The organism is Flavobacterium sp. CG_23.5 (genome assembly GCF_017875765.1).
GTDB lineage: Bacteria > Bacteroidota > Bacteroidia > Flavobacteriales > Flavobacteriaceae > Flavobacterium.
Genome location: NZ_JAGGNA010000001.1, coordinates 568,015 through 625,685, shown reverse-complemented (window position 1 = coordinate 625,685; position 57,671 = coordinate 568,015). Strand labels below are relative to the sequence as shown.

At 34.6% G+C, this 57,671-nt stretch carries 42 protein-coding genes, 1 pseudogene and 1 riboswitch (2 of these 44 only partly in view); of the genes and pseudogenes, 36 read left to right on the top strand and 7 right to left on the bottom strand.

The window, feature by feature from the left end; translation table 11 throughout:
* The 3 genes from H4V97_RS02590 to H4V97_RS02580 all read right to left on the bottom strand — a co-directional run.
* Positions 1–1,313, bottom strand: partial view of an OmpA family protein gene (locus H4V97_RS02590; RefSeq protein WP_196851555.1) — the 5' portion only. It extends 631 nt beyond the left edge of the window; only the first 1,313 of its 1,944 coding nucleotides appear in the window; the start codon lies at positions 1,311–1,313; its stop codon lies beyond the left edge, outside the window.
* Positions 1,314–1,324: 11 nt separating this feature from the next.
* Positions 1,325–2,233 (bottom strand): type IX secretion system membrane protein PorP/SprF, encoded by a 909-nt coding sequence (locus H4V97_RS02585; protein WP_196851556.1) that lies wholly within the window; start codon positions 2,231–2,233, stop codon positions 1,325–1,327.
* Between the two features lie 62 nt (positions 2,234–2,295).
* A complete protein-coding gene (locus H4V97_RS02580) occupies positions 2,296–16,194 on the bottom strand; it encodes a gliding motility-associated C-terminal domain-containing protein (protein ID WP_209548815.1) in 13,899 nt (4,632 codons plus the stop codon).
* 571 nt (positions 16,195–16,765) lie between these two features.
* Between H4V97_RS02580 and H4V97_RS02575 the strand changes: the two genes are divergently transcribed.
* From H4V97_RS02575 to H4V97_RS02565, 3 genes are all read left to right on the top strand, one after another.
* Complete coding sequence (locus H4V97_RS02575) at positions 16,766–17,251, top strand: SixA phosphatase family protein (protein ID WP_196850838.1); 486 nt, start codon at positions 16,766–16,768, stop codon at positions 17,249–17,251.
* Between the two features lie 4 nt (positions 17,252–17,255).
* Complete coding sequence (ppk1, locus tag H4V97_RS02570; protein ID WP_196850837.1) at positions 17,256–19,328, top strand: polyphosphate kinase 1; 2,073 nt, start codon at positions 17,256–17,258, stop codon at positions 19,326–19,328.
* A 66-nt stretch (positions 19,329–19,394) separates the two neighbouring features.
* On the top strand, positions 19,395–20,285 hold the full coding sequence (locus tag H4V97_RS02565) for a Ppx/GppA phosphatase family protein (protein ID WP_196850836.1): 891 nt from the start codon (positions 19,395–19,397) through the stop codon (positions 20,283–20,285).
* A gap of 71 nt (positions 20,286–20,356) precedes the next feature.
* Here H4V97_RS02565 and H4V97_RS02560 read toward each other — a convergent pair whose 3' ends face one another.
* Positions 20,357–20,800 (bottom strand): DNA polymerase III subunit gamma/tau, encoded by a 444-nt coding sequence (locus H4V97_RS02560; protein ID WP_245345176.1) that lies wholly within the window; start codon positions 20,798–20,800, stop codon positions 20,357–20,359.
* A 209-nt stretch (positions 20,801–21,009) separates the two neighbouring features.
* A complete protein-coding gene (dnaX, locus tag H4V97_RS02555) occupies positions 21,010–22,095 on the bottom strand; it encodes a DNA polymerase III subunit gamma/tau (protein ID WP_209548814.1) in 1,086 nt (361 codons plus the stop codon).
* A 344-nt stretch (positions 22,096–22,439) separates the two neighbouring features.
* On the opposite strand from dnaX, the gene H4V97_RS02550 reads away from it, so the two are divergent.
* From H4V97_RS02550 to H4V97_RS02490, 13 genes and pseudogenes are all read left to right on the top strand, one after another.
* Complete coding sequence (locus H4V97_RS02550; RefSeq protein WP_209548813.1) at positions 22,440–23,681, top strand: HD domain-containing protein; 1,242 nt, start codon at positions 22,440–22,442, stop codon at positions 23,679–23,681.
* Between the two features lie 118 nt (positions 23,682–23,799).
* Positions 23,800–24,843, top strand: a complete 1,044-nt coding sequence (gene lpxD, locus H4V97_RS02545; protein WP_209548812.1) for a UDP-3-O-(3-hydroxymyristoyl)glucosamine N-acyltransferase — start codon at positions 23,800–23,802, stop codon at positions 24,841–24,843.
* Positions 24,836–26,224 carry a bifunctional UDP-3-O-[3-hydroxymyristoyl] N-acetylglucosamine deacetylase/3-hydroxyacyl-ACP dehydratase gene (locus H4V97_RS02540; RefSeq protein ID WP_209550255.1) on the top strand — a complete coding sequence of 463 codons (1,389 nt, stop codon included), beginning with the start codon at positions 24,836–24,838 and terminating at the stop codon, positions 26,222–26,224. Before lpxD ends, H4V97_RS02540 begins: the two co-directional genes overlap by 8 nt.
* Before the next feature lie 71 nt (positions 26,225–26,295).
* A complete protein-coding gene (gene lpxA, locus H4V97_RS02535) occupies positions 26,296–27,081 on the top strand; it encodes an acyl-ACP--UDP-N-acetylglucosamine O-acyltransferase (protein WP_196850832.1) in 786 nt (261 codons plus the stop codon).
* 52 nt (positions 27,082–27,133) lie between these two features.
* Positions 27,134–27,700 carry an elongation factor P gene (efp, locus tag H4V97_RS02530; protein WP_196850831.1) on the top strand — a complete coding sequence of 189 codons (567 nt, stop codon included), beginning with the start codon at positions 27,134–27,136 and terminating at the stop codon, positions 27,698–27,700.
* Positions 27,701–27,769: 69 nt separating this feature from the next.
* The gene (locus H4V97_RS02525; protein ID WP_209548811.1) at positions 27,770–28,699 is read left to right on the top strand and encodes a UDP-3-O-(3-hydroxymyristoyl)glucosamine N-acyltransferase; all 930 of its coding nucleotides are present in this window, start codon (positions 27,770–27,772) and stop codon (positions 28,697–28,699) included.
* Between the two features lies 1 nt (position 28,700).
* Entirely contained in the window at positions 28,701–29,063 is a 363-nt protein-coding gene (locus tag H4V97_RS02520) for a nuclear transport factor 2 family protein (protein WP_209548810.1), read from the top strand.
* A gap of 87 nt (positions 29,064–29,150) precedes the next feature.
* The gene (gene sucD / locus H4V97_RS02515) at positions 29,151–30,023 is read left to right on the top strand and encodes a succinate--CoA ligase subunit alpha (RefSeq protein ID WP_196850828.1); all 873 of its coding nucleotides are present in this window, start codon (positions 29,151–29,153) and stop codon (positions 30,021–30,023) included.
* 213 nt (positions 30,024–30,236) lie between these two features.
* On the top strand, positions 30,237–30,659 hold the full coding sequence (locus H4V97_RS02510) for a hypothetical protein (RefSeq protein ID WP_196850827.1): 423 nt from the start codon (positions 30,237–30,239) through the stop codon (positions 30,657–30,659).
* 114 nt (positions 30,660–30,773) lie between these two features.
* Positions 30,774–30,870: riboswitch (SAM-I-IV-variant riboswitch) on the top strand.
* A 58-nt stretch (positions 30,871–30,928) separates the two neighbouring features.
* Positions 30,929–32,251 (top strand): Na+/H+ antiporter NhaC family protein, encoded by a 1,323-nt coding sequence (locus tag H4V97_RS02505; protein ID WP_209548809.1) that lies wholly within the window; start codon positions 30,929–30,931, stop codon positions 32,249–32,251.
* Between the two features lie 168 nt (positions 32,252–32,419).
* The gene (gene fabG / locus H4V97_RS02500) at positions 32,420–33,166 is read left to right on the top strand and encodes a 3-oxoacyl-[acyl-carrier-protein] reductase (RefSeq protein ID WP_196850825.1); all 747 of its coding nucleotides are present in this window, start codon (positions 32,420–32,422) and stop codon (positions 33,164–33,166) included.
* Positions 33,167–33,261: 95 nt separating this feature from the next.
* The gene (locus H4V97_RS02495) at positions 33,262–35,289 is read left to right on the top strand and encodes a hypothetical protein (RefSeq protein ID WP_209548808.1); all 2,028 of its coding nucleotides are present in this window, start codon (positions 33,262–33,264) and stop codon (positions 35,287–35,289) included.
* Between the two features lie 24 nt (positions 35,290–35,313).
* Positions 35,314–36,211 (top strand): annotated as a pseudogene (locus tag H4V97_RS02490) (LysR family transcriptional regulator).
* 9 nt (positions 36,212–36,220) lie between these two features.
* On the opposite strand, the gene H4V97_RS02485 reads toward H4V97_RS02490, so the two are convergent.
* Positions 36,221–36,961, bottom strand: a complete 741-nt coding sequence (locus H4V97_RS02485; protein WP_196850823.1) for a YoaK family protein — start codon at positions 36,959–36,961, stop codon at positions 36,221–36,223.
* Between the two features lie 97 nt (positions 36,962–37,058).
* On the opposite strand from H4V97_RS02485, the gene H4V97_RS02480 reads away from it, so the two are divergent.
* Positions 37,059–38,057, top strand: a complete 999-nt coding sequence (locus tag H4V97_RS02480; protein WP_209548807.1) for a zinc dependent phospholipase C family protein — start codon at positions 37,059–37,061, stop codon at positions 38,055–38,057.
* A gap of 66 nt (positions 38,058–38,123) precedes the next feature.
* Here the strand turns inward: H4V97_RS02480 and H4V97_RS02475 are convergent, their stop codons facing one another.
* Positions 38,124–40,223: an LTA synthase family protein gene (locus tag H4V97_RS02475; RefSeq protein WP_209548806.1), complete on the bottom strand. Its 2,100-nt coding sequence runs from the start codon at positions 40,221–40,223 to the stop codon at positions 38,124–38,126.
* A 176-nt stretch (positions 40,224–40,399) separates the two neighbouring features.
* On the opposite strand from H4V97_RS02475, the gene H4V97_RS02470 reads away from it, so the two are divergent.
* The 19 genes from H4V97_RS02470 to H4V97_RS02380 form a co-directional block, all read left to right on the top strand.
* Positions 40,400–40,831 carry a ubiquinol-cytochrome c reductase iron-sulfur subunit gene (locus H4V97_RS02470; RefSeq protein WP_209548805.1) on the top strand — a complete coding sequence of 144 codons (432 nt, stop codon included), beginning with the start codon at positions 40,400–40,402 and terminating at the stop codon, positions 40,829–40,831.
* A 20-nt stretch (positions 40,832–40,851) separates the two neighbouring features.
* Positions 40,852–41,286: a thioredoxin family protein gene (locus tag H4V97_RS02465; protein ID WP_209548804.1), complete on the top strand. Its 435-nt coding sequence runs from the start codon at positions 40,852–40,854 to the stop codon at positions 41,284–41,286.
* Positions 41,287–41,291: 5 nt separating this feature from the next.
* Positions 41,292–42,281, top strand: coding sequence for an FAD:protein FMN transferase (locus H4V97_RS02460; protein WP_209548803.1), 990 nt, complete (start codon positions 41,292–41,294; stop codon positions 42,279–42,281).
* On the top strand, positions 42,274–42,483 hold the full coding sequence (locus tag H4V97_RS02455) for a DUF4266 domain-containing protein (RefSeq protein WP_196850817.1): 210 nt from the start codon (positions 42,274–42,276) through the stop codon (positions 42,481–42,483). The genes H4V97_RS02460 and H4V97_RS02455 overlap by 8 nt, the downstream gene beginning before the upstream one ends.
* An 8-nt stretch (positions 42,484–42,491) precedes the next feature.
* On the top strand, positions 42,492–43,934 hold the full coding sequence (locus H4V97_RS02450) for a DUF3570 domain-containing protein (protein ID WP_209548802.1): 1,443 nt from the start codon (positions 42,492–42,494) through the stop codon (positions 43,932–43,934).
* A gap of 3 nt (positions 43,935–43,937) precedes the next feature.
* A complete protein-coding gene (locus H4V97_RS02445) occupies positions 43,938–44,606 on the top strand; it encodes a response regulator transcription factor (RefSeq protein WP_209548801.1) in 669 nt (222 codons plus the stop codon).
* A 58-nt stretch (positions 44,607–44,664) separates the two neighbouring features.
* Complete coding sequence (locus tag H4V97_RS02440) at positions 44,665–45,990, top strand: sensor histidine kinase (RefSeq protein ID WP_245345175.1); 1,326 nt, start codon at positions 44,665–44,667, stop codon at positions 45,988–45,990.
* Between the two features lie 194 nt (positions 45,991–46,184).
* Positions 46,185–47,303 (top strand): VIT1/CCC1 transporter family protein, encoded by a 1,119-nt coding sequence (locus tag H4V97_RS02435; protein WP_196850813.1) that lies wholly within the window; start codon positions 46,185–46,187, stop codon positions 47,301–47,303.
* A gap of 82 nt (positions 47,304–47,385) precedes the next feature.
* Positions 47,386–47,898, top strand: a complete 513-nt coding sequence (locus H4V97_RS02430) for a hypothetical protein (RefSeq protein WP_196850812.1) — start codon at positions 47,386–47,388, stop codon at positions 47,896–47,898.
* A gap of 275 nt (positions 47,899–48,173) precedes the next feature.
* Positions 48,174–49,031, top strand: coding sequence for an ATP phosphoribosyltransferase (gene hisG, locus H4V97_RS02425; protein WP_196850811.1), 858 nt, complete (start codon positions 48,174–48,176; stop codon positions 49,029–49,031).
* A gap of 86 nt (positions 49,032–49,117) precedes the next feature.
* Positions 49,118–50,410, top strand: coding sequence for a histidinol dehydrogenase (hisD, locus tag H4V97_RS02420; protein ID WP_196850810.1), 1,293 nt, complete (start codon positions 49,118–49,120; stop codon positions 50,408–50,410).
* Positions 50,400–51,449, top strand: coding sequence for a histidinol-phosphate transaminase (gene hisC / locus H4V97_RS02415; protein WP_209548799.1), 1,050 nt, complete (start codon positions 50,400–50,402; stop codon positions 51,447–51,449). Before hisD ends, hisC begins: the two co-directional genes overlap by 11 nt.
* Positions 51,450–51,625: 176 nt before the next feature.
* On the top strand, positions 51,626–52,762 hold the full coding sequence (gene hisB / locus H4V97_RS02410) for a bifunctional histidinol-phosphatase/imidazoleglycerol-phosphate dehydratase HisB (RefSeq protein ID WP_209548798.1): 1,137 nt from the start codon (positions 51,626–51,628) through the stop codon (positions 52,760–52,762).
* 80 nt (positions 52,763–52,842) lie between these two features.
* Positions 52,843–53,424, top strand: coding sequence for an imidazole glycerol phosphate synthase subunit HisH (hisH, locus tag H4V97_RS02405; RefSeq protein ID WP_209548797.1), 582 nt, complete (start codon positions 52,843–52,845; stop codon positions 53,422–53,424).
* A 40-nt stretch (positions 53,425–53,464) separates the two neighbouring features.
* Entirely contained in the window at positions 53,465–54,184 is a 720-nt protein-coding gene (gene hisA, locus H4V97_RS02400) for a 1-(5-phosphoribosyl)-5-[(5-phosphoribosylamino)methylideneamino]imidazole-4-carboxamide isomerase (protein ID WP_209548796.1), read from the top strand.
* A gap of 40 nt (positions 54,185–54,224) precedes the next feature.
* On the top strand, positions 54,225–54,980 hold the full coding sequence (gene hisF / locus H4V97_RS02395) for an imidazole glycerol phosphate synthase subunit HisF (RefSeq protein WP_209548795.1): 756 nt from the start codon (positions 54,225–54,227) through the stop codon (positions 54,978–54,980).
* A 35-nt stretch (positions 54,981–55,015) separates the two neighbouring features.
* Positions 55,016–55,615: a bifunctional phosphoribosyl-AMP cyclohydrolase/phosphoribosyl-ATP diphosphatase HisIE gene (gene hisIE, locus H4V97_RS02390; RefSeq protein ID WP_209548794.1), complete on the top strand. Its 600-nt coding sequence runs from the start codon at positions 55,016–55,018 to the stop codon at positions 55,613–55,615.
* 138 nt (positions 55,616–55,753) lie between these two features.
* A complete protein-coding gene (locus tag H4V97_RS02385; protein WP_209548793.1) occupies positions 55,754–56,884 on the top strand; it encodes an alpha/beta hydrolase in 1,131 nt (376 codons plus the stop codon).
* Between the two features lie 60 nt (positions 56,885–56,944).
* Positions 56,945–57,671, top strand: partial view of a leucyl aminopeptidase family protein gene (locus H4V97_RS02380; RefSeq protein WP_209548792.1) — the 5' portion only. The gene runs 707 nt beyond the window's last position; the window shows 727 of its 1,434 coding nt (coding positions 1–727); the start codon lies at positions 56,945–56,947; the stop codon falls past the right edge of the window.

The following is a 57,671-nucleotide window of genomic DNA, read 5'->3' as shown; positions in this document are numbered from 1 at the left end:
TCTCCATATAATAGTTGCTCACAAGTCAGTCTTTTAGTTTCTAAGAATTTATAAATATCATCATAACCCAGACCTCCGTCCTTATTAGAACTAAAAAAACCTCTTCTTGATTTAGTGTCAATCAAATAGGCGAAATCGTCTTTAGGAGAATTAATGTCTGATCCTACATTTTTAACTTCACTAAAAGTTCCGTCTGCGTTTATTTTGGATACAAAAACATCCAATCCGCCCAAGCCAGGATGTCCGTCTGAGGCAAAATAAAGTTCATTTTCATCATTTATAAACGGAAAAGTTTCTCGGCCTTCAGTATTAATTGTACTTCCTAGGGTTTCAGGAGTACCAAAACTGCCATCTTCATTAATTTTCGCCTTGAATAAGTCCGACTGACCTAATGTTCCCGGCATATCTGAAGCAAAATATAACGTTTTCCCATCAGGACTTAAAGCAGGATGTGCCGTACTATAATTGTTACTGTCAAAAGGTAAGTCGGTTACATTAGTCCATTTATCATTGATTAAACTCGCTTTGTATATTTTTATTAAGGTGATGCGATTTCCATCTTTTCCTTTTTTGCCATCTAGGTAATTGTTTCGGGTAAAATACATTGTCTTTCCATCAGAAGTAAAAACAGGTGTAGCTTCATGAAATTTAGAGTTAATGGTTCCATCAAATTTCTTAGGTATGGCTGGCGTCATATTCTCACCTAAATCTGCGGTGTATAAATTTGTAAAATATTGATTCGTCCATTTGTGTTTTCTTTGCCCCAAACTACCCGTATCTCTAGCCGACGCAAAAATGATTTTGTTTGAATAGATCGCAGATCCATAGTCAGAGTATTTAGAATTGACACCTGCATCTTCTATTTGGTATCGGCCTGAATTAGCTTTAATTGCTTCCAAATAATTGGGGTTATTTTTAAAAAGTTTACCTCTACTGTCGTTTCCCGATTTTTGAATAAATTTTTGTAACATTTCATCCGCCTTATCGTTTTGGCCTATAGAGCGTAAAGATTGTGCATAACGATAGTAATATTCCGCTTCCAAATCAGTTTCAGCGACCATGGCGAATAATTCACCGTACCATTTAGCGGCTTTGTCAAGTTCACCATTGAAGTAATAAGCATTCCCCAATTTTTTAAACATATCAACGGATTTATATCCTTTTTCCGCCACCCTTTCGTAGGTTTTTATAGCATCTATATAGGCATAGTTGTCATATTTTTTATCTGCTGCCGTTACTCTTGCTTTTTGAGAATAAATGTTACATGAAAAAACACTTACTAATGTTATGTAAAGGAGTATAATATTTTTCATAATAATTATTTTTAGAAGAATCTTGGGGTTATAATTTTATTCTGATTTTTGAATAATTCATAGCGTAAGAATATTTCATGCGAACCTGAATTATAATTGTTTAAAATAGTGGTTTCACGATCGTAACCGTAGCCAATGTACATGCCATCAGAAACTTGAAAACCAACCATGGCGCTTAAAGCTGCACTCCATCTATAGGCTAGTCCTACTACGAATTTTTCGCTAAACATAAAATTTGCTGATACATCTACTTGAAGAGGTGCTCCCAAAACCATTTTGGTTAGCATTGCAGGTTTGAATTTAACTTCACTAGTTAAGTCAAACACGTAACCGGCTATTAAATAATAATTGATTTTTTCTCTGAAAATAGCCACTTCATTATCATCATATCTTTTAGATTCAATAAAATTAGGGACTGAAAAACCGACATAAGCTTTGTCAGAATGTAAATAAACACCTGCACCAATATTTGGCGTAAATTTGTTACTGTAGTCATGTAAACTAGGATCATCATCAACTGGATTTAATTTGGATACATCCAAATCGAACAGATTAGCAGTTGCTTTAATACCAAACGAAAGTTTAAAAGTCTCTGAAGTAGGAATAGTGTAGGATAAATCAGCGGAGAGTGTATTCTCATGAGTAGGTCCAATTTTATCATTAATTACAGATACTCCTAATCCCAAATTATTTTCGTTTAGAGGAGTATTTATTGAAACTGCATTAGTTACCGGTGCCCCATCGAGTCCTACCCATTGCGTGCGATGCAAAGCAAATATGCTCATAGCTCCTCTCGATCCTGCGTAAGCAGGATTAACATTAATGGTGTTGTACATGTATTGTGTAAATTGTGCATCTTGTTGGCCATAACTTACAACTCCAGTAAACATCAAAACGAATATTAGTATTTTTGTCTTCATTAGGTTTCCTTTTTAAGCCTGAGGGTTAATAACAGCCTTCAAGAATTAGATTTAAGTTAAATTTATCTAGTAAGGTATAAATACCCATCTTTTTTATTAGTCTGAATATTACCATTACCATCTTTAGATGTGAAATTCAAAATGTAAAAATATGTTCCAGTTGGCAAACCGGTAGATTGACTAATTGTTGATCTACCTTGTGAAGTTCCATTGAAAACTTTGGTTGTATTATTATACCCAGTCGTTTCAAAAACCAAAACTCCCCAACGATTATAAATTTCAACAGTGTTATCTGGATAGCAGTTGTTGTACTCAATATTATCGATAATGAAATTCTCATTTAATCCGTCTCCATTTGGTGAAAAGGATTTATGAACTAATATAGTACCGCAAGGCAACACAACAGCACTACAGCTATTATTTATGTTCATATTTAACTTAATGGTTCTAGGGCAATTTACATCTTCAACTTTATATTCGAAAACATAATCACCTACGGCAAGACCTAAAACAGTAAGTATACTTCCTTGTAAGGGTACTGAATTATTCACCACTGTCCAATTTCCATTTGCTGGAGTACCTGCAGGTAAAAGACTAGATAGATCGATTGTTGAGATTTCCGCGTTATTACAAGCAGATGTAGGAATTGTTACCAAGCTGTTTGAAATGGAAACATTTACAATTTGGGTAAATGTTGATGCGTTTCCACAAGAATCTGATACGGTCCACTTTCTCATAATTGAATAGGAATCTTGAGTTCTATTTATAATGTTTTCTGTAAATAAAGCTGGTAAAACAACAGATGAACAATTGTCAACGAATGCGAGTTCAGGTTTTGCTGGAATCGCATCACAATTCACATTTATAGTTGAACTAAATGGAGTTGTAGTTGTAGGACCAGTTACATCTTGAACATTAATGGTTTGCGAAGCAATTGAGAAGTTGCCCGAATTATCAGTAACTGTCCAAGTTCTAGTTACCGAATAAGAACCAGCACATTGACCATTTGTAGTTTTATCTTCGAAAGTCAAAATAAAATTGCAATTATCAGTAGCAGTAGCAGTAGTAAAATTAGGAACTGAAGGACAGTTTATAGTAGTAGCTGCGGGTAAAGAGTTAATAATAGGTTTAGTAGTGTCGTTTACAACAATGTTTTGCGTAGCGGTTGTTGAATTTCCATTACCATCGTTAAAAGTCCAACTAATAACCGAAGTTCCTTGCGTACTTCTTGTCAAAGCATCAGAAGTAGTTCCAGTAATAGTTCCTGCGCAAGCATCAGTAGTAGTTGGAGCCACGGCAGTAGCCGAACATTCTCCTGTGGCATCCGCCAAAGTTGGCGTTACAGGTTTAGTATTGTCTTTTACAACTATATTTTGCGTAGCGGTTGTTGAATTTCCGTTACCATCATCAAAAGTCCAAGTAATAACCGAAGTTCCTTGAGTATTTCTTGTCAAAGCATCAGTGGTTGTTCCGGTGATTGTTCCGGCACAAGCATCAGTAGTGGTTGGAGCTGTTGCAGTAGCCGAACATTCTCCTGTGGCATCCGCCAAAGTTGGCGTTAGTGGTTTAGTAACATCTTTTACAACTATGTTTTGAGTAGCTGTGGTGCTATTTCCATTACCATCGTTAAAAGTCCAGGTAATAACTGAAGTTCCTTGGGTACTTCTTGTCAAAGCATCAGTAGTAGTTCCAGTGATTGTTCCGGCGCAAGCATCAGTAGTTGTTGGAGCCACAGCGGTTGCGGAACATTCTCCAGTTGCATCCGCCAAGGTTGGTGTTAGGGGTTTAGTATTGTCTTTAACCACTATGTTTTGAGTAGCTGTTGTCGCATTTCCATTACCATCATCAAAAGTCCAACTAATAACCGAAGTTCCTTGAGTGCTTCTTGTCAAAGCATCGGTGGTAGTTCCAGTAATGGTTCCCGCGCAAGCATCAGTCGCTGTTGGAGCCACAGCAGTAGCCGAACATTCGCCTGTAGCATCCGCCAAGGTTGGTGTTAGTGGTTTAGTAGTGTCGTTTACAACAATGTTTTGCGTAGCGGTTGTTGAATTTCCATTACCATCGTTAAAAGTCCAACTAATAACCGAAGTTCCTTGCGTACTTCTTGTCAAAGCATCAGAAGTAGTTCCAGTAATAGTTCCTGCGCAAGCATCAGTAGTAGTTGGAGCCACGGCAGTAGCCGAACATTCTCCTGTGGCATCCGCCAAAGTTGGCGTTACAGGTTTAGTATTGTCTTTTACAACTATATTTTGCGTAGCGGTTGTTGAATTTCCGTTGCCATCGTTAAAAGTCCAAGTGATTACAGAAGTACCTTGAGTACTTCTAGTCAACGCATCAGTGGTAGTTCCAATGATTGTTCCGGCGCAAGCATCAGTAGTTGTTGGAGCCACCGCAGTAGCCGAACATTCTCCGGTTGCATCCGCCAAGGTTGGCGTTACTGGTGTAGTAGTATCTTTTACCACTATGTTTTGCGTAGCGGTTGTTGAATTTCCGTTTCCATCATCAAAAGTCCAAGTAATAACCGAAGTTCCTTGAGTGCTTCTTGTCAAAGCATCAGTGGTAGTTCCCGTAATCGTTCCTGCGCATGCATCAGTAGTGGTTGGAGCAATTGCAGTGGCAGAACATTCGCCTGTAGCATCCGCCAAAGTAGGCGTTAGTGGTTTAGTAGTATCTTTTACAACTATGTTTTGAGTAGCGGTAGTCGTGTTGCCGTTTCCGTCGCTGAAATTCCAAGTGATAATAGAAGTTCCTTGGGTACTTCTAGTTAAAGCATCAGTGGTAGTTCCCGTAATTGTTCCTGCGCAAACATCAGTAGTGGTTGGAGCCACGGAGGTAGCGGAACATTCGCCGGTTGCATCAGCCAAAGTTGGAGTGACCGGAGCAGCAGTGTCTTTTACGATTATATTTTGCGTAGCCGTTGTTGAGTTTCCGTTTCCGTCGCTGAAATTCCAAGTGATAACCGAAGTTCCTTGTGTGTTTCTGGTCAAAGCATCAGAAGTAGTTCCAATGATTGTTCCGGCGCAAGCATCAGTAGTTGTTGGAGCCACCGCAGTAGCCGAACATTCTCCGGTTGCATCCGCCAATGTTGGCGTTACTGGTGTAGTAGTATCTTTTACCACTATGTTTTGCGTAGCGGTTGTTGAATTTCCGTTTCCATCATCAAAAGTCCAAGTAATAACCGAAGTTCCTTGAGTGCTTCTTGTCAAAGCATCAGTGGTAGTTCCCGTAATCGTTCCTGCGCATGCATCAGTAGTGGTTGGAGCAATTGCAGTGGCAGAACATTCGCCTGTAGCATCCGCCAAAGTAGGCGTTAGTGGTTTAGTAGTATCTTTTACAACTATGTTTTGAGTAGCGGTAGTCGTGTTGCCGTTTCCGTCGCTGAAATTCCAAGTGATAATAGAAGTTCCTTGGGTACTTCTAGTTAAAGCATCAGTGGTAGTTCCCGTAATTGTTCCTGCGCAAACATCAGTAGTGGTTGGAGCCACGGTGGTAGCGGAACATTCGCCGGTTGCATCAGCCAAAGTTGGAGTGACCGGAGCAGCAGTGTCTTTTACGATTATATTTTGCGTAGCCGTTGTTGAGTTTCCGTTTCCGTCGCTGAAATTCCAAGTGATAACCGAAGTTCCTTGTGTGTTTCTGGTCAAAGCATCAGAAGTAGTTCCAGTGATTGTTCCTGCGCAAGCATCAGTGGTGGTTGGAGCAGTTGCAGTTGCAGAACACTCACCTGTTACATCCGCCAAAGTTGGTGTTACTGGTTTGGTAGTATCTTTTACCACTATGTTTTGCGTAGCGGTTGTTGAATTTCCGTTTCCGTCGTTGAAAGTCCAAGTAATAACCGAAGTTCCTTGAGTACTTCTAGTCAAGGCATCAGAAGTAGTTCCAGTGATTGTTCCAGAACAGTTGTCCGAAGTAGTTGGAGCCACCGCAGTTGCAGAACATTCTCCTATTGCATCCGCCAAGATTGGTGTTGCCGGTTTAGTATTGTCTTTTACAACTATGTTTTGAGTAGCGGTTGTTGAGTTTCCGTTTCCGTCGTTGAAAGTCCAAGTAATAACCGAAGTTCCTTGGGTGCTTCTAGTCAAAGAATCAGTGGTAGTTCCAGTGATTGTTCCGGCGCAAGCATCAGTCGTTGTTGGAGTTGTTGCAGTAGCAGAACATTCGCCTGTAGCATCCGCCAAAGTAGGCGTTAGTGGTTTAGTAGTATCTTTTACAACTACGTTTTGTGTAGCTGTAGTAGTGTTTCCATTTCCATCATCAAAAGTCCAAGTAATAACCGAAGTTCCTTGAGTACTTCTTGTCAAAGCATCAGAAGTAGTTCCAGTAAGTATTCCTGAACAGTTGTCTGTAGTTGTTGGAACTGTTGCAGTAGCCGAACATTCCCCAGTTGCATCAGCCAAGATAGGTGTTACCGGAGCAGTATTGTCTTTTACCACTAGGTTTTGAGTAGCTGTAGTAGTGTTTCCATTTCCATCATTGAAAGTCCAAGTAATAACCGAAGTTCCTTGAGTACTTCTAGTCAAAGCATCAGTGGTAGTTCCCGTAATCATTCCGGCGCATGCATCAGTAGTGGTCGGAGCAATTGCAGTGGCAGAACATTCTCCTGTGGCATCCGCCAAGGTTGGTGTTACTGGTTTAGTAGTATCTTTTACAACTATGTTTTGAGTAGCGGTAGTTATGTTTCCGTTACCGTCATTGAAAGTCCAAGTAATAACCGAAGTTCCTTGAGTACTTCTAGTCAAAGCATCAGTGGTAGTTCCCGTAATCGTTCCGGCGCAAGCATCAGTAGTTGTTGGAGTCACCGTAGTAGCAGAACATTCTCCTGTGGCATCAGCCAAGATTGGTGTTACCGGAGCAGTATTGTCTTTTACAACTACGTTTTGCGTAGCTGTAGTAGTGTTTCCATTTCCATCATTGAAAGTCCAAGTAATAACCGAAGTTCCTTGAGTACTTCTAGTCAAAGCATCAGTGGTAGTTCCCGTAATCATTCCGGCGCATGCATCAGTAGTGGTCGGAGCAATTGCAGTGGCAGAACATTCTCCTGTGGCATCCGCCAAGGTTGGTGTTACTGGTTTAGTAGTATCTTTTACAACTATGTTTTGAGTAGCGGTAGTTATGTTTCCGTTACCGTCATTGAAAGTCCAAGTAATAACCGAAGTTCCTTGAGTACTTCTAGTCAAAGCATCAGTGGTAGTTCCCGTAATCGTTCCGGCGCAAGCATCAGTAGTTGTTGGAGTCACCGTAGTAGCAGAACATTCTCCTGTGGCATCAGCCAAGATTGGTGTTACCGGAGCAGTATTGTCTTTTACAACTACGTTTTGCGTAGCTGTAGTAGTGTTTCCATTTCCATCATCAAAAGTCCAAGTAATAACCGAAGTTCCTTGGGTACTTCTTATCAAAGCATCAGAAGTAGTTCCAGTGATTGTTCCTGAACAGTTGTCTGTAGTTGTTGGAACAGTTGCAGTAGCCGAACATTCTCCGGTTGCATCCGTCAAGGTTGGTGTTACGGGTTTGGTATTGTCTTTTACCAATATGTTTTGAGTAGCGGTTGTTGAATTTCCGTTTCCATCGTTGAAAGTCCAAGTAATAACCGAAGTTCCTTGAGTGCTTCTAGTCAAAGAATCAGTGGTAGTTCCAGTGATTGTTCCTGAACAGTTGTCCGTAGTAGTTGGAGCCACCGCAGTAGCTGAACATTCCCCTGTGGCATCCGCCAAGGTTGGTGTTACTGGTTTAGTGTTGTCTTTTACAACTATGTTTTGCGTAGCGGTTGTTGAATTTCCGTTGCCATCGTTAAAAGTCCAAGTAATAACCGAAGTTCCTTGGGTAGTTCTAGTCAAAGCGTCAGTGGTGGTTCCACTAAGGGTTCCCGCGCAAGCATCGGTGGTTGTTGGAGCTGTTGCAGTAGCCGAACATTCCCCAGTTGCATCCGCCAAAATTGGACTGATAGGTGCTGTATTATCAACAACATTTATTGTTTGAGATGAAGTAGATGAATTGTTACAATTATCTATCGCTGTCCATGTTCTAGTTACAGAAAATATGCTTGAATTTGAGCCACTTGTAACTACGTCATTATACACTAATGTAATAACAGATCCACAATTGTCTGTCGCTGTCGCTGGAGTAAATACTGGAGTATTTGGACAATTGATTGTTGAATCAGCAGGCAATGAAGCAATTATTGGAGCCGTAGTATCTGTAATTGCAATCACTTGAGAGAATACAGTACTTGCATTAGTACAAGCATCCGTAGAAATCCAAGTGTTAGTGTATGAACCAGCCGCACCACAAGTTCCAGGTACAAACACACCTGAAGTTTTAGTATATGTGATTGTACCCGCACAATTGTCTGTTGCAGTTGGAGCCAATGATTGCGCAGCAGTTAAAGTAGCAGCATCACTACATTCCACAGTTGCATCTAAAGCATTTGCAGTAGTTGACCATGTTGGAGCCGTAGTATCAGAAACTGTAATCACTTGAGTGAATACAGTACTTGCATTAGTACAAGCATCGGTAGCCGTCCAAGTGTTAGTATACAAACCAGCCGCACCACAAGAACCTGAAACGAATGCACCAGAAGTTTTAATATATGTGATTGTACCCGCACAATTATCTGTTGCAGTTGGAGCCAATGATTGCGCAGCGGTTAAAGCAACAGCATCACTACATTTTATGTTTTTATCTAAAGCACCATTAGTTGTTGACCAAATTGGAGCAGTTGCATCAATTATTCTAATTACTTGAGAGAATACTGAACTTGCATTATCACAATCATCTCTCGCTATCCATGTGTTAGTATATGTACCCGCTGCACCACATGTTCCAGAAACAAAAGCACCTAATGTTTTAGTATAAGTAACAGTACTACAAATGTCAGTAGCAATTGGATTCATATTTTGAGCATTTGATAAACCAGAAAAATCGTTACACTCTAAAGTTACATCTAAAGCCGTTGCAGTGGTTGTCCAAGTTGGAGAAGTGTTATCAACTACATTTATTGTTTGAGTTGCAGTAGTAACATTTCCAGAAGCATCAGTTGCTGTCCAAGTTCTAGTTAAGGAATAATTTCCATCACAAATACCAGTTGTAGTGATATCATCATATGTAAGTGTTAACGAACTACATAAATCAGTAGCTATTGCATTTGCAAATACCGGTATTGCTGGGCAATAAATAGTTGAATCAGCAGGTAATGGGTTGAATGTAGGTGAATTTGAGTCTGTAATCGTAATAAATATTGTTGTATTATCACAATTAGTTGCATTTAATTTTTCACAAATTTGATAATTAATTGAATAATTTCCTGCAGGGATACCTTGAATAATGCTTATATTCCCTGAACTATCTATAGTAATATTTGGATGACTTGCGGAAGTTATTGAAAAGTTAACATCATTTATTGCTACACTACTTCCATTTAAAATGTCATTTGTTAATGCATTTCCAATATATCCAGTAGGTGTACAATTTACATTTGTATAAGTATCATTATATGCACTAATAGTTGAGTTGTTTACTACTATTGTAACCGTTGCTGAACTACAATTCGTTGGATTTAGTTTTTCACAAATTTGGTAGATTATCGTATATGTTCCAGCAGGAGTTCCAGCAGGAACTGATATTTGACCTGTTGAACTATTAATGACTGGTATTGGGTTTGAACCAATAGGAGTTGCAGGGGTTGTAATTGTTAAATTCACTTGAGAAATTGAAGCAGAAAAACCATTTAGCGTATCGTCTCCATTTCCATTATTTAATAAAACATTTCCAGCATTTGTGTTACCTGTCGCGCCATTTCCACCATTGATAGTATCATTGTTAGCAATAATAAGTGCGTTAGTCACGGTAACAGTTACGGTAGCAGTTTTACAATTTGAAGGATTTAATTTTTCACAAATTTGGTACACAAGTAAATACGTTCCAGAAGAAGTTCCAACTGCAACATTCACTGAACCATTAGACGTATTTAAAGTAACACCAACATTTGTCGTAGAAACTTGAGTTAAGTTTACTGTCGCTAAAGTCGCTGTTGCACCGTTTAAGGTATCGTTAGTTAAAACGTTTGCCAAAGTCTGACCCCCAGAAGCACCTACAATAGAAGCACCAGTATCATTATTAGCCATAATAGCGGCATTGGTAACCGTAACAGAAACAGTCGCTGTTTTACAATTGGAAGGATTTAATTTTTCGCAAATTTGGTAGATTAGGACGTACGTTCCAGAAGGTGTTCCCGGAGCAACATTCACTGAACCATCCGCTAGATTTAAAGTAACACCAGCATTCGTTGTAGAAACTTGCGTTAAGTTTACGGTTGCTAAAGTTGCTGTTGAACCGTTTAAGGTATCGTTCGTTAAAACATTACCTACCGTTTGACCACCAGAAGCACCAACAATTGGCGCACCAGTATCATCCGTAGCTACAATGGCAGCATTCGTCACGGTAACCGAAACAGTAGCTGTTTTACAGTTTGAAGGATTTAATTTTTCACAGATTTGGTAAACCAATAAATACGTTCCAGAAGGAGTTCCAACTGCCACATTTACTGAACCATCCGCTAGATTTAAAGTAACACCAGCATTCGTTGTAGAAACTTGCGTTAAGTTTACGGTTGCTAAAGTCGCTGTTGCGCCGTTTAAGGTATCGTTTGTTAAAACATTACCTACCGTTTGACCACCAGAAGCACCAACAATTGGCGCACCAGAATCATCCGTAGCTACGATAGCAGCATTTGTCACGGTAACAGTTACGGTAGCAGTTTTACAATTTGAAGGATTTAATTTTTCACAGATTTGGTACATTAGGAAGTACGTTCCAGAAGGTGTTCCCGGAGCAACATTCACTGAACCATTAGACGTATTTAAAGTAACACCAACATTTGTCGTAGAAACTTGAGTTAAGTTTACTGTCGCTAAAGTCGCTGTTGCACCGTTTAAGGTATCGTTAGTTAAAACGTTTGCCAAAGTCTGACCCCCAGAAGCACCTACAATAGAAGCACCAGTATCATTATTAGCCATAATAGCGGCATTGGTAACCGTAACAGAAACAGTCGCTGTTTTACAATTGGAAGGATTTAATTTTTCGCAAATTTGGTAGATTAGGACGTACGTTCCAGAAGATGTTCCTGGAGCAACATTCACTGAACCATCAGCTACATTAAGTGTAACTCCAGCATTCGAAGTTGAAACTTGCGTCAAGTTTACGGTTGCTAAAGTTGCTGTTGCACCGTTTAAGGTATCGTTTGTTAAAGCATTACCTACCGTTTGACCACCAGAAGCACCAACAATTGGCGCACCAGTATCATCCGTAGCTACGATAGCAGCATTTGTCACGGTAACAGAAACAGTAGCTGTTTTACAGTTGGAAGGATTTAATTTTTCACAAATTTGGTATACTAGGAAATAAGTTCCAGAAGGTGTTCCTGGAGCAACATTCACAGATCCATCAGCTACATTCAAAGTAACGCCAGCATTCGAAGTTGAAACTTGCGTTAAGTTTATAGTCGCTAAAGTTGCCGTAGAACCGTTTAAGGTATCGTTAGTTAAAACGTTTGCCAAAGTCTGACCACCAGAAGCACCTACAATAGAGGCACCAGTATCATTGTTAGCCATAATAGCGGCATTGGTAACCGTAACAGAAACCGTTGCAGTACTACAATTCGTTGGGTTTAATTTTTCACAAATTTGGTAGGTAACTGTATACGAACCAGAAGGCGTTCCAGCTGCTACATTTACAGCACCAGTTGCAGTGTTTAAAGTAATCCCAGCATTGGTTGTTGCAACTTGCGTTAAACTTATGTTTGTTAACGTTGTTGCACCACCATTAAATGTATCATTAACTAAAACATTAGCAATAGTTTGGCCACCGGAAGCGCCGACAACATTAGCTCCAGCGTCATTAACGGCATTGATTACAGAAGGAGAAACCGTTACTGTAACTACTGCTTCATCACAATTTGTTGGATTTAATTTTTCACATATTCTATAGGTCAATGTATAATTTCCAGCAGGTGTTCCAGCCGCCACTAAAACGTTAGTTCCTGATAAAGTTATTCCTGCATTAGTTGAAGATACAAAAGTTGTATTTACTTGAACAGCATTCACTGCTACGCCACCTAAAGTATCGTTTGATAATACATTTGTGAAAGCAGTTCCACCAACATAACCGTTGATAGGAGAAGCGGTATCATTAACAGCATCAATAACTGGAGTTCCCACTGGGACAGCTACGGTGGCTGTTGAACAATTTGATGGGTTAAGTATTTCACATATCTTGTAGGTCAATGTATAATTCCCGGCTGGCGTTCCTGAAGCTATAATAACATTAGTTCCAGATAAAGAAACTCCCGGATTGGTTGAAGACACAAATGACAGTGTAACTTTTGAAGGAATAACCGCAGCACCATTTAAAATATCATTTCCTAAAACATTTGTAAATGAGGTACCACCTGTAAAACCTGTAACAGCTGAACCAGTATCATTTACAGCAAGAATAGGAGCTGCAGTTACAGCTACAGAAACCGTTGCTGTACTACAATTAGTAGGATTTAATTTTTCACAAATTTGGTACGTAACTGTATAGGTTCCTGATGGCGTTCCTGCTGCCACATTTACAGCACCAGTAGCCGGGTTTAAAGTAACACTAGCATTAGTAGTTGAAACCTGAGTTAAGTTCACCGTTACTAAAGTTGCAGTTGCACCGTTTAACGTATCATTCGTTAATACATTAGTAAAAGCAGTACCTCCATTATATCCATTTATAGGAGCAGCAGTATCATTATTCGCGATGATTATTGCATTGGTAACAGTAACACTAACAGTAGCTGAACTACAATTAGCAGTGTTTATTTTTTCACAAATTTGGTAGGTTACTAAGTAACTTCCGGATGGCGTATTTGCAGACACATTTACAGAACCTGTAACAGCATTTAAAGTAACCCCGGCATTAGTAGTTGAAACCTGCGTTAAGTTCACCGTTGATAAAGTAGCAGTTGCTCCATTTAGGGTATCATTAGTTAAAACATTCGCTAATGATTGACCACCAGAAGCACCAACTATATTTGCACCGGTATCATTTAAAGCTTGAATAACAGCGTTTATTGGTGTAGGTGTTGATGTAGCCGTATTATTTCCTGGCGTAGGATCAAATAATGGACCAGATATAATGGCAGTATTTGCGTAGTTCCCAGTTGACAAAACGGTTGCAACAATGGTTAAGGTAGCACTTGCATTGATGGCAAGATTACCAACAGACCAATTTGGTGCTGTCCAAGTTCCTACTGAAGGTGTTGCCGATACTAATGTATAACCTGTAGGCAACGCATCATTCACGGTAACTCCAGTTGAAGCATACGGTCCGTTGTTTGTTGCTGTTATGGTAAAGGTCACATTGGTTCCAATAATTGGATTGGCATTATTTGCTGTTTTCGTAATTGCTAAATCTGAATAACCTGCAACATTTACTATGGCAGCAGTTTGTGATGTACAACTTACCGCGTTTAAATTCCAAGCAAATACATTTAGATTATAGGTTCCAACGGTATTAAAAGCAGTAGTTTGAATCGTTATCGTTCCATTATTACCAAATACTGAAGGCGATATCGAAGCATTCGCTGCGTTTTTGATATAATATAAAACGCCAGAAATTGAATTAGTAATCGTGAAAGTGGCCGTGTTTCCTACTATAATATTTTGTGTAGTTGCTGCTAGAACTGGTGCTGGCGGATTAGCACAAACTACTGTAACTCGAGCAGGACAAATCACTTCAAGTAAACCTGGTTCGCTAACACCGATACTTAAAATTCCACCTCCATATATTCTATTTGAAGCTGTTGTATTAACCGGAATGCTCCAAGCAGTTAAACTTGTTATAACGTTTCCTATTGCAGCGCCATCAATGTATAATGTTACGGTAGTATTTGGAACGGCGCTTGCTAAAGTACCTGAAACGGATGTAACATTATCTAAGATAGGATTTGTTATAGTGCCACATCTTGCGCTTGATGTTGCCGTGAAAGTTGTTACAGTATTAGAAGCAATACTTGTTCCGCATGAAGTAGTTTGTTGCGCGTAATAAACGGAACCAGCAATACCTGCATTTGCAACAGTTTGCCAATTACCTGATGCATTAACGATTGCTGTGCCAAAAACGGCTCCGGTAGAATCATATACGGTAACAGTTGCGCCGGGATACCCTGATGTTCCTGAAATTGGTAGTCCAGATTGGATTTGATTACTCGCATTAGAGGAAATTACTGGCGGATAAACCACACAACTTACTGTTATTGAAATTGGATTAGAAGAACATCGCGCACCGTTTGTTGCTCGTAGCGTTAATACATCACCAACTATTAAATTATAACTGCTTAATGGAAAAGAAAATGTTCCAGCACCAGTAGAAGTTTGCGTACTAATTAAGTTTTCATTTAAATACAAACGTATTGTTATACTTGCAGTTGAAGTACCAGTTAATGACTGCGAAGCAGCATAAATTGGATCTGAGGTTATCACTGGACTGGCAGTATTTCCGTTTCCAGCCAAACAGATATATGTATTACATAAACTCTTGCATTGACCAGGAACTATTTGTTCTATATAATATTCACCAGAAGGAATTGCATTTGACGCACCAGTATTACAAACGAGTGTAGAACCACCATTTCCACCATCCCAATACCAATTTCCTCCGATTACCGTTCTAGTTTTAACTAATGTTATACCGGTACTAGTAACATTATAAATATTGATTGTTGCACCAGTAACACCTGTTCCTTCAAAACCTTTTCGCGTGGCACAAGTAATTGTTGGACAAGGAGAAGTTATCCCACTAGGACAAGCAGGCGGACCAATATTTACTATATTACTAGTAAAACATTGTGACTCATTTGTGGCTTGCGCTTTGGCTGTTATTATGTCGCCAGCAAGCAGTATCACTCCCGTAATAGACCATGCTCCTCCACTTGTTGCAGTGGTTGTGCCCAGCAAAGTACCGTTTCTATATATTGTTATTGTTGCTGTTGATTGTGTTGAATAGGACGCTTTTGTCCAGGTACCAGTTATCGAAGTTGATAAAGTGGTTAAACCAGTATTTAGAACTGGTGCAGCAGTACACAAATTAGTATTACAGGTTCCGGCAGCAATTTCAGCTGGCGTACAAGGATTTTGTGCGTTGATATCTGGTGAATAGGCATCAGATACTGGACCACACAAAGCATTTTTTGGAGCCATTACGGTTGTTGCATCAAATCGTAATGGGGTTGAAGTAGTAATTGCACCTGCACCTGTAAAAGCAGATAGCGGTGCGTAGAAATCTAAAAAGTAGTCTGGATCACCATCGTTAGTTGTTAAAGCAATTGAAGTTTGAGCATATTGTCGGTTAGCTGGCGTCGTGAATAAGTATTCAGTTACTGCAGCGTTACATGGACTAGTATTTACATTATAAACTTTTACGCTAAATCCTGTTTCATAAACTAGTTCATATTCATAACCAGGATTAGAAGCAGAGTAGGTGGGATCTGCTGGACCAAATAATCCATCAGTATCAATTAATAAACTGTATCCTTTTGCTCCTGGAATAATTTTTCCTAAACGCATACGAACCATTAAATTGGTTCCATCGGCATATACATAAATTGCTTTGTTATTGGCGTCTGGCACATAATCACTAAATCCACCATTTGGTCCACGTCTCAAATCACCTATAACTTCAGGAGTAATTGGTGTGATAGCCAAATATGGGATTTCACTAAAAGCAGCACCAACATCACCACCAACAAAACCTGCAGAGGTAAGAGATGCAAAACCATCATTATTGGGATCTAATACAGATGAATTACTAAGCGGAGGTATATTTCCAGCACCATCTCTTATTATCAAACCTTTAGTTTGTGAAAAACTTGAATTTAAACTAAAAACAATTAGAATAAATGTCAGTATTTGATAAATTTTATTGGGGTAAAATTTAATCATAGGTTATATTTTTAATTAAAAATAAATACTACATAATTAATTAAAAAAGTCAGTGAATTAGGATAGAAGTACTATCCTAAAACCTAAAATTAAAATTTAAATTCTGCAATAATTTATTCTGTTTTAGTTTTGGGGACTATTTATGCTTTTAAAAAAAATCTACTTTAATAATTATTTAGTTGATTAAAATATTTTATTAATTATCATTTATAGTAACGAATTTAACCAAAATGCCATCAATTGATATTTTTTATCTGTCAATGACTTAAATACTCGTTGAAAGGAACATTTTCTTGTTAATTAAACCTAAAATTTTGATGTATAACCAGTAAACAACACTAATAAAAACTTAATTGTGAGTTGATTAACTTTTTTTATAAAAAAATTAGCATTTGTAAATATAATTATCTACTAAAAAAAATGCACTAAATACGCCTTCACAAGAATTATTTTGATTACGAAAAAAACAGGCAAAAAAAATTATAAATCATTCTTTCTTTTGTAAATTGTATTAGAATATTTCACTAAATCGAAACACAGTGCCCATGACTATCTAAATGATCATTACCCTATGAAAAATTTAATATTAATTAGACATGCAAAATCAAGTTGGGACGCTCCACTGCACGATAAGGAACGGCCTTTAACACACCATGGAATGAAAGATGCACACCTTGTTTCCTCTAAAATTAGTGATCATCTTCCTAAAACTTACATTATTTGGAGCAGCACAGCTAAAAGAGCCGCTGACACCGCGCTTATTTTTGCTCAAAATATTTCTTATCCTATTGACAGTATCGTTTATAAAGACGACCTTTATACATTCGATGAAAAAAAACTGGAGAAAGTTATTAAATCATGTAATAATCTTTTCGATAGTGTTATTCTTTTTGGACATAATGTTGCTATTACAAATTTTGTTAATAAATTTGGGGATGTTTTTATTGAGAATGTTCCCACGGCAGGGTTTGTATCTTTGCAATTTCATGCAGATGATTGGACTAAAATTGATAAAGGCATAACAAAAAAAACAATATTCCCCAAAGATTTAAAATAAGTAGATGCCAGAACATAAATATATAGATAGAGAAAAAAGTTGGTTAGCATTTAATGCAAGAGTGCTTCAAGAAGCGGCAGATGATTCCGTACCATTGTTAGATAGACTACGGTTTTTAGGCATTTTTTCTAATAATTTAGATGAGTTTTTTAGAGTTCGCTTTGCGGCTATTAGACGGTTAAGTCTTTCAGGAATATCCGGAGAAAAGTATTTGGGCGGTATTTCGGCTCAAGAATTAGTAAAAGACATCACAGAAATTGTAATAGAACAACAGTCTGAAAGTTTACGGATATTAAGCACTATTGAAGCTAAATTAGAGTCTAAAAATATATTCATTATCAATGAAGATCAAATTTCGATCGAGCAGGAAATTTTTCTAAAAGAGTTTTTTATTCAAAAATTGAGTCCTGAATTAGTTACAATCATATTAAACGATTTAGCTGAATTTCCGTTATTGAAAGATACTTCAGGTTATTTGGCTATAAAACTCATTATGAAACTAAATAATGAGATCCGTTACGCGATTATTGAAATTCCAAAAACATTAAATCGTTTTGTTGTTCTTCCTTCAGATAATGATAAACAGTATGTTATTCTAATTGATGATGTTATAAGACACAATTTGAGTAGTATTTTCAATATTTTCGATTATGAAAGTGTTTCTGCCCACATGATAAAAATTACTAGAGATGCACAGTTAGATATCGATAGTGATTTGAGTAAAAGTATGATAGAAAAAATTTCAACAAGTGTTAAAGATCGAAGAATAGGGGAACCCGTGAGGTTTATTTATGATCAATTAATTGAAAAAGATACACTGCAATTTTTTCTAGATAAAATGCATATTGTAGCAACGGACAGTATTATTCCAGGCGGCAGATACCACAATAGACGTGATTATATGAATTTTCCAAATCTAGGGAGATTTGATTTATTGTATAAAAAGAATGATCCGCTGCCACTTCCTGGTTTGAGTCTTGAAGGAAGTATGCTGGAAAAAATAAGTAAAAAAGATTATTTATTAAATGCACCTTATCAGTCTTTTTCTTATCTGACAAAATTTTTGCGCGAAGCAGCTCTCGATCCAAAAGTAACCTCAATAAAGATTACGTTATATCGATTAGCTAAAAATTCTCAAATTATAAGCTCACTTATAAATGCTGCCAAAAACGGGAAGAAAGTTACGGTTCAAATTGAATTACAAGCACGTTTTGATGAAGCTTCAAATATATCTTACGCAGAACAAATGCAAATCGAAGGTATCGAACTCATTTTTGGAATAAAAGGACTAAAAGTGCACAGTAAAATATGTGTTATCGAAAGAATAGAAAATGAAAAAATAAAAAGATATGGTTTCATTTCTACAGGGAATTTTAATGAAGCTACAGCAAAAGTTTATACTGATGTAACCCTTTTTACAAGTCACCAACAAATTCTTAAAGACATTACGAAAATATTTGAATTTTTCGATATCAATTACAGAGTACATCGTTATAAACATCTGATTGTTTCTCCTCATTATACTCGATCCCGTTTCTACAAACTGATTGATAGGGAAATTTTGCATGCATTGGCAGGGAGAAAAACATATATTAAGTTAAAAATGAATAGTTTGTCTGATTTTAGAATGATTGATAAATTGTATGAAGCGAGTACAGCAGGCGTCAAAATACAACTTGAAATTAGAGGTATTTGTTCGTTGATTCCCGGAATTCCAGGAATGAGCCAAAATATTGAAGCAATAAGTATCGTAGATAATTATCTGGAACACTCGAGGATTTACATATTTGGGAATGCCGGGCAAACGGAAGTTTACATTTCATCTGCTGATTTTATGACCAGAAATCTTGATGGTCGAGTAGAAGTTACTTGCCCAATTTATGATCAAGAAATCAAAAATGAGCTAATTGACAATTTTGATTTAGGTTGGAAAGGGAATGTTAAAGCGCGATACCACTCCTATAAATTGGATAATAAGTATAAGGTAAGAAATCAAGATCCTATTTTCAGGGCACAATTAGAAACGTATAAATACTATCAAAATAAAGTAGAAGTCTTGGCAGAAAAAGTTACCTAGTATCTTGGCATCCTAATTGTAATTGATAAAAATATAAAAAGATAAATTTCAAATCATAGTAGAAGAATGATTAAAATAAAAAAATACGCTGCAATAGATATTGGTTCAAATGCCATGCGTTTATTGGTTGTGAATATTGTTGAACAAGATGGAAAAGAAACGCAATTTAATAAAAGTTCATTGGTTCGTGTGCCTATTCGTTTGGGACAAGATGCCTTTACTGTAGGTGAAATTTCTGAAGTGAATATTGATAGAATGTGTGATGCTATGAAAGCATTCAATTTATTAATGAAAGTGCATAAAGTCGAACGTTATATGGCTTTTGCTACTTCGGCGATGCGGGAAGCCTATAATGGCAAGGAAGTAGTTGCAATAATTAAGAAAAAAGCGGATATCAAAATAGAAATCATCGATGGAAAAAAAGAGGCAGCTATTATTGCTTCAACTGATTTACATCATTTATTAAAAACAGATCAAACCTATCTTTTTGTAGATGTGGGTGGTGGAAGTACAGAATTTACCTTGTTCTCCAATGGTAAAATGGTAAATTCAAGATCTTTCAAAGCTGGAACAGTTCGTTTATTGAATGACATGGTATGCGACGTTGTTTGGGATGAAATTGAAAAATGGATTAAAATTAATACCAAAGACTATGATGAAGTTACATTAATAGGCTCAGGCGGAAACATTAATAAATTATTCAAAATGTCCGGCAAAGTTCAAGAAAAGCCTTTGTCTTATATTTATATAAATTCACAGTATGCTTTTTTGAATTCCCTTACTTATGATCAAAGAGTAGCTGAACTAGGTTTGAATCCGGATCGTGCCGATGTAATTATTCCTGCTACAAGAATTTACCTTAATGCAATGAAATGGAGTGGTGCCAGAAATATTTATGTCCCTAAGATTGGACTTTCAGATGGTATTGTAAAAGCGATGTATAATGGTAAGATATAATTGATTTAATTCTGATTTGCGTATTTTAAATCATAATTAAATTTAAAAAAAAAAATCTAAAAATCAATCAATTACACATTCAAATCTAATCCAAATGTTGTTCGCAAGAGTTCAATATTTGGATTTATTTCGTGAAGTCTATTGTAACGATCTTGGTCATTAAAATTTCTTTTATTTTCAAAACTTTCATTCACGATAACTTCTATCGTGATATCATGGTTATGTAAATGACCTTTTAAATGTCCCAAAAGTCCATTCAATTCTTTCTCAAAATCTAATTTGGAACCTTCATTTGGCAATTCAATAGTAATAGCGTTGCCACTCAAAACTGGGTCGTTGATAAGTAATAACGATTCCATGATTCGAAACCCTTTTTCTCCTAAACGTTGTGCATACTTGTTCCAATGTAGTAGCATTTCGGTTTCCGTAAAAACTTCTGTAGGTAAATGAACGACTTCTTTGACTATTCCCTTATTGCTTTCTTCTAATGCTTTTTTGGCACGAATACTTGACAATGAAAAGGCAGAAATTTTTGGTTCGTTAGAAGTAGAAATATCAATTTTTACGGTCGGAGTGCGAACAGGAACTACAGCTGCTATAACAATAGTTTCCGGCTCTTTTTCTTGAACGGACTCTATAAGTGGAGTTTTTGCAGTACTTTCTATTTTAGCTTTTGAACTTTCTACTATCGAATAATCGTTCTTTATATAATAAGTAGGCGGAATTATAAATTTGTCAACTTTTTTTTTTCTCCATCAAAAGTGATAGAGGCTAGTTGCATCAAACAAAGCTCAACAAGAAGTCGCTGGTTTTGACTTAGTTTGTATTTCAAATCGCAATCATTTGCAATTTCAATTCCTTTTAATAAAAAATCTTGACTGCACTTTTGTGCTTGTGCGCCGTACATTTTCTGCGCTTGTTCACCAACTTCCAATAACGATAAAGTTGAAGGCGTTTTGCTTACCAATAAATCTCTGAAATGAGAGGCTAATCCGGCTATAAAATGATGAGAATCAAATCCTTTAGAAAGAATGTCATTAAAAGATAATAATAATTCAGGAATTTTATTTTCCAAGATTAGATCCGTCACCGTGATGTACGTTTCATAATCTAAAACATTTAGATTTTCTGTAACGGCCTGACGTGTTAAGTCTTTTCCACAAAACGAAACGACTCTATCAAAAATTGATAAAGCATCGCGCATCGCTCCATCCGCTTTTTGTGCAATAATATGCAATGCATCGTCTTCAAAAACTACGCCTTGACTTGTCGCAACTTCGGCAAGATGTTCTTTGGCGTCTTTTACAGTGATTCTTTTGAAATCAAATATCTGACAACGAGACAATATCGTTGGAATAATTTTATGTTTTTCGGTCGTAGCCAAAATGAAAATGGCATGCTTTGGCGGTTCTTCGAGTGTTTTCAGGAAAGCGTTGAAAGCTGCCGAGGACAGCATATGAACCTCGTCAATAATATATACTTTGTATTGTCCTGTTTGTGGCGGAATCCGTACTTGATCAATCAGATTTCTTATATCATCAACTGAATTATTTGAAGCAGCATCTAATTCGAAAACATTAAAGGCAAAATCTTCGTTTGGATCATCATAACCCGGCTGATTGATTTTTCGAGCCAAAATACGAGCGCAAGTAGTTTTTCCAACTCCTCTAGGTCCAGTAAATAATAGGGCAGAGGCAAGATGATTGGTTTCTATGGCATTTAGTAAAGTATTGGTAATGGCTTTTTGTCCTACCACATCTTTAAATGTTTGAGGTCTGTATTTACGTGCCGATACTACAAATTGTTCCATAGAATTTTTATTCGAAAGCAAATATAGGATTTGAAAATTCAAAAACCAAATTCCAAAATTCAAATCTAAAAATTAAAAATAAATTAATTTTTAACGTGCTGGGTGAAATTAAATCATTTGAATTTTTACGGAAAAACAGGTCTGTAAAACATTGTCCCGTCCTGAAATAACGATACGTAAAAATTATTTTAAAATTCCAACTTAAAAATAGCGAGAGTTCTATTTTGTTATAGCCGTTTCCATCGGTACAAATTCACTATAATTTGTTTGAAATCGCACCCAAATCGTCCTTTGTGGTTATACAATCTAATTTGTCTATATTTGTTCACCAAAATAAAGTTATAGTGAGTCAAATCAATAAGCTAAAAATATTCAATGATCCCATTTACGGGTTTATTACCATTCCGAATGCCTTAATCTACGACTTAGTTCAACATCCTTATTTTCAGAGGTTACGTCGAATTTCACAAATGGGTTTGTCCTATTTAGTTTATCCTGGGGCGAATCATACCCGATTTCATCATGCTTTAGGTTGTATGCATTTAATGCAAAAAGCGGTTGAAGTACTTCGTTTTAAAGGGGTTTCCATATCTCCCGAGGAAGAAAATGCATTGTACATTGCTATTTTATTGCACGATATAGGTCACGGCCCTTTTTCACATGCGATGGAAAGAAGCATTGTGGAGGATGTACATCATGAAGAAATTTCGCTGCTGTTTATGAACCAATTAAATGTTGAATTTAACGGTCAGTTGAGTTTGGCCATTCAGATTTTTAAAGGGGATTACGATAGAAAATTCATGTTACAGTTGATTTCCAGTCAATTGGATATGGATAGAATGGATTATTTAAAACGAGATAGTTTTTATTCGGGTGTGGCAGAAGGAAATGTCAATTCAGAACGACTGATTCAAATGATGAATGTGGTGGATGATTTCTTGGTAATTGAAGAAAAAGGTATCTATTCGGTGGAGAAGTTTCTAATGTCGAGACGATTAATGTATTGGCAGGCGTATTTACATAAAACAAGTTTAGTAGCCGAGTTAATTTTGACGAAAGTCTTAAAACGTGCCAAAGAATTGACAATAAAAGGAGTACAATTACCATGCAGTGAACCGTTGCAGTTTTTTATGCAAAATAAAATTACGATGGATAATTTTGACGCTTCTACATTAGATTTATTTTCTCAACTTGATGATTTTGATATTATTAGCGCATTAAAAGCATGGCAAAGACAGGATGATTTTATATTGTCGTCCCTTAGCAAAATGATCGTGAACAGGGATTTATTAAAAATAAAATTAACTAGTGAAAAAGTTCCTTTAGAGGAACTGCAGCCATTGAAAGAGCGTTTCGCTATGGAAAATAATATTTCTTTATTGGAGACTAATTATTTTATTTTTAAAGGTAAAATAAAAAACCAAGCGTATAGTAAAGAAGCGGAACCGATACGAATTTTGAAAAAAGACAGAACCGTTGAAGATGTTATTGAATCTTCTGACCAACTGAATTTAAAATCATTATCTAAATTGGTTACTAAATATTATATCTGTTTCCCAAAACAACTTGTAGAAATGAACATTTAAAATCTATTTTTTTATATTTTTGTCGCAATGAAACAAGCCAAAGCATTTTTTTATAATTTTGAGAGAACTTTATACAGCGAGTTCCATCTTATACCTATGAAAAATATAATCAGATAAGATGAAATTTACAGCAGAACAAATAGCGGGTATATTAGAAGGTGAGGTTATTGGGAATCCCAAGGCTGAAGTGAATCAGTTGTCTAAGATTGAAGATGGAAAAGAAGGCTCACTAACTTTTTTAGCGAATCCAAAATACAATAACTTTATTTATACAACAGAAGCTACAATTACGATCGTGAATAAAACTTTTGTTCCTGAAACACCAATAAAAACAACTCTGATAAAAGTCGAAGATGCCTATATGTCTTTTTCTAAACTATTAGAATTTTATGATCAGGCAAAAGGAACTAAAAATGGAATTGAACAGCCCTCTGTTATATCAGATACTGCAAAATATGGAGAAAACTTATATTTAGGCAGTTTTAGTTATTTAGGACAGCAAGTGATATTAGGAGATAATGTAAAAATTTATCCTAATTGTTTTCTAGGGGATAATGTTGTAGTAGGTAATAATGTAACTATTTTTGCTGGTGCAAAAATTTATTCGGATACTATTATCGGGAATAATTGTATCATAAATTCAGGAGTGGTAATAGGAGCTGATGGTTTTGGTTTTGCACCAAATCAAGATGGAACCTTTACTAAAATCCCACAAATAGGAAATGTAGTTATTGAAGATAATGTAGATATTGGATCTTGTACTACTATAGATAGGGCTACGATGGGTTCTACAATTATAAGAAAGGGAGTCAAGCTAGACAATCAAATTCAGATTGCCCATAATGTTGAGATAGGAGAAAATACTGTAATTGCAGCTCAAACGGGCGTTGCGGGTTCTACAAAAATTGGAAAAAACGGAATGATTGGTGGCCAAGTAGGAATATCAGGACATTTGACAATAGGAAATAATGTCCGAATACAGGCTCAATCTGGTGTTGGAAGAAATATAAAAGACAACGAGACTTTGCAAGGAAGTCCTTCATTTGGTTATAATGATTTTAGTAAATCATATGTTCACTTTAAGAATTTGCCAAAAATTGTCGCAGAAATAGAAGAATTAAAGAAACAAATATTAAACCAAAAAAATGGAAAAAATGGTTAAACAGAAGACCATCAAAACGGAAATTTCACTAACTGGAGTTGGATTACATACAGGAAAAGAAGTGAAAATGACTTTCAAACCTGCTCCAATAAACAATGGTTTTACTTTTGTTCGAGTAGATCTAGAAGGAAGCCCCGTTGTTGAAGCTGATGCAAATTACGTTGTAAACACGCAAAGAGGTACCAATTTAGAAAAACTTGGTGTTAAAATACAAACGCCAGAACACGTTTTAGCGGCATTAACTGGTTGTGACTTAGACAATGTAATCATTGAACTAAATGCTTCCGAACTTCCTATCATGGATGGTTCTGCTAAATATTTTGTTGAAGCGCTTGAAAAAGCTGGTATAGAGGAGCAAAGTGCAAAACGTAATGTTTATGTAATAAAAGAGGTCATTTCTTTTACTGATGAAGCTACGGGAAGCGAAATATTAATCATGCCAAGTGATCATTATAGTGTGACTGCGATGGTCGATTTTGGGACTAAAATTTTAGGTACTCAAAATGCCACGATGAAAGGGATTTCTGAATTTAAGGAAGAAATTTCAGAATCAAGAACGTTTAGTTTTCTGCATGAATTGGAATCACTATTAGAAAACGGTCTAATTAAAGGAGGTGATTTGAATAATGCTATTGTATATGTTGATAAAGAAATATCAGCAACAACAATGGAGAATTTGAAAGTTGCTTTTGGAAAAGAAAGTATTAATGTGAAACCAAATGGAATATTAGATAATCTTACTTTACATTATCCAAATGAGGCCGCTAGACACAAATTACTTGATGTTGTTGGCGATTTAGCTTTAATTGGAACAAAAATACAAGGAAAAGTAATTGCCAATAAACCTGGACATTTTGTAAATACTCAATTTGCCAAAAAAATGGCGAAAATCATAAAAATCGAACAAAGAAATTATGTTCCAGTTTATGATTTAAACTTGGAGCCATTGATGGACATCCATAAAATCATGGCTGTTTTACCTCACAGACCCCCATTTTTATTGATTGACAGGATCATAGAGATGTCTGAAAGTCATGTGGTGGGAATGAAAAATGTTACGATGAATGAAAATTTCTTTGTTGGACATTTTCCTGAGGCACCGGTTATGCCAGGGGTTTTAATTGTTGAAGCAATGGCACAAACAGGAGGGATTCTTGTGTTGAGTACGGTTCCGGATCCTGAAAATTATTTGACTTATTTCATGAAAATTGATAATGTAAAGTTCAAACAAAAAGTGCTACCGGGTGATACTTTAATTTTTAAATGTGATTTAATTACTCCGATAAGAAGAGGTATTTGTCACATGCAAGCTAACGCTTACGCAAATGGAAAACTAGTTGCCGAAGCGGAGTTAATGGCTCAAATTGCAAAAAAACAGTAATTTTTTTTGTTGATTTGGTTAATCGTATATTCGGTTAATCGATTAAACAGTTAAACGATTAAATAAAGAATATGAATCAACCATTAGCGTATGTTCATCCAGGCGCCAAAATCGCCAAAAATGTAGTCATTGAGCCTTTTACCACCATACACAATAATGTTATTATTGGAGATGGAACATGGATTGGTTCAAATGTTACCATTATGGAAGGAGCAAGAATTGGAAAAAATTGTAATATTTTTCCAGGTGCAGTTATTTCAGCTGTCCCGCAGGATTTAAAGTTTGGTGGAGAAGATTCTTTAGCGATAATTGGAGACAATTGTACGATTAGAGAATGTGTAACCATTAATAGAGGGACTATTGCATCAGGGCAAACGACATTGGGTAACAACTGTCTAGTAATGGCTACCGCACATATTGCTCACGATTGTCACATTGGGGATAATGCTATTATTGTTAATGGTGTAGCTCTTGCGGGTCACGTTACCGTAGGGAAGTTTGCAGTAATAGGAGGCTTGGCAGCCATCCATCAATTTATTCAAATTGGGGATCATGCTATGATATCTGGTGGATCTTTAGTTAGAAAAGATGTTCCTCCATATACAAAAGCGGCTAAAGAACCTTTATCCTATGTTGGTATTAATTCTGTTGGTTTAAGAAGACGTGGATTTACAACCGAAAAAATTAGAGAAATTCAGGATATATACCGAATTCTTTACCAAAAAAATTACAACACCACGCAAGCTTTAGGAATTATTGAAGCCGAGATGGAAGCGACACCGGAGAGAGATGAGATTATTGATTTTATCAGAAATTCATCAAGAGGAGTAATGAAAGGATATTCCGGGAATTACTAAAAACAATTTCAGTTAGCACAAAATAAAAATATTAATAAAAATAAACAATATAATGGCATCTACATCAGATATTAAAAACGGATTGTGCATCAAGTACAACAATGATATATACAAAATTATAGAATTTCTTCACGTAAAACCGGGGAAAGGACCAGCTTTTGTTAGAACAAAATTAAGAAGTTTAACTAATGGAAAAGTATTGGATAATACTTTTTCTGCAGGACATAAAATTGAAGAAGTACGTGTTGAAAACCATAAATTTCAGTATTTATACCCAGAAGGGGATTTATTCCACTTTATGAATACAGAGACTTTTGAACAAATTTCTTTGAATAAAAACATTTTAGACTCACCAGATTTATTGAAAGAAGGAGAAAATGTAATGGTAAGCATTAATACCGAAACTGATTTACCTCTTTCAGTTGATATGCCGGCATCTGTGATACTAGAAGTTACTTATGCTGAACCTGGAATTAAAGGAAATACAGCAACTAATGCTACAAAATCAGCGACTGTTGAAACTGGAGCTACGGTAAATGTTCCTTTGTTTATCAATGAAGGTGATAAAATTAAAATTGATACTACATCGGGTTCTTACATGGAACGCGTAAAAGAGTAAATTACAGTTTTCAGTATTCAGTTTGTAGTCAATCTGAATACTGAACATTGAATATTGAACACTAAATTTATGAAATTCCCCAAAGTTTACTCTTTAGAAGAAATTGCCAATATTATCAACTGTGAATATGTGGGTGATGCAAATTTTGCAGTATATGGAATGAACGAAATCCATGTTGTCGAATCAGGCGATATTGTTTTTGTAGATCATCCTAAATATTACGATAAAGCATTAAATTCAGCCGCTTCCATCGTTTTGATTAACAAAATAGTGGACTGTCCTGAAGGAAAAGCACTTTTAATTTCTGATGATCCTTTTAGAGATTTCAATAAATTAACCCATCATTTTAAACCGTTTCAATTTTCGAATGTTTCAATAGCTTCTTCAGCTTTAATAGGGCAAGGGACTATTATACAGCCAAATACATTTATTGGAAATCATGTTGTTATTGGGAAAAATTGCTTAATTCATTCTAATGTTTCCATTTACGATTATACCGTTATTGGAGATAATGTAATAATACATGCCGGAACAATTCTTGGAGCAGATGCCTTTTACTATAAAAAACGTGCTGAAGGCTATGATCAATTGCTTTCAGGAGGAAGAGTCGTGATAAAAGATAATGTTGGAATTGGAGCACTTTGTACCATTGACAAAGGAGTTACGGGCGACACGACAATTGGCGAAGGGACAAAAATTGACAATCAAGTGCATGTGGGTCATGATACAGTAATTGGGAAAAACTGTTTGATTGCTTCGCAAACTGGAATAGCGGGATGTGTAATAATTGAAGACGAAGTTACTATTTGGGGACAAGTAGGAACCACCAGCGGAATCACTATAGGCGCAAAGGCAGTTATTCTAGGTCAAACTGGAGTTACAAAATCTGTTGAAGGCGGAAAATCCTATTTTGGTACACCAATTGAAGAATCAAGAGAGAAATTGAAACAACTGGCTAATATTAAAAAGATACCCGAAATTTTAAATAAATTAAAATAATATGTCTGCAAAGGAAATTGTTCAGAAATTTTATAAATCAGATGCACTAATTGATAGCGATGTCATGAAAGATTTTTTGCATCCTGATGTTCTTTTAGATTGGAGTAGCAGTAAAGGATTTTTGCAACTGAATTATGATTCTTTATTGAATTTATCTGATGATTTGAGTAAAGCTTATGTGCGATCTAAAGTAAGAGTAAGCCAAATAATAGCTGAAAATGATATGATTTCCGTGCGGTATTCTCATTTTGTGAAAACGATAGAAAACCCAAGAGAAGAAATGTTATTGGCACATTTTATGGCAATTTGGCAAATAAAAGATAATAAGTTATTCAGAGGGTATCAAATGAGTCAATTATCATAATATATTTTGATAAGAAAAGGCATCAAAATAATTTCGAAAACCTTACTTTTGCATAACAATTTATAAAAATCACATAAAATATATATCATGAGTGTTTTAGTTAATAAAGATTCCAAAATAATTGTTCAAGGATTTACAGGAAGTGAAGGAACTTTCCATGCTTCTCAAATGATTGAGTACGGAACAAATGTTGTAGGTGGTGTAACTCCAGGAAAAGGGGGGACCACTCATTTAGATCGTCCTGTTTTTAATACTGTAAAAGACGCTGTGGAACAAGCAGGAGCAGACACAACTATTATTTTTGTACCACCAGCTTTTGCTGCTGATGCAATAATGGAAGCTGCTGATGCTGGAATTAAAGTAATTATTGCAATTACTGAAGGAATTCCTGTAGCTGATATGATTAAAGCTAATAGTTATGTTAAAGAAAGAAAGGCAAGATTAATTGGTCCTAACTGTCCTGGAATAATTACTCCAGGTGAAGCAAAAGTAGGTATTATGCCAGGTTTTGTTTTCAAAAAAGGTACTGTTGGAATTGTTTCTAAATCAGGAACATTAACGTACGAGGCTGCAGACCAAGTAGTAAAACAAGGTTTAGGAATTACTACTGCTATTGGTATTGGTGGAGATCCAATCATTGGAACAACTACAAAAGAAGCAGTTGAATTATTGATGAATGATCCAGAAACAGAATGTATCGTAATGATTGGTGAAATTGGTGGACAATTAGAAGCTGATGCTGCTCATTGGATCAAAGCTGATGGTAACCGTAAACCAGTTGTAGGTTTCATTGCAGGAGTTACCGCTCCAGCAGGACGAACAATGGGACATGCAGGTGCAATCGTTGGTGGTTCTGACGATACAGCCGAAGCTAAAAAACAAATCATGAGAGAATGTGGTATTCATGTAGTGGATTCACCAGCTGAAATTGGTAAAAAAGTTAAAGAAGTTTTAGGATAATTTTTTTCTAAATTAAATATTTTAAAAGCCTCACATTTTGTGGGGCTTTTTTATTATAAATGGAATTAAAGAAATACCTTTGCACTTTATTAAAAATAGCTGTTTTAATGGTTTAATTTTAATAAAGAACAAACATAAACGAATGGTTTAGATGATTCTCACGATTTTGTGAGCTTTTTTTACGGAAGCCAATTCAAATAAAAATAAAATAGTATGTACAAGGAATTAAAAAAATTCAAAGTTAGCAATCAGTTTTCATTTACAATAGATGATAGTTTAGAAGAAGTTTGTAATGCTTCTGAAGGATCTGGCGTGTTTTTGGTTTATGTAGTTGGGGAAGAAAAAGAGTTAATTATGGTTGGTTCTACTGGGACTGTTCAAAATGACGGAACTTTGAAAATCAAAAATGGCGGTTTGAAAGATAAAATTGTAAACGGTCATCAATTTGCAAAAACGGGAAGAAAATATTCTTGGCCTGCACAAATGAAAATCGAAGATATTAGTTTGCTAGAAGTAGTTTGGTATGAAACATTCAATGATAAAACTAAAGGTATCCCAACTTTTGTCGAAGGACAAGTTTTACAAAATTTCTTGGATGAAAATGGAAGATTACCAAAATGGAATGTGGCTTTCTAGTACATCTCAAAAAAAATAAAATATAATATTAAAAAAGCTTTACTTCGGTAAGGCTTTTTTTATCAAAAAAACATACAGTTTGTCGTTTTTTAGTAAATGATGTATTACTTTTGCACCCTTTATCACGAATCTCTCAATGAGATAGCAACCTGCAGCAACAAGCAAGGTGCTAAAACGATAAGCCAAATCCTTTGGAAAAAATGTTGTTTACATTCCCATTTTTTAGCTTTCGTTTTTCGTCATATTTAATTCATTTTAAAATTAATTTTATGACTATTTTTTCGAAAAAAAGAGGAAATCCGTACGCTTTGATTCCGTTATTTGTTTTTATTTTTACTTTTTTGGGTGCTGGAATTGTTTTACATGATTTTTACGCATTTCCATCTCCAGTTGCCGTTTTAATTGGAATTATAGCAGCTTTTATATTATTCAAGTCTTCCACTGATGAAAAAGTAACAACCTTAATTGCGGGTTGCGGTGAAAGTAAAATTATGACCATGTGCTTGATTTATTTGCTTGCTGGTGCATTTGCAGTTGTGAGTAAAGCGATGGGCGGTGTTGATGCCGTTGTTAATTTAGGAATCAGCACTGTAGATGCCGCTTATTTTCCATTAGGAATCTTTCTGATTGCAAGTTTTTTGTCAACTGCCACTGGAACTTCTGTAGGTGCAATTGTTGCCCTAGGACCTATAGCCGTGACATTAGCAGATAAAAGTGGTGCTTCTTTACCGCTTATTTCTGGTGCTTTATTGGGTGGTTCTATGTTTGGTGACAACCTTTCGATGATCTCGGACACAACCATTGCCGCAACACAATCGCTCGGCTGTGAATTAAAAGACAAATTTAAAATCAATTTGTTTATTGCGTTTCCTGCCGCAGTGATTACAATTATTTTATTCTTTTATCTAGGTCTAAAATCAGATATAGTGTCGGTTGACCTCCCAATAACTAGTTTTGAATGGATTCCTATTATTCCTTATATCGTGGTAATATTTTTGGCTTTGTTTGGAATAAATGTTTTTTCGACTTTAATTATTGGAACTATTTTAGCGGGTATCATAGGTTATATTGGAGAGTCTTTTACCGTATTGGAGTTTATCCAAAAAATATATGAAGGTTTTATCAGTATGACTGATATCTTTTTGTTATCGATGCTGACGGGCGGTTTAGCCGCGATGGTGGAGAAAGCGGGCGGAATTGATTATCTATTACATCAAATAAAAAGACGGATCAAAAGTAAAAAATCGGCACAGGCAGGAATCGGTGCATTGGTGGGTTTTGCTAATTTGGCAATAGCCAATAACACCGTTTCAATTGTAATTACCGGACCTATTGCAAAGGAGATTAATGACGAATATGATTTGAATCCCAAAAAGACAGCCGCTATTTTAGATATCTTTTCTTGCGTTGTTCAGGGGGTTTTACCTTATGGCGCACAAGTCTTGTTAATTTTAAGTTTTGCTAAGGGCAAAATAGACTTTTTTGATTTAATCAGTAATGCGTGGTACCATCTATTTTTATTAAGCTTTACTTTACTGGCAATTTACAGTTCGAATTGGGATAAATGGGTTGATAAAAATTTTAAAGTATAAAGTTTGGCTAGCTTGAACGTTTATTGAATTTGAAATTTTTTTTAAAAAGTAATTATTCTATATTTGACGTATGGAAAGTAGTCCTGATAGAAGCACATCTCGTGTTTTGGCATGAGTGCAACGTATCGCGGCAATAGCTTCAAATAAATATTAAATTAATTTTAAAACATGAAATTACTAGAAGGAAAAGTTGTTATAATTACTGGCGCAAGTCGAGGAATTGGTAAAGGAATTGCAGAGGTTTTTGCGAAAAATGGTGCAAATGTTGCTTTTACGTACAGTTCATCTGTTGAATCAGCTTTAGCTCTGGAAAATGAATTGAACGCTCTTGGAATTAAAGCTAAAGGATATCAATCTAACGCTGCTGATTTTAACGAAGCGCAAACTATGGTTGACGCAGTAATTGCCGAATTCGGAACTGTTGATGTTTTAATTAATAACGCTGGGATTACCAAAGATAATTTACTGATGCGTATGTCTGAAGCCGATTTTGATCAAGTAATTGATGTCAATTTGAAATCAGTTTTTAATATGACTAAGGCCATTCAAAGAACTTTCTTGAAACAACGTTCAGGATCTATTATTAATATGAGTTCTGTAGTAGGAGTGAAGGGTAATGCGGGGCAGACCAATTATGCGGCATCGAAAGCAGGTGTTATTGGATTTACAAAATCAGTTGCATTAGAATTAGGTTCTCGTAATATTCGTTGCAACGCGATTGCACCAGGATTTATTGAAACAGAAATGACCGCTAAATTAAGTGATGATGTGGTACAAGGATGGAGAGACGGAATTCCATTGAAACGTGGAGGTACAACTGAAGATGTTGCTAACGCTTGTCTTTTCTTTGCTTCGGATATGAGTGCGTATGTAACAGGTCAAGTTATGAACGTTTGTGGAGGAATGCTTACTTAGCATAAGTTAATGATTCAAAAATTTAAAGATTTAAAGATTATTTATTGAATATTTGTTTTAAATTCTTAAATTATTCAATCTTTTAATTCGGGTATATGACAACAACTACTATTTTATTGATTATACTTTCATTAGTCGTAGCAGGTGGTTTGTCATTTTATCACTATTTATACAAAGCCAAAAACAAATCTAAAGTCAGTTTGTTTTTGGCTTTTTTGCGTTTTGCTTCTATTTTTTCGATTTTGTTATTGCTTATAAATCCAATTATTACAAAAAATACATTAGAAATTGTAAAAACACCTTTGGCTGTTGTTGTGGATAATTCCAATTCTATTACTTTTTTAAATGCTAATGAAAAAGCATTAGAAATGTATAAAAAGATCACCTCAAATACTGCTATTCAAGATAAATTTGATTTGCAAACGTATCAATTTGACAGGGAGTTTGAACCGTCTTCGACATTTAATTTCAAAGGAACACAGACCAATCTTGAAGCAATTGCCAAAAACCTAAAAAGTATCAATAGAAATGTTATTTTTCCAACGGTAATTATCACTGATGGAAATCAAACTTCGGGAAATGATTATGTGTACAGTTTTGATGCTTCGAATAAAGTATTCCCTATAATAGTAGGCGATACAACAAAATTATTTGACTTAAAAATCAATCAACTGAACGTAAATAAATATGCTTTTTACAAGAATAAATTCCCGGTAGAAGTTTTTTTACAGTATTCAGGAACCAAAATTGTCTCTGCCGATTTTAGTATTTCTCAAGGAAATTCGGTATTGAGTAAGCAAAGTATTTCATTTTCTCCATCGAAAAAAACAGCGACCATTAATTTACTTTTGCCAGCCAACAAAGTAGGTTCACAAGTTTTTAAAGCTAGTATATCATCGAAAGAAAAAGAAAAAAATACCTTCAATAATAATAAGAATTTTGCGGTAGAAGTTATCGATCAGAAAACAAATGTGGCAATTATTTCGGCCATAAATCATCCAGATATTGCTGCTTTAAAACACGCCATAGAAACTAATGCACAACGTAAAGTAACTATCGTTAAGCCAAATGAAATCAAATCGTTACAGGATTATACTGTTTTAATTTTATACCAACCAACTGGTGAATTTAAATCTGCTTTTGAGGGTGCTAAACTAGCGGGAGTTAATACTTTTATCATTACCGGAAACAACACTGATTTCAATTTTTTGAATGAACAACAAAATAGTTTATCATTCAGGTTGAGTGGTCAAAAAGAAGATTATCTAGCTGGATTTAATTCGCAATTTAATTTGTTTGCGATTGATAACATTGGATTTGAAAATTTCCCTCCGTTGCAAAATCCTTTTGGAAACGTGACTGCCAATGGAAATGTATCGGTTTTGCTATCTTCGAAAATTAGAAATATAGAAACTAATTCCCCGTTATTGGTTTTTACGGAGAATCAAGGAAAACGTTCCGCTTTTCTTTTGGGCGAAAATAGTTGGAAATGGCGTTTGCAAAGTCATATCGATAATCAGTCATTTGAAAAATTCGATATTTTTATAGATAAGATTATTCAATTTTTGGCTTCCAATAATGCCAAAAAATCATTGGTTGTGGAGCATGAAAGTTTTTACAATTCAGGAGAAGCAATCGAAATTACCGCTCAGTATTTTAATAAAAATTATGAATTTGACGAAAAAGCACGATTGACTATCGCTGTTACCAATAGTAAAACCAAGCAAACGAAAAACTACGATTTATTAAAAGGAAATAATTCTTATAAAGTAAATCTTGATGGGCTTACAGCAGGAAGTTATAATTTTTCGGTAAAGGAATTAAATTCAAAAACTACGTACAGCAGTCATTTTGAAATTCTGGATTTTGATATCGAAAAGCAGTTTGTAAATCCAGATGTAGAAAAATTATCTCAATTAGCTCTTCAGACACAAGGGAAAGCTTATTTTCCGGATCAAACAGATGCGCTAATAAAATCGCTTTTAGAAAATGAAGAATACAAATCCATTCAAAAAAATAATGTAACTAAAACGCCTTTAATTGATTGGGTTTGGTTATTGGTTTTGATTTCGACTTTGCTTGCAACAGAATGGTTTGTTAGGAAATACAATGGATTGCTGTAGTTAATCCAAATAAAAATCAGAAGTATGGATTTTAGACTAAAAGTATTCTTCACTGTTGCCAATAGATTGAGTTTTACAAAAGCGGCAAGTGAATTATTTATAACCCAGCCTGCCATTTCCAAACACATTCACGAACTGGAAGAAGAATATAAAATTAAGCTTTTTGATAGGAATGGTTCCAAAATTTCAATTACAAAAGCGGGCGAATTATTATTGAAACACACAAAAAATATATTTGAAATATATCGTGAAATAGATTTCGATTTGAGTGCGCTGATTAATCAACAACAAGGAACGTTACGATTGGGAGCCAGTACGACGATTTCTCAATATGTTATTCCGCCACTTTTGGCACGTTTCCATCAAAAATCACAGGATATTAAAATCAATTTACGCAATGGGAATACGGAGCAAATTGAAAATGCTTTATTGAACAAAGAAATTGAAATAGGAATTGTAGAAGGGCAATCTAAAAATCAGTCGATTAAATACACCCACTTTTTAAAAGATGAATTAGTGTTGGTTTGCAATAATAAAAATCCATTAGTAAATAAAAAGCATGTCACAAAAGAAGATTTTAAAACTATGCGTTTTCTAATGCGCGAGCAAGGATCAGGCACACTGGAAGTTATTGAATACGCTTTGAAACCTTTTGAAATGAAACTTTCTCAATTGACTGTTGAAATGCAATTAGGAAGCACCGAAAGTATAAAATCATATCTTATGAATTCTAATTGCGTTGCCTTTATTTCTATCCACGCCATTAACAAAGAATTAAAAAACAATGAACTTACTATTCTTAATGTTAAAGATTTAATGATTGAACGGTTTTTTTTATATTATTACGTTACAAGGAAAAACAAGCTCTCTTTCGGATTTATTTATTAAAAATATTACGAGTTATTATAATCTAAATTTGTAATTTATTTTACTAATTCATTTTATGATGGAAGGTTTTTCTTTTGATCACATGAAATTGAAGTCGGATATAATCATATAAAAGTGCCACCAAAAGAAAAAATGCTGCTAAAAAAAGTGTTTTCATTTCCAAAAAAAGATACATAAAGCCTCCGGAAAAACATCCTAGAAAGAAGAAAATTATAATCGATAATCGTAAGTAAATACTAGTTTTTAATTTTTTAGTTTCTTCCGGCTTTTTGTAAAAAAAAAGTTGTGATAATTCTATTCCAAGATCCGTAAAAAGTCCAGTCAAATGCGTTGTTCTGACTGTAGATTGGGAAATTTTTGTTACCAAAGAATTTTGGATACCCATGGCGAAAAGCATAGAAAAAGCAATCCATTTTCCCGCCAATGAAGATAATTGCGATTCTCCTCCGAAAACGCCAACAGCAATCAATACAATTATTTCTAATGATATGGGAATGACATGAGATAAATCAGGGTGCTTTTTCGAAATTAATTCTGCCAAAAAATTCGAAGTAAAAGAACCTATCAAAAAGAAAATGGTAAAAACAAAAAATGTAATGGCGGCGGAGTAATTATGTTTCATAACCTCTTCCGCAAAATAGGCGAAATGACCCGTAACATTTGTGGTTAATGTTTTTATGGACAAAACACCCGTAACATTAACAATTCCAGCTACAAACGACAATAAAGTGGCCAAACGAAGATTGTGAATAAAAGTTCTGTTTTTTCCTTGATGACGAAACATTTCGATATATTTTTTTAAATTAACAGAATCTTAAACTGATTTTTTTAAAATAACGATTTAAAGAAATATATTTGTCTTTCAAAAAAAAATAAATTTAATGAAAAATTTTAAAATTAGACCTACACTTATTGTCTTATCTGCAATAAGTATTACTTTTTTTCTTTTATCATGGGGAATTGTCGGACATGAACGAATCAATAATGCAGCGGTAATGGCACTTCCAAAACCATTACAGACTTTTTTTTATAATCATATCGATTTTATAACGCAAGAATCAACTGTTCCGGATTTAAGAAAATCTGTTTTGAGTGATAAAGCTGAAAATCCCCGTCATTATTTTGATATGGAGAATTTTGGTGCTGTAGAAACTTTTCCTAAAACTATGGAAGAAGCTAAAGCAAAGTACGATGATAAATTTTTATCTAATAATGGAACACTACCTTGGTACATTCAGGATATGATGGTTAAATTGACTAAGGCTTTCAAAGAAAAAAGAAAAACAGAAATTTTATTTATTGCCGCTGACCTCGGGCATTATATAGGAGATGCACATATGCCATTGCATACCTCTGCTAATCATGATGGTCAAAACACCAACCAAAAAGGGATTCATTCTTTGTGGGAAAGTCGCTTACCCGAATTATTTGTTAAAGATTATAAATTCAATGTAGAACAAGGTAAATATATCGAGAATGTGGATAAAGCAACATGGGATATAATTCTTGACACGCATAGTTTAGTGGAACCTTTATTGGCCATTGACAAGAAATTAAGAACAGCGACTCCTGAGAATAAAATGTACGTGATGGATGAAGCTGGAAAGGTTGTTAAGAACAAATATGGCGGAGTACTTTATTCTGATGAATATGCGGGTAAATTGCACACCGAATTGAACGGAATGGTCGAAAAACAAATGAAAAAAGCGATTACTGCAACAGCTAGTTTTTGGTACACGGCATGGGTAAATGCAGGTAAACCAGATTTAAGCAATCTTGATACTGCAGCGCTTACAAAACGAAATAAAAAAGGATTAAAGAAAGATTTAAAATCATTTCATAAAGGAGATCTTTTTGGCTTAGTGAATGAAAAAGAATAAATTTTTTAAGAAATTAATCTAAATTAAAAACGGGTGAGGTATTAGTCTCACCCGTTTTTTTTTATTTTAATTCACTTTCTGATATTTCTTTTTCTTCAATATATCCGAAGCCGTTTGATAGTAAGAAATCGTTTCCTTTACTAAATCGGTTCTTTCTTTAATAATAGGATTTTGGTCGTAATAGATTTGAAAATCAGGTGCTGTTTTTTGATCTTTTTTCAACGTCAATTGAAATTGTTTGACTTTTTGTTTAGGTGAAATAATAGTTAATACATTATCTTTTATTAAACCTAAATCCTGATAAGTGGCGATAAACGCTCTGGGTTTATAATCTGACTTCAAAACATCCTGACCATAAAATTTACTTTGGTAACTAAAATTCAACAATCCAAATAAGGTAGGCATTATATCTATTTGCGACATTAAGTTGGTATATTTTTGAGGTTGAATGTAACCTGGACTGTAAATCATTGCCGGGATTCTATATTTTTCAATTGGCAGTTCCGTCTTTCCTGCACTTGAAGCGCAATGATCGGCTAAAATCACAAATACGGTATTGGCAAACCAAGGTTGTTTACTTGCCATGGCAAAGAAGTTCTTCATTGCAAAGTCAGTGTATTTTACTCCGCCATCTCGGGATTTTGCATCTCCGGGAATATCTATTTTATTGTTAGGATAGGTAAAGGGCCTGTGATTACTCACCGTCATGATATGATTAAAAAACGGTTTGTTTTCTTTCGCTTCATTGTTCATCACCTTGATGGCTTTGTTGTACATATCTTCGTCACATGCACCCCAAATGTTAGCAAAAGTAATTTCTTCTGGCGTGAATGCTTTTTTGTCCACAATTCCGTAACCATTTCCAGCAAAGAAATCTTCCATGTTGTCAAAAAAGGCATCTCCTCCGTACATAAATTTTACATTATATCCTTTTTGTTTAAAAATACTTCCTGTTGAAAATTTGTTTTTATTATCAACTCGTTTTACCACACTTTCCCCGGCCGTAGGAGGAAAACACAAGGTCACTGCCTCAAGACCTCGCACTGTTCGATTTCCAACTGCGTAAAAATTGGTAAACTGTAAACTTTTGGTCGCAAGATTGTCAAGAAAAGGAGTAAGGTTTTGCTCATTTCCATACACTTTCATAAAATCGGCACTATAGCTTTCGATTGTAATTAATACCACGTTCTTATGATTTTCCGCAGCTTCACTTTTTATTTGTCTCAAAGTGCTCTCCTCTGAAGTTCCAGGTATTTGCTCATGTAATTGGACATACACCTCATTATTTGGCATTGTTTTGTAAAATTTAAAATAATCCAATTCACTATTTACAAAAGCCAAGTAAAACCTATAAATACCATTTGCTTCTAATTCATTTGCAAAAATATTTTGAGAGTTCTCTCTGGCAGCTAAAAAAGGAATTGCCAAGAAAGAAAGACCAAAAAGCGTAAGGTAAATTCCGGAAATTTTAATTTTATCAACAAATGCCGGAATACTTTCGATATAATTTTTTGATCTTTTTACGATAAGATATGTTACCAATGCCGCAATAATAAACAATCCTGAAAACAATGGAATAACGGGATAAGATTCCATAATATTCCCAATTACTTCATTGGTGTAAACCAAATAGTTAACCGCTATGAAATTGTATTTTACGCCAAATTCGTTCCAAAAAAAGTATTCGCTGATACCATTTTGCAAAATTAGAATGACATAAAGGAAAATGACAAAGGTGAACAACCAGAATCGGATTTTATTTCTATATTTTGGTAGAAAAAGCAACAACCCAAATAAAATAGTTTTAATAGCGATAAAAGTTATTCCAATGGCAGGTAAGGCACCTCCATATTCATTAAGAATAGTGTTTCCAAAAGAAACGTACAATAACAAAGCCACTAGCAAGCCGAAAATAATATATCCGGTTGGATTTAGATATTTGGAATTGGAAATAAAAATAAGATACAGCCAAAGAAAACCACTGACAAGAACGAAAACAAAAAAATCCGAAAGTAATCCTAACGTGAATATTTTTACGATATCAATAAAAACAAATGAACTTTGAGTGATGGGATGAAATACTAAAAAAATCCTTAAAACTATACTGACAATAATGTAAAAAATTAAAAGGTTGTAAAAAGGAGAAAATTTTTTCGAAAGCGTCATTGTCTATTATTTTTTTGCAAAAATAAGTAAATTGTAACAATAAAAACAGGAACATTAAACGGTATTGCAATCTTAATTTTGGCTTAAGAAGATTAAATTTTAACAATATTAGGTTATATTTAGAGTTAATTTGTACAAGTGCAATACTTTTAACAAAATATTCAAAATAAATAAATATGAATAGGAAAGATTTTTTTGCAAAAGTAGGTTTTGGAGCTGCAGCCGCATTGTTACCTGCTTGTATAGCTGGTATTGCCTCAAGTTGTTCGAATGATAGTTCTTCTACTTCCACACCAGTTCCTGCTCCAGCTAGCGTAGATTTTATACTTGATGTGAGTACAGGTTCCTTAAATGCAAATGGGGGTTTTCTAGTTACAAATGGTATCGTCGTTGCCAGAACAAATTTGGGAACTTTTATAGCTGTATCCGCTTCTTGCACACATGAAGGGACTAACGTAAATTATAATGTTTCAAATAATAATTTTGTTTGTCCAAATCATAACGCAAAATTTAGTAGCACTGGTGTCGTTACGCAAGGTCCAGCAAGCACTAATTTAAAACAATACAACACTTCTTTAACGGGAAATACTCTTAGAGTATATTCATAATCAACAAACGATTAGTAAACATGAAAAAGACAATGTTATTGATGTTACTTTTTACAGTAGCACTGGGTTATTCACAAGACTGGAAAACCAATTTTGACGTTTCAAAAAAAGAAGCTACAAATGAGAATAAGAATATTTTACTCGTTTTTTCAGGTTCTGATTGGTGCGGACCTTGTATTAAATTAGAACGAGATATATGGAAATCTGGAGAGTTTATAGCGTATGCAAAAAACAATTTGATATTAGAGCGCGCTGATTTTCCGAAGAAAAAGCAAAATCAACTAGCTGTGGAAATAAAAAAACAAAACCAAAGCCTTGCTGAAAAATATAATAAAGATGGTATGTTTCCATTAGTTTTACTTCTCGATAAAAATGGGAAAGTACTTGGAAAATTGGGTTATAAAAACGTGTCTTCAAAGGAATATATTGGCTTGCTTCAATCATTTGTAAAATAAAATCAATGAGATTATTTATTTTCATCCCTTTCTTTTTTACAGTTGCATTAGCTTCAGCTCAGGTAACCCAAAAAAGAACTTTATCGATGTTAGGAAGTCCTTTTGAGATGACTGTGGTTGCTAAAGATATTCCTGAAGCCGATTTATATATTGATATGTCCGTCGCTGAAGTATCTCGTATTGAAAATCTAATATCCGATTGGATTCCTACGACTCCCATTTCACAGGTAAATAAATATGCTGGAATAAAGCCTGTTGAAGTTCCTCAGGAAGTTTTGGATTTAGTAGAACGGTCGATAAGAATATCCGAATTAACATCCGGTGCTTTTGATATCAGCTACGCTTCTATGGATAAAATTTGGAAATTTGACGGAAGTATGACTCAAATGCCAACTCCGGAAGCAATTAAGAATTCTGTTTCGAAAGTTGGATACAAAAATATAATTATAGACAAAAAGAACAGCACCATTTTTCTGAAAAACGAAGGAATGAAATTAGGTTTGGGAGGAATTGGACAAGGATTTATAGCAGATAAAATTAAAGCTTTACTCACTTCCAAAGGTGTTGTAGCCGGAATTGTAAACATATCTGGAGACATTAACACTTGGGGAAAACAGACTAATGGTGAAAAATGGAAAGTGGGTATTAAAAATCCATTGAATAAGAACAAGATATTTGCTACATTTCCTTTGGTAGATAGTGCTGTAGAAACCTCGGGGAGTTATGAAAAATATGTAACTTTCAATGGAAAAAGATATTCGCATATTATAGACACGAGAACCGGTTATCCTGCTTCGGGTGTTATAAGTGTGTCGGTTTTTGCAAAGACCACGGAATTTGCTGATGCCTTAGCAACGGGTATTTTTGTACTGGGAGTTGATGTTGGCTTAGATTTAGTGAATCAATTGCCAGGAATTGGATGTATTTATGTTGACGAAAACGGAAAAATCTTTGCCTCAAAAAATATAGATTTAAAAAAATATAAAAATGAATAAAATAGTGCTTTTTGTAATTCTAATTGTTGTGATGCAATCTTGTGTAGCGGTAAAAGAATATGATAAACAATTTATCAATGATCCAGACATGAAATTAAGTGCAAAAACGGCAGAACGATACGAAACTACATTTCAAGTCTATCGGGAAGCTGCCGCTGGAGCAAATGGAGGAAAAACGGGTGGAGGTTGTGGTTGTAATTAATGAAGGACATGAAAAAAGTACTATATACGATTGTTTTATTAATGAATGTTGTAGCCAACGCTCAAACACAAGATACTACAACAACTTTTAAGAAAAGAGTCTTAGAAAATACGGAAGTTGATTTTTTATTCAGTTATTATAAACAAGATGGTGTACATTCTGCCGTAGGTGGTGGTTTAGGTTCTGAAAAACTGACTGATATCGCTTCGAATATAGTTGTAGCTGTGCCCTTAAACGAAGATGATGTTTTGACTTTTGATGTTGGGATTTCAGCCTATACTTCTGCATCATCAAGTAATATCAATCCGTTTAATGCTAGCGGTGCATCAGGTGGCGGTGGAGATGATAAACAATGGAATAATAAAGCAACGGCAGCATCTGGACCTTATGGAACTCCATGGCAAGCTTCATCTGGTGCTTCAGGAAATGATGAATTAGCTTCAATAGTTACAAATTATAGCCATAGTTCAGATAACAGAAATACGATTTGGACTGCTGATGTTTCATTTTCAAATGAATATGATTATACTTCGGTTGGTTTCGGCGGTGGATTGACAAAATTATTCAATGAAAAAAATACTGAAATTGGTCTAAAAGTCAATGCTTATTTAGATCAGTGGAGACCAATTTATCCAACAGAATTGCATGAATATTCAAAATATGGCAGTAATTTCCAGAATCAAGCTTATTTTTCGGGTGTCACTGTTTTAGATCAAAATGGAAATCCATCTAATGGGTATTTACCTTCGGCTTTTACAATTTATAATGCAAAAAACAGAAATTCCTATTCTGCTTCGTTATCCTTTTCGCAAATTCTTTCGAAAAGAATCCAAATGTCAGTATTTATGGATGTTCTTAAGCAAGAAGGTTTGTTAGGCACTCCTTACCAAAGAATTTATTTTGCAGATAAATCAAATTATTACATAGGACAAGTGCAATATATTCCTGTCTATGAAACTGCAGAAAACAAGGGGGTTTATAGACTAGCGGATGATATTGAACGATTGCCAAATACGCATTTTAAAATACCAATAGGCGCCAGAGTAAATTTTTACATAAATGAATATATCGTTGCCAAAACCTATTATCGATATTATGAGGATAATTGGGGGATTCGCGCGCACACCGCCTCGATTGAAGTACCAATAAAAATTAGTCAAAAATTGACAGCTTACCCTATGTATAGGTACTATATACAGACTGCTTCTGATTATTTTGCGCCTTTTGAAAAGCATATTTCTACGGAGAAATATTACACTTCTGATTATGATTTGTCTGCATTCAATGCCAATCAATATGGTTTTGGAGTAAGCTATTTAGATATATTGACCGGTTCTAAAATATGGAAATTTGGATTAAAAAATATTGATTTCAGATACAATCGTTATGTAAGAAGTGATGGCTTGAATGCTACTATTTTATCTTTAGGTTTTAAATTTGTGATGCAATAAATCATGCATATATTAATTGTAGAAGATGAGGAAGGTATCGTACAGTTCCTAAAACAGGGATTGGAAGAGGAAGGTTATAAAATTACCACTACAACGGACGGTTTAAAAGGATTTGAATTAATCCAAAAAGAGAAATTTGATCTGATTTTATTAGATTGGATGCTGCCACAAATGTCTGGATTGGAATTATGCAAAGCAATCCGATTGAAAGATACCGTAACAACGATCATTTTTTTGACCGCAAGGGATACGATTCAGGAAACGATAGAAGGGCTGAAAGCCGGTGCCAATGACCATATAAAAAAACCTTTTAGTTTTGATGAATTGATAGAACGAATTAAAATTCATTTTAGAAATCAAGAAGTGCAAAAAAAACTAAACCTTGGAACAATAGAAATTGATGTTTTACAGCATAGAGTTTTGGTGAAAGGAACCGAAGTTATGTTAACGCAGAGAGAATATGAATTGTTGCTCTATCTGGTTAAAAACAAAGGCAAAGTATGCACGAGAACCCAAATTATTGAAGATGTTTGGGATATTCATTTTGATTATGATACAGGAGTAATCGATGTTTTTATGAATGCTATACGCAAAAAATTAAATTTAAAAATAGAAGAAGACTACATTAAAACAGTTCGTGGAGTAGGCTATATAGCTAATGATATTAATTAGGATGCTAAAATTATCTTTAAAAAACAGGATTGCTTTTTATTATATAATATCAACAGCAATGTTAATATTTATAGTCTTTATTTCAATCTATTTATTGATTTCGTTTACCGTTTATGAAAAAGTAAATGAACATATCAATTATGAAATTAATGAGTATAGTAAAAAGATTGAAGTTGTAAATAATAACGTTCGATTAATTGACAAAAATGAATGGGAGGAAAGGGAACATAATGAGGTTTCTGTTGATCCAGTATTTCTAGAAATAACAAATAGTAATGGTCAAATCATTGAAAAATCAGAAAATTTAAAAAGCGCCAATTTATATTTTTCCAGAAAATTACTTAAAAGCAAGATCACGGATATTAAATTGTCAGGACAATTGATTCGCCAAATTCAATTTCCTTTGTACAATAAAACTAAAATAGGCGGTTACTTATTGGTTGCAGTTTCTTTAGAAGAAGCTACATCAGTTTTGGATAATCTAAGAACTATACTTTTAATCTCATTTCCGATAGTTTTAATGCTTTTGTTTTTTGTTGCTCGTTTAATTGCAGGTCGAAGTATAAAACCGATAAATGCAATAATAAATACTGCGGAAGCAATTACAAGAGAGAATTTGAAATCTCGTATCATTCTTCCAAATAACAAGGATGAACTTTATACTTTGTCTGTAACGATTAACCGTTTGTTAGATCGAATTGAAAACACGATTGAAAGAGAAAAACAATTTACATCAGATGCATCTCATGAACTAAGAACACCTCTAGCAGTAATTAAAGGAACATTAGAAGTATTGATTAGAAAACCTAGAAGTACAGATGAATATCAGCAGAAAATTACTTTTTGTATCAATGAGGTGGATCGAATAAATAATTTAGTAGATCAATTATTGCTTTTGGCCCGATTTGAAAATCAAAAATTAGCTGTAAGAATTGAAAAGATTAATCTTAACCAGATTGTAAACGAGATATTAAATCGTTTTGCGCTAAAAATAAAGAATAAAAATATAAATATTATAAAACAATTAGAAGATGATTATTTTGTAGAATCTGATTTATATTTACTTTCTATTGTTTTAAATAATTTGATTTCAAATGCTTTAAAATATTCCAATGATAATAGTTCGATAACTATTTCATTCAATAATCTAGAATCAAAAACTTTTTTTGAAATTTCCGATAACGGTATTGGAATTTCAGAAAATGAAATTGGCAAGGTATTTCATTCCTTTTTTAGAACAACAAATTCGACCAATATTCCAGAAATTAAAGGAACAGGTTTAGGTCTGTCAATCGCAAAAAGGATTTGTGATATTTTAAATATATCTATTGAAATATCAAGCCAAGAAAGAATTGGTACACAAGTAAAATTAAGTGTTAACTAATATAATTCACAATAATCAATTAGTCAGTTTTTGATAAAATCATATTAGTTTAAAAAAATATATTTTTGTATTTTTATAAGAATATTCAAGAGATTTCACACAAAAAACGGTCAAACAATTACGGTTAAAATTGATTTATTCTATTGATAACGCTCCAAAAAAATATTTTTATTTAATGCAATTAAAAAATAATCATGGATTTAAATAAACTAAAAGGTCAATTACAGACAGAAGTAGATACGGCATTTTTATATGATAGTATTGCTGCCATTCAATCTGACGATAATCTGACAAGAGTATTAAAAAGTTTATCCGATATTGAAAAGGGCCACGCACAACATATGCTGAATAAAGTATTAACATATGATTCCAATTATCATATGCCTTTGCCTTCATCAAGAGCAAAATTGCAACTGAAGTTGGGGAAATTATTTGGATATAATTCCATCATTAGTAGTCTTTCAAGCATAGAAAAACAATTTGCAGTAAATGCAATCAAAAATAAAATTGAAAGTGGAGAAAAGCCAACAGGTTTTGAACACAATCATCTAAAAATTATCGAAGCTGTCAATAATAATGCAGCACTCAATGTCTCAGGTGGTTTTTTATCAAAATTCGAAAGCCGACATAAATCCGTGGGAGGAAATGCATTGCGTGCAGCAGTTTTGGGTTCTAATGATGGTTTGGTTTCTAATATGAGTTTGGTAATGGGAGTTGCTGGAGCCGCAGTTTCTAATAATACGATATTGTTAACTGGAATTGCAGGACTTTTGGCTGGAGCAATTTCTATGGCTTTAGGCGAATGGCTTTCGGTACAAAGTTCAAGAGAATTAAATCAACGCCAAATTGATTTAGAAACAGAAGAACTGGAAGCTTCACCCGAAGAAGAGAAAAAAGAATTGGTTTTGCTGTACCAAGCCAAAGGAATGAATATAATTGAAGCGCAAAAACTAGCGGACAAAGCATTCGAAAATCCTGAAACTGCGATTGATGCTATAATAATTGAAGAATTGGGGATCGATAAAGTAGAATTGGGAGGTTCAGCATGGGAGGCTGCCATTGCATCATTTGTTCTTTTTTCTATTGGAGCCATAATTCCTCTTTATCCCTTTATGTTTTTAGATGGGAAAAACGCAATTTTATTAAGTGTAGGAAGCAGCGTAGTTGGTCTTTTCGGAATAGGAGCCGCAATCACTTTACTAACAGGAAAAAACGTTATGTTTTCAGGATTTAGACAAGTGTTTTTTGGATTAACAGCTGCGGCAATAACATATGGAATTGGTTCTTTAATTGGCGTTTCATTAGCTGGATAATTATTGCTAGCACAACTTTAATCATTTTTTTCTTTCAAATAAATACAATTTTACAACAGAAACCTTAAACAAAATAATAATTATGAATGATGCTCACTTACATTTGGTTCTTAACCATTTTCCTATAATAGGAAGTATTTTCGGACTTGTAATATTAATCGCTGGATTGATTTTAAAGAATAATTCGGTAAAAAACACCGCTTATATTTTATTTATGGTTTCGGCAATTTTTGCCGCCTTTAGTATTGGAACTGGAGAAGGTGCGGAGGAAATGGTAGAGGACATGCCTAACATTGGTAAACAAATAATTCACGAGCATGAAGAAATAGCTGAGAAATTCGCACTTGTATTGTATTTAATGGCCGCAGTTTCTCTCGCTGGATTAATTATGAACCTAAAAAATTATTCTAAAGCTAAATTTGTTTCTTATGTGGCAGTTGTCATAGCAATTATAGCTGTTGTAGTATCTACACAAGTTGGTACTTCGGGTGGAGAAATTCGTCATACTGAAATTAGAGATGATAGCGTTAATACTAAAGTTCTTCCTGAGGGTTCAATTTCAAAAGAACAAACAAAAGAAGACGACGAAAAGTAATCTTTAACAATAAAGTATATTAAAGTTTAAATAAAAATTGCTTTGTAAATGATTTATCACTTATATTTGCACAATAATTAAAATTCAGCACAAAAAAAATGTTTACAAATCAATTGCATCATCATCATTTTCATTATTGCTCTCAAGCGATGTGTTAATGGTATGTGTGTAAATCATCATATTCTAAAACCCGTTTGAGTACATCAAACGGGTTTTTTATTGCCCTCTACTTGTACTCAATCAAAATATTCAAAACAAAAACAAAAAACAAAAAAATGAGTACATTAAAAATTGCCATTCAAAAATCAGGTCGTTTAAACGAAGACAGTATCCAAATTCTAAAAGATGCTGGTATTTCAATCGATAATGGAATCGATCAGTTAAAAGCCGAAGCATCAAATTTTCCGTTGGAGGTTTTATATTTAAGAAATTCAGATATTCCTCAATATCTAATTGATGGAGTTGTAGATATCGCTATAGTAGGCGATAATCTACTAGTTGAAAAAGGAAACAATATTGAAGTAATTCAAAAATTAGGTTTTTCAAAATGTAAAGTATCCGTTGCTGTACCTAAAGCATTTGATTACAAATCGGTTCAAGATTTAAATGGGATGCGTATTGCCACTTCTTACCCTAAAACAGTACTTGATTTTTTTAATTCTAAAGGAGTTACAGTCGATATTCACCAGATATCAGGTTCAGTAGAAATAGCGCCAAACATTGGATTAGCGGATGCTATTGTTGATATTGTATCTAGCGGAAGTACTTTATTTAAGAATAATTTAAAAGAGGTCGAGGTTATTTTCAAAAGTGAAGCTGTTTTAGCGGTTTCTCCTAAAGTAAGTCCCGAGTCTCAAAAAATAATCGATACCTTAAAATTTAGAATTGAATCCGTTTTGAGAGCAAGAAAATCAAAATATATCTTGATGAATGTTCCCAATGACAAAATTGATGCTGTTGGAAAAATTCTTCCTGTATTGAGAAGTTTAACTGTTTTGCCTCTGGCACAAGAAGGTTGGAGTAGCGTACACTCTGTAATCGATAAAGATACTTTCTGGGATGTTATCGATCAATTGAAAGAAGCTGGAGCCGAAGGGATTTTAGTTTGCCCAATTGAAAAAATGGTACTTTAAGAATTTTAAATTATAAGTTATGAATTATGAGTTAAAAAGCGGAGTAATTCAATTTTTGAATCATTTAATCTTTGAATACAATTAAAATGAATAAAATATACAATCCAAAACCTGAAACTTGGTCCACTATTTTAGAAAGGCCAACAAAAACGGTAGATGACATTGAAGCGACAGTAAAAGAAATTTTTAAGGAAGTACAGAAAAAAGGAGATAGCGCTGTTGCAAAATATACTTCGCTTTTTGACGGTGTTGCCGTTGCAAATATTGAAGTATCCAAATCAGAAATTGACACTGCAGTTGCATCTATTTCTAATGAACTTAAAGAAGCTATTCAATTAGCAAAATCTAATATTAAAAAATTTCACACTGCTCAAAAAACAGAAAGAGTGGAAGTAGAAACGATTGAAGGAGTAAATTGTTGGCAAGAAAAAAGACCGATTCAAAAAATAGGTTTATATATTCCTGGAGGAACCGCTCCTTTATTTTCTACGGTATTAATGCTCGCTGTACCGGCAGAAATAGCCGGTTGTAACGAAATTGTATTGTGTTCTCCTCCAGATAAAAACGGAAATATAAATCCGGCGATTTTATACGCTGCGAATTTATGTGGCGTAACTAAAATTCTAAAAGTAGGAGGAATTCAAGCTATTGCAGGGATGACTTTTGGAACGGAAACGATTCCTAAAGTGTATAAAATATTTGGTCCCGGAAATCAATTTGTTACGGTGGCTAAACAGTTAGCAACCCAATTTGGCGTGGCAATCGATATGCCAGCGGGTCCTTCGGAACTATTGATTGTTGCTGATGATACTGCGGTTCCGGCTTTTGTCGCATCTGATTTATTATCACAGGCAGAACACGGAACGGACAGTCAAGTTATTTTAGTTTCCACGTCAAAAAAATTAATTGATGCGGTAGAAACAGAAATCCAAAATCAAATGGAGGTTCTACCTAGAAAAGCTATAGCAGAAAAAGCCATCGCCAATTCTAAATTGATTTTTGTTGAAAACGATAAAATAGCTTTAGAATTAATCAATGAATATGGACCGGAACACTTTATAATTTGTTCTGAATATGATGATTTTTACAGCAATGGAATTTATAATGCAGGGTCTGTTTTTATTGGTAATTTTACTCCGGAAAGTGCGGGAGATTACGCTTCAGGAACCAATCATACTTTACCGACAAATGGGTATGCCAAGAATTATAGTGGCGTAAATCTGGATAGTTTCACTAAAGCGATGACTTTCCAAAAAATATCTGAAAAAGGAATTCAAAATATTGGAAAAGCTATTGAAATTATGGCCGAAGCCGAAGGATTACAAGCGCACAAAAATGCAGTTACATTACGATTAAAAGCGATTGAAGATGGGAAATAGTTTTGATATAAATAATTTAGTTCGGGAGAATGTAAAAACAATGAAGCCGTATTCATCTGCTCGCGATGAATTTGAGGATTTTGATACTGCGGACATGATTTTTTTGGATGCCAATGAAAATCCGTTTGAGAATGGAGTGAATCGCTATCCAGATCCACAACAAATGACCGTAAAAGCAGTTTTAGCAAAACAAAGAAATGTTAAAACGAATCAAATTTTGCTTGGAAATGGAAGTGATGAAGTATTGGATTTGTTATTCAGAGCTTTTTGTGAACCGAAAACTGATAATGTAATCACTTTACCACCAACCTACGGAATGTACGGTGTTTTGGCGAATATCAATGCCGTTGAAAATAAAGAAGTATTGCTTTCAGAAGATTTTCAACCGCAAATTGAGAAAATAATGAAAGCCATTGATGAAAACACTAAAATGATCTTTTTGTGTTCACCAAACAACCCAACTGGAAATTCATTTTCGGATGAAAGTGTAGCCTATCTTTTGCAAAATTTTAAAGGTTTAGTTGTAATTGACGAAGCCTATATTGACTTTTCTAAAAAGGACAGTTGGATTAATGAACTTGATGAATATCCTAATTTGGTCATTACCCAAACGCTTTCAAAAGCATATGGTTTGGCTGGAATTAGATTGGGAATTTGTTATGCCTCTACGGAAGTAATCTCGGTTTTAAACAAAATAAAACCACCTTACAATGTGAACGAATTGACACAAGTAAGAGCTTTGGAAAGATTGAGTGATCCAGAAAAGATTAAATCTGAAATTACTTCTATTATTGTGCAAAGAGAAGAATTACTTAAAGTATTAGTTAATGTGAAATTTGTTGAAAAAGTATATCCAACAGAAGCTAATTTCATCTTGATTAAAGTAGATAATGCCAATAAAAGATATGACGAATTGATTGCCAAAGGAATTGTAATTCGCAATAGAACAACACAACCTTTATGCGATAATTGTTTGCGTTTGACCGTTGGAACTGAATTGGAAAATAAAAAATTAATAGAAGCTTTAAAAGCGATTTAAAACGCAGATTTCACAGATTAGCACTGATTTTTAGAACTCTTTCTTTGAAAAGCAGTTCTTAGAAAAGTAATATTTTTGGAAGATATATAGAAAAATAAAATTCAAAATAAATAGAATTTCACTGATTTCTAATTTGTGTAAATTTGTGAAATTTGTGTTTAGTAAAATTACAATAAATGAAAAAAATACTTTTTATAGATCGCGACGGAACAATGGTTTTGGAGCCAAATGACTATCAATTAGACAGTTTTGAAAAGCTGGAATTTTATCCAAATGCCTTTCAATATTTGGGTAAAATAGCCAAAGAATTGGATTTCGAATTGGTAATGGTAACAAATCAGGATGGTCTGGGAACTGATTCTCATCCAGAAATTAACTTTTGGCCCGTACATAATTTAATTATGAAAGCTTTTGAAAATGAAGGTGTTGTTTTCAAGGAAGTGTTTATCGACAAAACTTTTCCTTACCAAAATGCACCAACTCGCAAGCCAGGTACAGCTATGTTGACACAATATATTGACAATCCTGAATATGATTTGGAAAATTCATTCGTGATTGGAGACAGAATAACCGATGTAGAATTAGCAAAAAACTTGGGTTCAAAAGCGATATTCATTAATAGAGATGAAGCTTTGGGAGGTGATGAAATATCCTCTAAAAGACACGAATTAGATTCGGTTATTGCTTTACAAACTACTGATTGGAAAGTAATTTATGAGTTTTTGAAATTAGAAGAGCGTTCGGCTTCCATTGAAAGAAAAACGAATGAAACGGATATTTACATTAATTTAAACCTTGACGGAACCGGGAAAAGCAAAATTGAAACCGGAATTGCCTTTTTTGACCACATGTTAGACCAAATCGCACGTCACGGACAAATGGATTTAGAAATCCTTGTAAAAGGAGATTTAGAAGTCGATGAACACCACACTATTGAAGATACAGCAATCGCGTTAGGTGAAGTTTTTGCCAAAGCATTAGGGAATAAATTAGGAATAGAACGTTACGGTTTTTGTTTGCCAATGGACGATTGTTTGGCGCAAGTAGCTATTGATTTTGGAGGCAGAAACTGGCTGGTTTGGGAAACCGAATTCAAACGGGAGATGGTAGGAAAAATGCCAACGGAGATGTTTTTCCACTTTTTTAAATCGTTCTCAGATGGAGCCAAAGCCAACATCAACATTAAAGCAGAAGGAACTAATGAACATCACAAAATTGAAGCGATTTTCAAGGCTTTCGCCAAAGCGATAAAAGTTGCAGTAAAACGCGATACAGAAAAGATGATTTTGCCATCAACAAAAGGAATGCTTTAATAAGTCATCATGTCGAAAGTCATAAAGTCGAAAGTTGAACGGCATTATGACTTTAGACTTTGGACTTTAAGACTAATAAAATGAAAATAGTAATCATAAATTACGGAGCAGGAAACATTCAGAGCATTATGTTTGCCATTGAAAGATTAGGTTTCAAAGCTGCTTTGAGCAATGATTGGACGGAAATCAAGGCTGCGGATAAAGTAATTTTTCCGGGTGTTGGCGAAGCAAGTTCCGCAATGAAAATGCTTATTGACAGCGGACTTGATGTGTTAATTCCAACCTTAAAACAACCCGTTTTAGGGATCTGTTTGGGCATGCAATTGATGTGCAATAAATCAGAAGAAGGAAATACCACAGGTTTAGGAATTTTTGATGTTGATGTGATCAAATTTTCTCCAAAAGTGAAAGTACCACAGATGGGCTGGAACCAAATTTACAATTTGAAATCGCCATTATTCATTGACATCAAAGAAAATGAATATATGTATTTAGTGCATAGTTTTTATGCGCCAGATTGTGCAGAAAGCATCGCGACAACCAATTATGAAGTCGAATATGCTTCGGCTTTACTAAAGGATAATTTCTACGGAACTCAATTTCACCCTGAAAAAAGTGGTGATGTTGGAGAGCAAATTTTAGGGAATTTCTTGAAGCTATAACTTTAAGACTTTCGACTTTCAAACTTTAAGACTAATTAGAATGAGAATAATACCAGCAATAGATATCATCGACGGAAAATGTGTTCGCTTATCAAAAGGCGATTATAATACGAAGATAATTTACAATGAAAACCCGCTTGAAGTGGCGAAATCATTTGAGGCACACGGAATAGAATATTTGCATTTAGTGGATTTAGACGGAGCAAAGTCAAGCCAAATTGTCAATTATAAAATACTCGAACAAATCGCTACTCAAACTAAATTGAAAATAGATTTTGGTGGCGGATTAAAATCGGATGCTGACCTGAAAATCGCTTTTGAAAGTGGCGCTAATCAAATTACCGGAGGTAGTATTGCTGTTAAAAATAGAGAATTATTCGAAAAATGGATTCAAGAATACGGTTCGGATAAAATCATTTTGGGAGCAGATGCTAATAATGAAAAAGTGGCAGTTTCTGGTTGGTTAGAGGATTCTAACGAAGACTTGATTCCGTTTATACAAGACTATCAAAACAAAGGGATTCAGTATGTAATTTGTACAGATATTGCCAAAGACGGCATGCTAGAAGGACCTAGTTTTGATTTATACGCTAAAATTTTGGCAAATGCCAACGGAATAAAATTGATTGCTTCAGGAGGAATTTCTACTTTTGATGAATTGCCAAAATTAGCCGAATTAGGTTGCGAAGGAACGATAATTGGAAAAGCAATTTATGAAGGAAGGATTTCGTTGAAACAATTGGAAAATTACATAATGTAGAGACGTTGCGTTGCAACGTCTCTACGTAACAACAAAAAAAATGTTAACAAAAAGAATAATCCCCTGTCTGGATATAAAAAACGGGAGAACCGTAAAAGGTGTTAATTTTGTAGACTTGCGTGATGCAGGAGATCCTGTGGAATTAGCCAAAATATATTCGGATGAAGGTGCTGATGAATTGGTTTTTTTGGATATTTCGGCAACGGAAGAACGACGTAAAACCTTAGTGGATTTGGTTCGTAAAGTGGCATCTACGATTAATATTCCGTTTACTGTTGGTGGTGGAATTTCATCTGTGAAAGATGTGGAAGTTTTATTGCAAAACGGTGCGGATAAAGTTTCTATTAATTCCTCGGCTGTGAAAAATCCTCAATTGATTAATGATTTGGCACAGAAATTTGGAAGCCAATGTGTCGTTGTTGCTATTGATGCCAAGAAAATTGATGGTCAATGGATCGTGCATTTAGTGGGAGGAAAAGTGCCAACCGAATTGAATTTATTTGATTGGGCCAAAGAAGTGGAGCAACGTGGTGCAGGTGAAATCTTATTTACATCAATGGACAATGACGGAACTAAAAATGGTTTTGCTAATGAAGCGTTGGCGACACTTTCAAACTTAGTAAATATTCCTATAATAGCTTCTGGCGGAGCTGGAAATATTCAGCATTTTGTTGATACATTTCAAGTGGGAAAAGCAGATGCAGCCTTAGCCGCAAGTGTCTTTCATTTTAAAGAAATTGAAATCAAAACATTAAAAAAAGTGCTTAAAAATAATAATATCGAAGTTAGGCTTTAAAATCCTAAATCGAAAATCTTAAATCCTAAATTGAAATGAACATAGATTTCTCAAAAAATACAGATGGATTAATTCCAGCCATAATTCAAGACAGCGAAACCAAAACAGTTTTGATGTTGGGCTTCATGAATGCCGAAGCGTATCAAAAAACGATTGACACTAAAAAAGTTACTTTTTATAGTAGAACGAAACAAAGACTTTGGACAAAAGGAGAGGAAAGTGGGAACTTTTTGAATCTAATTGATATCAAAAATGACTGCGATAATGATACTTTATTAATCCAAGTAAAACCTGAAGGACCTACTTGCCACAAAGGGACAGATACGTGCTGGGCGGAAGAAAACAAACAAGATTATGGTTTTATTTCTCATTTAGAAAACACAATTAAAGTACGCAGAGAAAACGCTGATTCTGAAAAAAGTTACGTAGCTTCCTTATTTAAATTAGGAATTAACAAAATCGCTCAAAAAGTAGGTGAGGAGGCGATAGAAGTGGTTATTGAAGCCAAAGATGATAACGATGATTTGTTTCTGAGTGAAAGCGCTGATTTACTATTTCATTATCTTATTTTATTGCAAGCCAAAGGATTTCAGTTAAATGATGTTGTGGAGGTTCTTAAAAGTCGCCAAAAATAAAATAGTTTTAACTAATTTTCATCAATAAAAATCCAATAGCCAACTCAATTGCTATTGGATTTTCTTTTTTCTTTTATTTCAAAAAGCAATCCACTATATTTACTATTTATTTAAAATACCAGAATAACAATGCAAGTGATGAATTCAGACAATACCACCTTTACCCAAGAATTAAATAGTACTATAATAAATACTGGTTTGTATATAATCCTAACTACCGACGAAGATGATGATCGTCCTGTTTATATTTCAGGGAACTTCAATAATTGGCGTACCCAGGACAAAGAGTTTTTGATGGAGAAAATTGGAAACAGTCTATATCATTATAAATTCTCACATGATTTTGATTATCCGTTCGAGCTTTTATATAAATTTACGAAAGGCGATTGGAGTGAAGTAGAGATAGATGCGGAAGGTAATCGTACTGAAAATCGTTCCACAGTCAGTCATGCAGGTATACAAAAAGAGCATGTGGCGAGATGGCGAAAAAACTGGCTGCCATTTAAGCAATCGTTTTTACCGCAGGTTTTGCTGATTTCGGATGAATTTGAAATTCCGCAACTTAATAAAACCAGAAAAATATGGGCATTGCTGCCACATGATTATGATACTTCAGATGAAAGATATCCTGTGATGTATTTGCAAGATGCTCAAAATTTATTCAATGAAGGATCCGGAATGGGTAATTGGGAAATTGACAAAAAACTGGCTGTTATGTCGGAATATAAAATTGGAAAAATCATAATTATAGCCATAGAACATGCTGAAGAAGATCGAATAAAAGAATACAACGTTGGAAAAACAGTTTTAGGAAAAGGACAAGGGAAAAAATATATTCGTTTTGTAACTGATACGCTGAAACCATTTGTGGATACTAATTTTCGAACCAAAAAAGAACGAGAATTTACTGGAATAGGAGGTAGCTCGATGGGCGGATTAGTTAGTATTTTCAGTGGATTGCGAAATCCGGAGGTTTATGGAAAACTGATGATTTTTTCGCCATCGCTTTGGGTGATACCTCATTTAAAAATAAAACCTAAAAAAGCTAATTTAGCGGATACCAAGATTTATTTGTATGCTGGCGGAGACGAAAGTTCAACCATGATTGAGCATATAAAAAAGTTTAAGGAGAATTTAATTGCCAGTGAATTTATAAAAGACCAATCGAAGATTAATTTAAGCATTAATAGACAAGGAAAACACAGTGAAACCTATTGGAGTGACGAATTTCCAAAAGCAATTGAATGGTTGTTTTTTCAGACGAAGTAAAAATCTTTCTTGTATGGTGAAACGATTTATTATGCTAATAAAGAATTAAAAAAAAGATAAATGAAAACAAACACAATTCAAAACCTAACAAATTTTTCAGGAACAATTATAATTCCAGTTTTTGAAACTTATGAAAAAAATATTGTTCCAATTGCGTTTGATGGATTAGAGATTCCTGCAAAAGTATTTTTCGGCAAAAAAGACACGCATTATTTAGCCGAAATAAAGGATAATCTACATTTATTTGTTGGTTTAGGAAAAACAGTAGATTATAAAACTTTAAAAACTACTTTTCGTCGCATTGCGGCTAAGCAAAAAGAGCATTTAAGCGCGAATGTGGCTTTAGTTTTACCGGAACAATTTACGGCTGATCAAGTGGAAGCGATGATTTCAGGTTTGCTTTTAGGAACTTATGATTTGGGTCATTTTAAAGCAGATAAAAAAGCACATCCTTTTCTAGATTCTGATTTTACTTTGAATTTAGTTTCCGAAAAAGATCATTTGGCGACGGCTAATAAAGCAATAAAAATTGCAAAAGCACAATTAGGTGTTTATAACTTAGTAGATCTACCCCCAAATACCATTACACCAAAATACTTATCAACTTGGGCTAAAGAGACGGGAGAAAAATATGGATTTGAGGTAAAAATTTTAGGTTACGATGCTTCAAAAATTGCGGGTCTTGGCGCTTTCTTGGCAGTAGGAAAAGGAAGTGAAAATGAGCCACAATTTATCATTATGAATTACACTCCAAAACAAAAAGTGAAATCCATGAAGCATGTTGGTC

Excerpts from the sequence above, each read along its gene's own strand:
- H4V97_RS02460 (WP_209548803.1), top strand. The coding sequence starts at position 41,292 with ATGAGATTATTTATTTTCATCCCTTTCTTTTTTACAGTTGCATTAGCT.
- hisA (WP_209548796.1), top strand. The coding sequence starts at position 53,465 with ATGAGAATAATACCAGCAATAGATATCATCGACGGAAAATGTGTTCGC.
- H4V97_RS02470 (WP_209548805.1), top strand. The coding sequence starts at position 40,400 with ATGAATAGGAAAGATTTTTTTGCAAAAGTAGGTTTTGGAGCTGCAGCC.
- H4V97_RS02580 (WP_209548815.1), bottom strand. The coding sequence starts at position 16,194 with ATGATTAAATTTTACCCCAATAAAATTTATCAAATACTGACATTTATT.
- H4V97_RS02510 (WP_196850827.1), top strand. The coding sequence starts at position 30,237 with ATGTACAAGGAATTAAAAAAATTCAAAGTTAGCAATCAGTTTTCATTT.
- hisF (WP_209548795.1), top strand. The coding sequence starts at position 54,225 with ATGTTAACAAAAAGAATAATCCCCTGTCTGGATATAAAAAACGGGAGA.
- H4V97_RS02450 (WP_209548802.1), top strand. The coding sequence starts at position 42,492 with ATGAAAAAAGTACTATATACGATTGTTTTATTAATGAATGTTGTAGCC.
- hisD (WP_196850810.1), top strand. The coding sequence starts at position 49,118 with ATGAATAAAATATACAATCCAAAACCTGAAACTTGGTCCACTATTTTA.
- fabG (WP_196850825.1), top strand. The coding sequence starts at position 32,420 with ATGAAATTACTAGAAGGAAAAGTTGTTATAATTACTGGCGCAAGTCGA.
- H4V97_RS02540 (WP_209550255.1), top strand. The coding sequence starts at position 24,836 with ATGGTTAAACAGAAGACCATCAAAACGGAAATTTCACTAACTGGAGTT.
- H4V97_RS02585 (WP_196851556.1), bottom strand. The coding sequence starts at position 2,233 with ATGAAGACAAAAATACTAATATTCGTTTTGATGTTTACTGGAGTTGTA.
- H4V97_RS02475 (WP_209548806.1), bottom strand. The coding sequence starts at position 40,223 with ATGACGCTTTCGAAAAAATTTTCTCCTTTTTACAACCTTTTAATTTTT.
- dnaX (WP_209548814.1), bottom strand. The coding sequence starts at position 22,095 with ATGGAACAATTTGTAGTATCGGCACGTAAATACAGACCTCAAACATTT.
- H4V97_RS02505 (WP_209548809.1), top strand. The coding sequence starts at position 30,929 with ATGACTATTTTTTCGAAAAAAAGAGGAAATCCGTACGCTTTGATTCCG.
- hisH (WP_209548797.1), top strand. The coding sequence starts at position 52,843 with ATGAAAATAGTAATCATAAATTACGGAGCAGGAAACATTCAGAGCATT.
- hisB (WP_209548798.1), top strand. The coding sequence starts at position 51,626 with ATGAAAAAAATACTTTTTATAGATCGCGACGGAACAATGGTTTTGGAG.
- hisC (WP_209548799.1), top strand. The coding sequence starts at position 50,400 with ATGGGAAATAGTTTTGATATAAATAATTTAGTTCGGGAGAATGTAAAA.
- H4V97_RS02480 (WP_209548807.1), top strand. The coding sequence starts at position 37,059 with ATGAAAAATTTTAAAATTAGACCTACACTTATTGTCTTATCTGCAATA.
- H4V97_RS02575 (WP_196850838.1), top strand. The coding sequence starts at position 16,766 with ATGAAAAATTTAATATTAATTAGACATGCAAAATCAAGTTGGGACGCT.
- H4V97_RS02485 (WP_196850823.1), bottom strand. The coding sequence starts at position 36,961 with ATGTTTCGTCATCAAGGAAAAAACAGAACTTTTATTCACAATCTTCGT.
- H4V97_RS02525 (WP_209548811.1), top strand. The coding sequence starts at position 27,770 with ATGAAATTCCCCAAAGTTTACTCTTTAGAAGAAATTGCCAATATTATC.
- H4V97_RS02465 (WP_209548804.1), top strand. The coding sequence starts at position 40,852 with ATGAAAAAGACAATGTTATTGATGTTACTTTTTACAGTAGCACTGGGT.
- sucD (WP_196850828.1), top strand. The coding sequence starts at position 29,151 with ATGAGTGTTTTAGTTAATAAAGATTCCAAAATAATTGTTCAAGGATTT.
- H4V97_RS02565 (WP_196850836.1), top strand. The coding sequence starts at position 19,395 with ATGATTAAAATAAAAAAATACGCTGCAATAGATATTGGTTCAAATGCC.
- H4V97_RS02385 (WP_209548793.1), top strand. The coding sequence starts at position 55,754 with ATGAATTCAGACAATACCACCTTTACCCAAGAATTAAATAGTACTATA.
- H4V97_RS02455 (WP_196850817.1), top strand. The coding sequence starts at position 42,274 with ATGAATAAAATAGTGCTTTTTGTAATTCTAATTGTTGTGATGCAATCT.
- efp (WP_196850831.1), top strand. The coding sequence starts at position 27,134 with ATGGCATCTACATCAGATATTAAAAACGGATTGTGCATCAAGTACAAC.
- ppk1 (WP_196850837.1), top strand. The coding sequence starts at position 17,256 with ATGCCAGAACATAAATATATAGATAGAGAAAAAAGTTGGTTAGCATTT.
- H4V97_RS02435 (WP_196850813.1), top strand. The coding sequence starts at position 46,185 with ATGGATTTAAATAAACTAAAAGGTCAATTACAGACAGAAGTAGATACG.
- H4V97_RS02520 (WP_209548810.1), top strand. The coding sequence starts at position 28,701 with ATGTCTGCAAAGGAAATTGTTCAGAAATTTTATAAATCAGATGCACTA.
- H4V97_RS02445 (WP_209548801.1), top strand. The coding sequence starts at position 43,938 with ATGCATATATTAATTGTAGAAGATGAGGAAGGTATCGTACAGTTCCTA.
- hisG (WP_196850811.1), top strand. The coding sequence starts at position 48,174 with ATGAGTACATTAAAAATTGCCATTCAAAAATCAGGTCGTTTAAACGAA.
- H4V97_RS02440 (WP_245345175.1), top strand. The coding sequence starts at position 44,665 with ATGTTAATATTTATAGTCTTTATTTCAATCTATTTATTGATTTCGTTT.
- lpxA (WP_196850832.1), top strand. The coding sequence starts at position 26,296 with ATGAATCAACCATTAGCGTATGTTCATCCAGGCGCCAAAATCGCCAAA.
- H4V97_RS02495 (WP_209548808.1), top strand. The coding sequence starts at position 33,262 with ATGACAACAACTACTATTTTATTGATTATACTTTCATTAGTCGTAGCA.
- H4V97_RS02430 (WP_196850812.1), top strand. The coding sequence starts at position 47,386 with ATGAATGATGCTCACTTACATTTGGTTCTTAACCATTTTCCTATAATA.
- lpxD (WP_209548812.1), top strand. The coding sequence starts at position 23,800 with ATGAAATTTACAGCAGAACAAATAGCGGGTATATTAGAAGGTGAGGTT.
- hisIE (WP_209548794.1), top strand. The coding sequence starts at position 55,016 with ATGAACATAGATTTCTCAAAAAATACAGATGGATTAATTCCAGCCATA.